The 52,728-nt window shown below is 60.2% G+C and carries 54 protein-coding genes; 7 read left to right on the plus strand and 47 right to left on the minus strand.

Annotated elements, in window-relative coordinates; genetic code table 11:
- Positions 1-120 precede the first annotated feature (120 nt).
- Entirely contained in the window at positions 121-927 is an 807-nt protein-coding gene (locus CFE47_RS23095) for a c-type cytochrome (protein ID WP_286840740.1), read from the plus strand.
- 135 nt (positions 928-1,062) lie between these two features.
- Here the strand turns inward: CFE47_RS23095 and CFE47_RS23100 are convergent, their stop codons facing one another.
- The 14 genes from CFE47_RS23100 to CFE47_RS23165 all read right to left on the minus strand — a co-directional run bounded on the left by CFE47_RS23100 (position 1,063) and on the right by CFE47_RS23165 (position 12,674).
- Positions 1,063-1,866 carry a transglutaminase family protein gene (locus CFE47_RS23100; protein ID WP_185703313.1) on the minus strand — a complete coding sequence of 268 codons (804 nt, stop codon included), beginning with the start codon at positions 1,864-1,866 and terminating at the stop codon, positions 1,063-1,065.
- Entirely contained in the window at positions 1,863-2,813 is a 951-nt protein-coding gene (locus CFE47_RS23105; RefSeq protein WP_185703311.1) for an alpha-E domain-containing protein, read from the minus strand. The genes CFE47_RS23100 and CFE47_RS23105 overlap by 4 nt, the downstream gene beginning before the upstream one ends.
- Before the next feature lie 5 nt (positions 2,814-2,818).
- Positions 2,819-4,228 carry a circularly permuted type 2 ATP-grasp protein gene (locus tag CFE47_RS23110; RefSeq protein ID WP_286840706.1) on the minus strand — a complete coding sequence of 470 codons (1,410 nt, stop codon included), beginning with the start codon at positions 4,226-4,228 and terminating at the stop codon, positions 2,819-2,821.
- A 409-nt stretch (positions 4,229-4,637) separates the two neighbouring features.
- Positions 4,638-4,979 (minus strand): ribonuclease E inhibitor RraB, encoded by a 342-nt coding sequence (locus CFE47_RS23115; RefSeq protein ID WP_003193463.1) that lies wholly within the window; start codon positions 4,977-4,979, stop codon positions 4,638-4,640.
- Positions 4,980-5,192: 213 nt separating this feature from the next.
- Positions 5,193-5,429 (minus strand): hypothetical protein, encoded by a 237-nt coding sequence (locus CFE47_RS23120; protein WP_185703309.1) that lies wholly within the window; start codon positions 5,427-5,429, stop codon positions 5,193-5,195.
- Positions 5,430-5,532: 103 nt separating this feature from the next.
- Positions 5,533-6,138, minus strand: a complete 606-nt coding sequence (locus CFE47_RS23125) for an START domain-containing protein (protein ID WP_286840707.1) — start codon at positions 6,136-6,138, stop codon at positions 5,533-5,535.
- A gap of 41 nt (positions 6,139-6,179) precedes the next feature.
- The gene (locus tag CFE47_RS23130; protein WP_185703305.1) at positions 6,180-6,434 is read right to left on the minus strand and encodes a YkgJ family cysteine cluster protein; all 255 of its coding nucleotides are present in this window, start codon (positions 6,432-6,434) and stop codon (positions 6,180-6,182) included.
- A 162-nt stretch (positions 6,435-6,596) separates the two neighbouring features.
- The gene (locus CFE47_RS23135) at positions 6,597-7,088 is read right to left on the minus strand and encodes a translation initiation factor 2 (protein WP_286840708.1); all 492 of its coding nucleotides are present in this window, start codon (positions 7,086-7,088) and stop codon (positions 6,597-6,599) included.
- A gap of 104 nt (positions 7,089-7,192) precedes the next feature.
- Positions 7,193-8,632 carry an aminotransferase-like domain-containing protein gene (locus tag CFE47_RS23140; protein ID WP_185703301.1) on the minus strand — a complete coding sequence of 480 codons (1,440 nt, stop codon included), beginning with the start codon at positions 8,630-8,632 and terminating at the stop codon, positions 7,193-7,195.
- A 287-nt stretch (positions 8,633-8,919) separates the two neighbouring features.
- Complete coding sequence (locus tag CFE47_RS23145; RefSeq protein WP_286840709.1) at positions 8,920-9,735, minus strand: OmpA family protein; 816 nt, start codon at positions 9,733-9,735, stop codon at positions 8,920-8,922.
- Positions 9,732-10,094: a DUF4398 domain-containing protein gene (locus CFE47_RS23150; protein ID WP_185703297.1), complete on the minus strand. Its 363-nt coding sequence runs from the start codon at positions 10,092-10,094 to the stop codon at positions 9,732-9,734. Before CFE47_RS23150 ends, CFE47_RS23145 begins: the two co-directional genes overlap by 4 nt.
- A 9-nt stretch (positions 10,095-10,103) precedes the next feature.
- The gene (locus tag CFE47_RS23155; protein WP_286840710.1) at positions 10,104-10,919 is read right to left on the minus strand and encodes a substrate-binding periplasmic protein; all 816 of its coding nucleotides are present in this window, start codon (positions 10,917-10,919) and stop codon (positions 10,104-10,106) included.
- 73 nt (positions 10,920-10,992) lie between these two features.
- Positions 10,993-11,922 (minus strand): electron transfer flavoprotein subunit alpha/FixB family protein, encoded by a 930-nt coding sequence (locus CFE47_RS23160; RefSeq protein WP_185703293.1) that lies wholly within the window; start codon positions 11,920-11,922, stop codon positions 10,993-10,995.
- A 2-nt stretch (positions 11,923-11,924) separates the two neighbouring features.
- Complete coding sequence (locus CFE47_RS23165; RefSeq protein ID WP_105697633.1) at positions 11,925-12,674, minus strand: electron transfer flavoprotein subunit beta/FixA family protein; 750 nt, start codon at positions 12,672-12,674, stop codon at positions 11,925-11,927.
- Positions 12,675-13,179: 505 nt separating this feature from the next.
- Here CFE47_RS23165 and CFE47_RS23170 point away from each other — a divergent pair.
- Positions 13,180-14,844, plus strand: coding sequence for an electron transfer flavoprotein-ubiquinone oxidoreductase (locus tag CFE47_RS23170; protein WP_286840711.1), 1,665 nt, complete (start codon positions 13,180-13,182; stop codon positions 14,842-14,844).
- Between the two features lie 113 nt (positions 14,845-14,957).
- On the opposite strand, the gene CFE47_RS23175 is transcribed toward CFE47_RS23170, so the two are convergent.
- Entirely contained in the window at positions 14,958-17,276 is a 2,319-nt protein-coding gene (locus CFE47_RS23175) for an OspG family effector kinase (protein ID WP_286840712.1), read from the minus strand.
- A 336-nt stretch (positions 17,277-17,612) separates the two neighbouring features.
- Positions 17,613-18,506 carry an AraC family transcriptional regulator gene (locus CFE47_RS23180; protein WP_286840713.1) on the minus strand — a complete coding sequence of 298 codons (894 nt, stop codon included), beginning with the start codon at positions 18,504-18,506 and terminating at the stop codon, positions 17,613-17,615.
- A 182-nt stretch (positions 18,507-18,688) separates the two neighbouring features.
- On the opposite strand from CFE47_RS23180, the gene CFE47_RS23185 reads away from it, so the two are divergent.
- Complete coding sequence (locus CFE47_RS23185) at positions 18,689-19,741, plus strand: NAD(P)-dependent alcohol dehydrogenase (RefSeq protein ID WP_185703288.1); 1,053 nt, start codon at positions 18,689-18,691, stop codon at positions 19,739-19,741.
- On the opposite strand, the gene CFE47_RS23190 is transcribed toward CFE47_RS23185, so the two are convergent.
- From CFE47_RS23190 to CFE47_RS23225, 8 genes are all read right to left on the minus strand, one after another.
- On the minus strand, positions 19,742-20,545 hold the full coding sequence (locus CFE47_RS23190; protein WP_286840714.1) for an IclR family transcriptional regulator: 804 nt from the start codon (positions 20,543-20,545) through the stop codon (positions 19,742-19,744).
- Between the two features lie 186 nt (positions 20,546-20,731).
- A complete protein-coding gene (araH, locus tag CFE47_RS23195; RefSeq protein WP_286840715.1) occupies positions 20,732-21,697 on the minus strand; it encodes an L-arabinose ABC transporter permease AraH in 966 nt (321 codons plus the stop codon).
- Positions 21,698-21,716: 19 nt separating this feature from the next.
- Entirely contained in the window at positions 21,717-23,216 is a 1,500-nt protein-coding gene (gene araG / locus CFE47_RS23200; protein ID WP_286840716.1) for an L-arabinose ABC transporter ATP-binding protein AraG, read from the minus strand.
- Positions 23,213-24,193: a substrate-binding domain-containing protein gene (locus CFE47_RS23205; protein ID WP_286840717.1), complete on the minus strand. Its 981-nt coding sequence runs from the start codon at positions 24,191-24,193 to the stop codon at positions 23,213-23,215. Before CFE47_RS23205 ends, araG begins: the two co-directional genes overlap by 4 nt.
- Positions 24,194-24,223: 30 nt before the next feature.
- Entirely contained in the window at positions 24,224-25,045 is an 822-nt protein-coding gene (locus CFE47_RS23210) for an SDR family oxidoreductase (RefSeq protein ID WP_286840718.1), read from the minus strand.
- 237 nt (positions 25,046-25,282) lie between these two features.
- Positions 25,283-25,762: a GNAT family N-acetyltransferase gene (locus CFE47_RS23215; protein WP_010208407.1), complete on the minus strand. Its 480-nt coding sequence runs from the start codon at positions 25,760-25,762 to the stop codon at positions 25,283-25,285.
- Positions 25,763-25,827: 65 nt separating this feature from the next.
- Positions 25,828-26,451 carry a 4'-phosphopantetheinyl transferase family protein gene (locus CFE47_RS23220; protein WP_286840719.1) on the minus strand — a complete coding sequence of 208 codons (624 nt, stop codon included), beginning with the start codon at positions 26,449-26,451 and terminating at the stop codon, positions 25,828-25,830.
- Entirely contained in the window at positions 26,394-28,940 is a 2,547-nt protein-coding gene (locus tag CFE47_RS23225; protein ID WP_286840720.1) for a non-ribosomal peptide synthetase, read from the minus strand. The genes CFE47_RS23220 and CFE47_RS23225 overlap by 58 nt, the downstream gene beginning before the upstream one ends.
- Positions 28,941-29,289: 349 nt before the next feature.
- On the opposite strand from CFE47_RS23225, the gene CFE47_RS23230 reads away from it, so the two are divergent.
- The 3 genes from CFE47_RS23230 (at position 29,290) to CFE47_RS23240 (ending at position 31,216) form a co-directional block, all read left to right on the plus strand.
- Positions 29,290-30,486, plus strand: coding sequence for an MFS transporter (locus CFE47_RS23230; protein ID WP_286840721.1), 1,197 nt, complete (start codon positions 29,290-29,292; stop codon positions 30,484-30,486).
- An 85-nt stretch (positions 30,487-30,571) separates the two neighbouring features.
- Positions 30,572-30,898, plus strand: a complete 327-nt coding sequence (locus tag CFE47_RS23235) for a hypothetical protein (protein ID WP_185703271.1) — start codon at positions 30,572-30,574, stop codon at positions 30,896-30,898.
- Between the two features lie 51 nt (positions 30,899-30,949).
- Positions 30,950-31,216 (plus strand): hypothetical protein, encoded by a 267-nt coding sequence (locus CFE47_RS23240; RefSeq protein ID WP_185703269.1) that lies wholly within the window; start codon positions 30,950-30,952, stop codon positions 31,214-31,216.
- Between the two features lie 118 nt (positions 31,217-31,334).
- Here CFE47_RS23240 and CFE47_RS23245 read toward each other — a convergent pair whose 3' ends face one another.
- The 20 genes from CFE47_RS23245 to CFE47_RS23340 all read right to left on the minus strand — a co-directional run bounded on the left by CFE47_RS23245 (position 31,335) and on the right by CFE47_RS23340 (position 48,770).
- Positions 31,335-32,240, minus strand: a complete 906-nt coding sequence (locus tag CFE47_RS23245) for a PfkB family carbohydrate kinase (protein WP_286840722.1) — start codon at positions 32,238-32,240, stop codon at positions 31,335-31,337.
- Positions 32,233-33,699: a purine-cytosine permease family protein gene (locus CFE47_RS23250; RefSeq protein WP_286840723.1), complete on the minus strand. Its 1,467-nt coding sequence runs from the start codon at positions 33,697-33,699 to the stop codon at positions 32,233-32,235. The genes CFE47_RS23245 and CFE47_RS23250 overlap by 8 nt, the downstream gene beginning before the upstream one ends.
- A gap of 55 nt (positions 33,700-33,754) precedes the next feature.
- Positions 33,755-34,756, minus strand: coding sequence for an ADP-ribosylglycohydrolase family protein (locus tag CFE47_RS23255; protein ID WP_286840724.1), 1,002 nt, complete (start codon positions 34,754-34,756; stop codon positions 33,755-33,757).
- Positions 34,753-35,466 carry a GntR family transcriptional regulator gene (locus tag CFE47_RS23260; protein WP_286840725.1) on the minus strand — a complete coding sequence of 238 codons (714 nt, stop codon included), beginning with the start codon at positions 35,464-35,466 and terminating at the stop codon, positions 34,753-34,755. Before CFE47_RS23260 ends, CFE47_RS23255 begins: the two co-directional genes overlap by 4 nt.
- 70 nt (positions 35,467-35,536) lie before the next feature.
- On the minus strand, positions 35,537-36,097 hold the full coding sequence (locus CFE47_RS23265; protein WP_286840726.1) for a DUF1285 domain-containing protein: 561 nt from the start codon (positions 36,095-36,097) through the stop codon (positions 35,537-35,539).
- A 17-nt stretch (positions 36,098-36,114) separates the two neighbouring features.
- Positions 36,115-36,720, minus strand: coding sequence for a DUF4823 domain-containing protein (locus CFE47_RS23270; protein WP_185703257.1), 606 nt, complete (start codon positions 36,718-36,720; stop codon positions 36,115-36,117).
- 98 nt (positions 36,721-36,818) lie between these two features.
- A complete protein-coding gene (locus tag CFE47_RS23275) occupies positions 36,819-37,787 on the minus strand; it encodes a GTP 3',8-cyclase MoaA (protein ID WP_286840727.1) in 969 nt (322 codons plus the stop codon).
- A gap of 115 nt (positions 37,788-37,902) precedes the next feature.
- The gene (locus CFE47_RS23280) at positions 37,903-38,556 is read right to left on the minus strand and encodes a TetR/AcrR family transcriptional regulator (RefSeq protein WP_286840728.1); all 654 of its coding nucleotides are present in this window, start codon (positions 38,554-38,556) and stop codon (positions 37,903-37,905) included.
- A 429-nt stretch (positions 38,557-38,985) separates the two neighbouring features.
- Positions 38,986-39,771 (minus strand): TatD family hydrolase, encoded by a 786-nt coding sequence (locus CFE47_RS23285; RefSeq protein ID WP_286840729.1) that lies wholly within the window; start codon positions 39,769-39,771, stop codon positions 38,986-38,988.
- A 63-nt stretch (positions 39,772-39,834) separates the two neighbouring features.
- Positions 39,835-40,824 (minus strand): DNA polymerase III subunit delta', encoded by a 990-nt coding sequence (locus CFE47_RS23290; protein WP_286840730.1) that lies wholly within the window; start codon positions 40,822-40,824, stop codon positions 39,835-39,837.
- The gene (gene tmk / locus CFE47_RS23295) at positions 40,817-41,449 is read right to left on the minus strand and encodes a dTMP kinase (protein ID WP_286840731.1); all 633 of its coding nucleotides are present in this window, start codon (positions 41,447-41,449) and stop codon (positions 40,817-40,819) included. The genes CFE47_RS23290 and tmk overlap by 8 nt, the downstream gene beginning before the upstream one ends.
- A gap of 19 nt (positions 41,450-41,468) precedes the next feature.
- A complete protein-coding gene (gene mltG / locus CFE47_RS23300) occupies positions 41,469-42,602 on the minus strand; it encodes an endolytic transglycosylase MltG (RefSeq protein ID WP_286840732.1) in 1,134 nt (377 codons plus the stop codon).
- A 1-nt stretch (position 42,603) separates the two neighbouring features.
- Entirely contained in the window at positions 42,604-43,419 is an 816-nt protein-coding gene (pabC, locus tag CFE47_RS23305) for an aminodeoxychorismate lyase (RefSeq protein WP_286840733.1), read from the minus strand.
- Positions 43,419-44,663 (minus strand): beta-ketoacyl-ACP synthase II, encoded by a 1,245-nt coding sequence (gene fabF / locus CFE47_RS23310; protein WP_185703241.1) that lies wholly within the window; start codon positions 44,661-44,663, stop codon positions 43,419-43,421. The genes pabC and fabF overlap by 1 nt, the downstream gene beginning before the upstream one ends.
- A gap of 109 nt (positions 44,664-44,772) precedes the next feature.
- A complete protein-coding gene (acpP, locus tag CFE47_RS23315) occupies positions 44,773-45,009 on the minus strand; it encodes an acyl carrier protein (RefSeq protein ID WP_007987170.1) in 237 nt (78 codons plus the stop codon).
- A 191-nt stretch (positions 45,010-45,200) separates the two neighbouring features.
- Entirely contained in the window at positions 45,201-45,944 is a 744-nt protein-coding gene (gene fabG, locus CFE47_RS23320; protein ID WP_185703239.1) for a 3-oxoacyl-ACP reductase FabG, read from the minus strand.
- Between the two features lie 19 nt (positions 45,945-45,963).
- A complete protein-coding gene (fabD, locus tag CFE47_RS23325; RefSeq protein WP_286840734.1) occupies positions 45,964-46,902 on the minus strand; it encodes an ACP S-malonyltransferase in 939 nt (312 codons plus the stop codon).
- A gap of 126 nt (positions 46,903-47,028) precedes the next feature.
- Positions 47,029-48,039, minus strand: coding sequence for a phosphate acyltransferase PlsX (gene plsX, locus CFE47_RS23330; RefSeq protein ID WP_185703237.1), 1,011 nt, complete (start codon positions 48,037-48,039; stop codon positions 47,029-47,031).
- Positions 48,040-48,043: 4 nt separating this feature from the next.
- A complete protein-coding gene (gene rpmF / locus CFE47_RS23335; protein ID WP_008152339.1) occupies positions 48,044-48,226 on the minus strand; it encodes a 50S ribosomal protein L32 in 183 nt (60 codons plus the stop codon).
- A gap of 13 nt (positions 48,227-48,239) precedes the next feature.
- The gene (locus CFE47_RS23340) at positions 48,240-48,770 is read right to left on the minus strand and encodes a YceD family protein (RefSeq protein ID WP_010566563.1); all 531 of its coding nucleotides are present in this window, start codon (positions 48,768-48,770) and stop codon (positions 48,240-48,242) included.
- Between the two features lie 105 nt (positions 48,771-48,875).
- Here CFE47_RS23340 and CFE47_RS23345 point away from each other — a divergent pair, with 105 nt between their 5' ends.
- Positions 48,876-49,454, plus strand: coding sequence for a Maf family protein (locus CFE47_RS23345; RefSeq protein WP_286840735.1), 579 nt, complete (start codon positions 48,876-48,878; stop codon positions 49,452-49,454).
- A 132-nt stretch (positions 49,455-49,586) separates the two neighbouring features.
- Here the strand turns inward: CFE47_RS23345 and CFE47_RS23350 are convergent, their stop codons facing one another.
- The 3 genes from CFE47_RS23350 to rluC are packed head-to-tail and all read right to left on the minus strand — an operon-like array spanning position 49,587 to position 52,200.
- Positions 49,587-50,570, minus strand: a complete 984-nt coding sequence (locus CFE47_RS23350) for a S49 family peptidase (RefSeq protein ID WP_286840736.1) — start codon at positions 50,568-50,570, stop codon at positions 49,587-49,589.
- 21 nt (positions 50,571-50,591) lie between these two features.
- Positions 50,592-51,254: an HAD-IA family hydrolase gene (locus CFE47_RS23355; RefSeq protein ID WP_286840737.1), complete on the minus strand. Its 663-nt coding sequence runs from the start codon at positions 51,252-51,254 to the stop codon at positions 50,592-50,594.
- Positions 51,241-52,200 (minus strand): 23S rRNA pseudouridine(955/2504/2580) synthase RluC, encoded by a 960-nt coding sequence (rluC, locus tag CFE47_RS23360; RefSeq protein ID WP_033901273.1) that lies wholly within the window; start codon positions 52,198-52,200, stop codon positions 51,241-51,243. Before rluC ends, CFE47_RS23355 begins: the two co-directional genes overlap by 14 nt.
- Positions 52,201-52,728: the final 528 nt, after the last annotated feature.

The raw sequence follows: 52,728 nt of genomic DNA on the forward strand, positions 1-52,728 counted from the left end.
CTGCAGTTTTTGGCAGCACCTGCCGGGACATTGCGCATAGCGGTCCTGCAGGGGCTGCCTTTTTGCATGCAGATTTCCGGTATCGTGAGCCCCATCGCCACTTCGCATCGGGCCTTCCTCTTGAAATCGATCCTCGCCCTCCTCGCCTTGTTAATCGCCCTGCCGGTTTCGGCGGCGCAACTGACCATCGAACTGGACCACGCCAGCAAGACCTGGCAGACCGCCGACCTGCTCAAGCACCCGGATGTGCAAACCGTACAGATCATCGATGACGTGTCCTACAAGCGCACCATGACTTATCGCGCAGTACCGCTGGCAGTGCTCCTACCGGGGCTTGAGCCGAAGAGTCATCTGCAGGCCGTTGCCCTGGATGGATTCGCCGCCGAACTCACCGCCGCGCCGCTGCTGGAACAAAAAGGCGCTCGTGCGTGGCTGGCGGTGGAAGACCCGGCGCAGCCGTGGCCTGCGCTGGCAGAGGGCAAGCCGAGTGCTGGGCCGTTTTACCTGGTGTGGACCAACCCTCAAGCAGGGCATATCAGCCCGGAGCAGTGGCCGTTCCAGATCTCGGGCATCAAGCAACTGAAGACCGTGGCCGAACGTTTCCCCGCACTGTTGCCAGACCCGAAACTGGCGGCCAATGACCCGATCAACCAGGGCTTTGCGTTGTTCCAGAAGAACTGCCTGGCCTGCCACCGCCTCAATGGTGCGGGTGACGCGCAGGTGGGCCCGGACTTGAATATTCCCTACAACCCTACCGAATATTTCGGCGGCGATTTCCTCAAGCGCTACATCCGTGACCCGCAGAGCTTGCGGCACTGGCCGCAGGCGAAGATGCCGGCGTTTGCGACCAGTGTGTTGCCGGACAATGAGCTGGAGTTGCTGGTGGGGTATTTGAAGCATATGGCGGGGCGTAAGCAGCCATTGTAGTGAGCGGGCTTGCCCCGCGCCGGGGTGCGTAGCAGCCCCAAATCCAGGCAACTCAATTTTGCCTGGAAGAATGCGGTGACTGCGTTAGGGCTGCTTCGCACCCCGGCGCGGGGCAAGCCCGCTCACTACAACCAGTTATTGCTGTTGCACGGAAATAACCGGCGTCGGCGCCACAAACACCTTGGCATGCATCTGCTCATGCCCACCGCCACGGCGCATGCCGCGTACCGGGCAGGCGTCGAGGTAGTCGAGGCCGACGGCCAGCTTCAGATGCCGCTCCGGCCGTGCCAGCTGGTTGGTCACATCAAAGCTATACCAAGCGTCGTCCAGCCAGGCTTCGGCCCAGGCGTGGCTGGCCAGGTGTGCGCTGTCTTCGGTGTACAAATACCCTGACACATACCGCGCTGGAATTCCGAGGCTGCGCGCGCAGGCCAGGAACGCGTGGGTGTGGTCCTGGCACACGCCCGCACGCCCGGCGAAGGCTTGGGCGGCACTGGTGTCGACTTCGGTGGCACCAGGGGTGTAGACCATCGCCTGGTTGAGCGCCTGCATCAGGTCGATCAACGCCGTGCGGTCGCGTCGTTGATGGCAGTGCTGCTCGGCAAAACGGCGCAGGGCGTCGTCCGGCTCGGTCAAGCGTGTGCTGCGCAGAAACGGGAACGCCGACTGGCTTTCATGTTCGGCCTCGCGCAACTCGTCGATATCCACCTGGCCACGGGCGCCGATGATGATGGCGTCGTGGGGTTCGTCCAGGGTCAGTACATGTAGGATGTTGCCGAATGGGTCCACCTGCGCACGCACCGGGCGCGGCAAGTCGAGCTGCCAGCTAAGGACGTGCTGGCGCTCGCTGTCGTGGGGCGTGAGGCGCAAGTACTGGATGCTGGCGCGCACTTGGTCGTCATAGTGGTAGGTGGTTTCGTGGCTGATGGAGAGTCTCATGCGGCCTCCAGGTAGGAACTGTAGATGGCGTCGCCCAACTGGCGGACCAAAGGAATGAAATCGGTCAGCCAGGCGTGCAGGCCTTCCTCCAGAATTTCGTCGATCGCGGTAAAGCGCAGGCGCGCGTCCATCTCGGCGGCCAGGCGCTGGGCCGGGCGGCCGTTGAGGCCGGGCAGGCTGGCGAGGATCTGATCGATCTCTTCGCTGCAGGCCCGCAACGAACGCGGCACATCGGCGCGCAACAGCAACAATTCGGCTACTTGGCGGGCGCCCGGCGCATCACGATAGATCTCGGTGTAAGCCTCGAACGACGACAGCGCTCGCAACAAGGCGCTCCACTGATAGTAGGCGTGGGCCGTGCCATCGGTGACGGCTTCGGCGCGGTCGCCGGCCATCTCGTAGCGGGCGTCGAGCAGGCGCAGGGTGTTGTCGGCTCGTTCGATAAAGGTGCCCAGGCGAATGAAACGAAAGGCATCGTTGCGCATGATCGTGCCGTAAGTCGCACCGCGAAACAGATGGGAGCGCTCCTTGACCCACTCACAGAACCGGCTCATGCCGTAGCGGCTCAAGCCTTGCTGGGCGATATCGCGAATATCCAGCCAGGTGGCGTTGATGTTTTCCCACATGTCCGCCGTAATTCGCCCACGCACCGCATGGGCGCTGGCCCGCGCGGCGCCGAGGCAGCTGTAGATGCTCGCCGGGTTGGCCGCGTCCAGAGCAAAGAAGTGCAACAAGCGTTCCGCGTGCAGTTCGCCGTGGCGCTCGTGGTAATCCTCCAGGGTGCCGGTGATCAGCAACGGCATGGCAAGTTCGTGCAGGCCATCGCCATGCCCATCTTGGGGCATCAGCGACAGCGAATAGCTGACATCGAGCATGCGCGCGAGGTTTTCCGCACGCTCCAGGTAGCGCGACATCCAGTACAAATCCGAGGCAGTTCTACTCAGCATGGCATTCAGTCCTCTACCACCCAGGTGTCTTTGGTGCCGCCGCCCTGGGACGAGTTCACCACCAGCGAGCCTTCTCGCAGCGCTACGCGGGTCAAGCCGCCAGGCACCACGCGGGTTTCCTTGCCAGACAACACGAACGGACGCAGGTCGATATGGCGTGGTGCAATGCCGTTTTCGACAAACGTCGGGCACGTGGATAAACACAGGGTCGGCTGGGCGATATACGCATGGGGCTTGGCTTTGATACGCGCGCGGAAGGCTTCGATTTCCGCCGCCGTGGACGCCGGCCCCACCAGCATGCCGTAGCCGCCGGAGCCTTGGGTTTCCTTCACCACCAGGTCCGGCAGGTTGGCCAGTACGTGGGACAGTTCATCGGGCTTACGGCATTGGAACGTCGGAACGTTCTTCAGGATCGGCTCTTCATCCAGGTAAAAACGGATCATCTCGGTGACGAATGGATACACCGACTTGTCATCCGCCACCCCAGTGCCGATGGCATTGGCCATCACCACGTTGCCGCAGCGATAGGCCGCGAGCAGGCCAGGCACGCCGAGCATGGAATCCGGGTTGAAAGCCAGCGGGTCGAGGAAAGCATCGTCAAGCCGACGGTAGATCACGTCCACGGCTTTGGGGCCGTCGGTGGTGCGCATGAACACGCGGTCATCGCGTACGAACAGGTCGGCGCCTTCGACCAACTCCACGCCCATTTCCCGAGCGAGGAATGCATGCTCAAAGAACGCGCTGTTGAAGCGCCCAGGGGTCAGCACCACCACGCTGGGGTTATCCAGGGGGCTGGAGCTTTTAAGGGTGTCGAGCAGCAGGTTGGGGTAGTGATCGATCGGTGCGATGCGTTGGGCCGCAAACAGCTCGGGGAACAGGCGCATCATCATTTTGCGGTCTTCGAGCATGTAGCTGACACCGCTCGGCGTACGCAGGTTGTCTTCCAGCACGTAGTAGGTGCCGTCGCCATCACGTACGAGGTCGACACCGGATATGTGGGAATACAGGTCGCGGTGCAGGTCCAGGCCCTGCATCGCCAGCTGATATTGCTCGTTGGCCAGCACCTGCTCGGCGGGAATGATCCCGGCCTTGATGATGCGCTGCTCGTGATAGAGGTCGGCGAGAAACATGTTCAGCGCCTTGACCCGTTGGATGCAGCCGCGCTCGACAATCCGCCATTCGCTGGCCGGAATGCTGCGTGGGATGGTGTCGAAGGGAATCAGCCGCTCGGTGCCCTGCTCGTCTCCGTAAAGGGTGAAGGTGATGCCGGCGCGGTGAAACAGCAAATCCGCTTCACGCCGGCGCTGCGCCAGCAATTCTGGCGGAGTTTCAGCCAACCAGCGGGCGAACTCGCGGTAGTGAGGGCGGACCTGGCCTGCCCCATCGTACATTTCGTCGTAATAAGTGCGGATCATGCCGAACTCCTTGTCACCCGGGCGCAAGAACCATCGCAAGGCCCGTGCCAGCGGCATAAACACTTAAAAATCAGTGAGTTGAATAAACACAGGGATCTAATCGCACCGTCCTGGTGCGCAGAATGCCCGCTGTCCTGTGGTGCGCTTCATCGTAATGCGGGCTTTGACTATCAACAGCATAGCCAGAGTTGATTTCACTGCCCGACCTGGCCTGCGGATAATCGGCCCCATCTGCTGAACAGGACCCGTCCTACAGCTTCAGCCCTCCACTCTTCCCTTTAAGCCACCCTCTTGGGTGGCCTTTTTTTTGGTGCGCGAAAGTGGCGCGCAAGTTCCGAATAGTTTTCCCACCGCGCAAACAAAAACGGCCGACCCAAAGGTCAGCCGATACGCTGTGTTTTTCATGCAACTACATGGGTAAACCACGCACCTCCTGCTTGACGCCCCATCCTTCGATGATCCCGCCCAGCGGCTCGACCACCGCCTCAAAGTCTTGCTCGAAGTCTCCTATGCCGTCGTAGGTAGCGAACATGATTTTGCTCAACTCCAGGTACCAGGCGCCATCGTCGCGCGCACTGACCTGGGCATTCAGGGATTCCCCACGAAACCGACCCGCAGCCCTGCGCGCACGTTCCTCATCCGGGAAAATGGCGTAGAACTCGATGGGGTGGAAACGTGAGAAGTCGAAGCCGCCTTCTTTCATGCGGCGCAGAACATTGGTGCTGATGTCTTCTTGATAGGCTGTGCTCATGAAACGTCCTCCTCAAACCGATGGATAGACTTTCCGTGCTTCCCGAAGCCCACGCCGTACTAGCGTGGGTGCTACGGCACTGACATCACCGCTGGAAAACAAGCATGTAGCTGACAAGACCAGACCTTAGCGATTCATTCGCTGATCTCGATTGCAGAGTAGCGCGAAGCTATCACCTCCACCAGAGGCGCTTTAAGTGCTGACAGGGAATGTTCAGGCGGCAGGAGAGATGTCGAGGATCTGGATACTGTTCTGGTCTTTAAGGATCTTGACCGTCGGCTCGGGCTTGCGGCCCTCAAGGTCATTGAGGTCGAGTTCGGCGGCGATGGGCACCAGCTTGCTGCGAATCATGTGCGCAGCGTCTTCGAGGCTGGGCTTTTGATCGCAGGTCACCTCTTCCACGGTTTTCTGACCATGATCATCAACGAAGGTAATTTGCCACTTTTGCATCGGTGCCTCCTCGATAAAACCCGTGTGTGGGCTTACATCTATCTGGACCTTGAGGGCTCGCCAAACGTTCCACTCAAGGCCGGAGGCACCGGATCAGTTGCGCTTATTTTTCAGCGTGATCTTTGAGGGCTTTCAAGGTGTTGAACGGCGCGTCCACCACAAACTTGTTGGCCAACCACGATGGCACGCTGCCGCCTGGCTCGGTGTGCACCTGGTAGGTGACTTCGGTGAGGTTGTCGCCTTTGGGTACCAGTTTCCAGTAGCCGTCTACCTGCGCCACGCGCACATAGCCTTTCACTTCTGGCTGATAGGTAGGTACTTCCAGCAACTTGCGGGTGACGGTGCCGTCAGCAGCCTTGCTGGTGGTGATTTCCAGGATGGAATCACGGTCGGTCACTGGGAATGGAGCCTTGAACTGCGTGTAGGTCCAGCTCTTGTCACCCTCGGTCTTGAGCAACTTTTGCGACTTGCACTCGTGAATCCAGGAGCAGGCACCGGCCACGTCCTCCTGCAGCGCCTGGATCTTGGCAACTGGCGCCTTGATCGTGGTAACGCCGCGATACGCTTTGTACTTGGAGCCGGCAATTTCGCTCAGGGACACCTTGATACCGTCTTCGTCCTTGGCGACTTGCCAATCCTCAGCCTGGGCAGTGGCAGCAAACAACACCGTAAAACCGCACAACACAGCCATTCGTTTCAGCGAACCCATTGTTGTATTCCTTATTGTTGAAGTTCCGATAGTAAAGCCCATCAAGCCGCCGTCATCTGCTCCCACCAGCCGATCAACCGGATCGCATCGGCTTGGTCGGTGCCACAGACCTCGATATCTGCCTTGAAATCACTGCACACCGCCGGTCGCTCCGGCTGCCCGAACAGCTGGCATAGCTGTTCGACCGACAGGTGCAGGCAGCGTTCGCCCGCAGGTTTGCCATGGGGCATTCCCGGTAAGGGCGAACTGATGGAGGGGGCGATGCAGCAAGCGCCACAGCCTTCACGGCAATTCATGACCAGCAGGTCCTCGACGACTCAATGTGGATGGCCGGGCTAGAGTACGCCCTTAAACAGCCGTTTTAAAATGGTCTAACAGTGGTTTTTCGCAGAAAACAAAAATGACCGACCAGTCTCCGACACATGGTCGAAGAGCGACGTCACGTTTGTGGGAAAAGTTTACTGCTTGAACTCGAATTCCAACGCGGCGCCTTCCACTTCGCGGCGTTCTTCGTTGCGCAGTTGCAGCTTCATCTCATTGCTGAGCAGGCGACCGTTGATCTGGAAGGCACTGTTGTCGGTAGGCTTTTCGCCAAACATCGGCGGCAGCAAGGGCACGCTCTTCGGTTTGGGCACGGTGCCGAGGGGTTGCAAGTGCCGAACCATGTCAGAAGGCAGGGACAAATCCAACTGTGCCGGTGGCAATTTGGTCTGCGCGACTTCATGGGCCGACTTGGACTTTGTTGCAATCGGTGCACGTTTTTTTACCGTGGCGGCTTTTTTCTTCGTTTCGGGGGCTTTTTTGGCGGGCGTCGGTTTTTTCGCGGGAGGCTTCTGCTGGCTGCTGGCAGCCGGTTTGTCAGACGTCACAGGCGATGCCGCCAGCACGGTGCCGACGTTGCACAGGCTTAACAGGCCAATCACCATGACAGCGCGAAAAATAGGAGTCATATCGCCAACAGCTTTAACGGCAGAGGGCCATATGCTCGCTTGTTGTGCGCGGCATGACAAGCCTGGTGATTAGCCTGCTACCGGAGTTGTCCCCGTTCCTTGGCTCAAAAGCCCGCTGCCGTTTCCTGGCATAACTGGCTGGCCAGCATCCCCAATGTCATCAGCGCGCGCTCTGCTTCGCGGTTCCACGGCGTGCCGCAGTTAAGGCGGATACAGTGGTTGAACTGCTCGGTATTACTGAAAATAAGTCCCGGCGCGATGCTGATGCCCTGTTGCAGGGCACGCACGTGCAGTTCCTGGGTATTGACCCGACCCGGCAAACTGACCCACAGGATGAAGCCACCGCTTGGACGAGTCATCTGGGTGCCTTCGGGGAAATACTGCTGCACCGCCAACTGGAAGGCGTTGAGGTTCTTGCGGTACTCCTGACGGATGTAGCGCAGGTGCCGGTCGTAACCGCCGTTCTCCAGGTACGCCGCAACCCCCATCTGCGTGACGCTGCATGCCGAATGGGTGCTGAACATCTGCAGACGCTGGATCTCCTGCTGGTATTTGCCGGCGATCATCCAACCGATGCGTACGCCGGGGGACAAGGTCTTGGAAAAACTTGAGCAGTAGATGACCCGGTCCAGGCGGTCATACGCTTTCAACGCCTTGGTACGGCCGACTTCGAACATCAGCTCGCCGTAAATATCGTCCTCGACGATCTGGATATCGAAATCCGACGCCAGGCGCAGCAACTGTTTTTGTCGCTCCTCGGGCATGGTGCCGCCCAGGGGGTTGCTCAGGCGCGTGGTCAACACCAGGGCCTTGATCGACCATTGGTTGGCCGCCAGTTGCAGGGCCTCCAGGCTCATGCCTGTGGAGGGGTCGCTGGGGATCTCGATGACCTTGAGGCCAAGCAGATCCGCCAGTTGCAGCAAGCCGTAGTAAGTCGGTGATTCTGCGGCGATCAGGTCGCCGGGACGGGTCAGCACCCGCAGCGACATCTGTAATGCATCGACGCAACCGTGGGTGATCACCACTTCGGAGGGGTCTACCACCACGCCCGCATCACGCATGCGGATCGCCACTTGGCGCCGCAACGGTTCGAAACCTGGGCTGAACATGTAGCTGAACGCCCGTGGGCTCTGAAAGCGCGTGACCTTGGCCAATTGCTGGTGCAGTGCCCGTACCGGCAAGTAATCCACACTCGGCACGGCGGCGCCCAACGGGAACACGCCTTCGCGGCGCGATTCGACCAATACCTGCTGGATGATGCTGCTGCGGGTGACCAACCCCGGGCGCTCGACCCGCGCGATGTCCGGCGTAGGTGCCGTGAGCGCGGGGGTTTGGTGCACGTAGTAACCGGATTGTGGCCGCGCCCGGATCAGGCCCTGGTCTTCCAGGTTGGCATAGGCTTGCAATACCGTGGCGTGGCTCACATTGAGCTGGGAGCTCATCTTGCGCACCGAAGGCACGCGCTCGCCCGGTTGATAGACACCGCGTCGGATATCCTCAGCCAGCTGCTGGGCGATACGTTGGTAGAGCAACAGATTGGTCATGACGCAGCACTCGATTTCACGGGTATTTTATTTTTGTGTGAAACATACCGGCACAGTTTAGAAGTGTACGGGGACAGTTGCCACAATAGTCGAGCGCAGGCGGGAGTGACAGTAAAAACTGTAGGGGTGGTGAAGAGATTTCCTGAGGTACACCCAACCAAATGTGGGAGCGGGCTTGCTCGCGAAGGCGGTGTATCAGTCAACAAATCTGGAGACTGGAATACCGCATTCGCGAGCAAGCCCGCTCCCACACAGGCCGGCTTTCACATTTTGATTTGTGTCGAGCTTTAGCGAGCGGCGCCCAGTTGGCCTTTTCCGTCAGAGAACACAATCTCCACCCGACGGTTCTGCGCCCTGCCCCGCTCGGAGGCATTGGCCTCAACGGGATATTGGTCGCCATACCCTTCAACCTGGATGCGTTTTTCGTCGATGCCCAGGTCTATCAGCACATCGGCCACCGATTGCGCTCGGTCACGGGACAGCTTGAGGTTTTCCTGCTCACCGCCGGTGTTGTCGGTGTAACCCTCGATGCGTACCACGCGCCGGGGGTTCAGTTGCAGGAACTGCACGATCTTCAACACTGTGCGATTGGCCGAGTTTTCCAGTTCGGCTTCACCCGTGTCGAACAGCATATCGCCCAGGGTCATCACCAGGCCGCGATCGGTCTGGGTGGTGGTCAGGCTGGCGATTTGCTGCTCCAGCCATTTGCCCTGTTGTTGCACGCTGGTGAGTTTGTTTTCACGCAGGGCCAATTGCAGGCGCTGACGCTCCAGTTCGAGCTTGGTACCGCGCTCGGCATTGAGCCCCTGCTCAGTGTGCTCACGGGCAATGGCGCTGTAGCGCTGGCTCAGGTAGGCGTAATGCGCCACGTCCGCGCCGCTGCCCCAGTAGCTGGACAGACGGTCGGCGCGAGCCAGGGACTCACCCGCGCGAATCACATCCTTGGGCGCAAAGCGCAGCACGTTGGCGTCTTCCTTGACCTTCTGGAAGTCGCTGCCCGCCTGTTGCAAGGCCTGTTCGCTGTCGGGGTGGCTGGCGCAACCGCCGAGGACGGCAGAGGCCAACAGCAGCCCACAGCTCACACCACGAATCATCGGGCTCATTGGGCTTCTCCCAACTGCAATTGCTTGCGCAGGCGCGTGATGCGGGTGTTGAGCACGTTCAATTGCTCCTGGCTTTTGCGCGTCAGCACTTTGGCTTCGGCCAGGCGTGCATCCAGTTCGGCTTGCTCGGCGCGCATGCGCGCGTTCTTGTAGGACTCGTCGGCCATGCTGCCCTGGGCCCGGGCGAATTTGGCTTCGGCCATTTTCAACTCAGGCGATTCATCCGCGCTGGCACCCACCGCGCTGGCTTGTTCCAGGGCTTGCTGGGTGAGGCGCATTTGTTCATTCGGCGCAGGATCGGTTGCACATCCCGCCAGAGCGACAACGGCGAGGGCCGCGAATAGAGGTCGAAGAGTCACTGAAAATCCTTACTTTGCTGGGGTGCCGACGGGTTGCTGCAATTGCGCTTTCCAGCGTTCCAGATTGCTCTGCAACGCTGCTTGCGCCACACCGGAGGCGGACAATTCTGTCATCTTTTTGGCCAACTGTCCGCGCAGCCACGGATCATTGCAGGCGGAGTTGTGGGAAACAGCCAGGTACAGGCCTGGCTGATCGACGGGCACTTCGCGGGCGATCAGGTCATTGCTCATTCCCAAGGTCTGGGCCATGGCCATGCCGGAATAACGGCCGGCGAGGACGTAGTCCACTTCACCCAACAGCAGTTTCTGGAAGGCCGGGGTCAGGCTCGGCAGGCGTTGCAAAGTGAGATGCTGGCCGGCGAACGTCTCAAAATCGGCGCTCAAGCGAGCGCGCTCCGAGACCGCCCCCTTGTGACCATGCAGGTCGGCAGCCGTGGCATAGGCCAGTGCCGAATCCTTGCGCGTCCAAACCAGGTAGTCGAGTTGCACCAGCGCCGGGTGAATGTAATCGAGGGTTTCAAGCTCGCCCAGGTTCAGCGGTGCATCGGCGAGGATGTCCATGCGTCCACTGCGCACTTCGTCCAGGGCCAGGGAACGCTTGCCGCCGTAGAGCAGGTCGACTTTCAAGCCGAGGTCCTTGCCCACTTGTTGCAACACATCGGCCGTGGCGCCGATCAGGTGCGTGGGGTCCTGCGGGTCGCGCCAGAGCAAGGGCGGCGCGTCCGGGCTGCCGGTGATCACCAGGCGCTCACACTTGCCGGCGGCCAACGCCAGGCTCGGCAGCAGCGTAAGGCCCAGCAATACGGTCCAGGGGCGCAGTTCCATTGGGTAGCTCTCCAGCAAGTCAAAAAAAAGCCCGGTCACAAGGACCGGGCTCTTTATAAGTGAAGCGACTGGATTAGACCAGCTTCTCCAACTCAGGTACGGCTTCGAACAAGTCCGCCACCAGGCCGTAATCAGCCACCTGGAAGATCGGTGCTTCTTCGTCCTTGTTGATCGCAACGATCACTTTGGAGTCTTTCATACCGGCCAAGTGCTGGATCGCGCCGGAGATACCGACGGCGATGTACAGCTGTGGCGCAACGATCTTGCCGGTCTGGCCGACCTGCATGTCGTTGGGTACGAAACCTGCGTCGACGGCCGCGCGGGAGGCGCCGACCGCAGCGCCCAGCTTGTCGGCCAGGGCGTACAGGTGCTTGAAGTTGTCACCGTTCTGCATGCCACGACCGCCGGAAACGACGATCTTGGCAGCGGTCAGCTCAGGACGATCCGACTTGGCCAGCTCTTCGCCGACAAAGCTGGAAGTGCCAGCGTTGTGGGCAGCAGCAACGGCTTCAACAGCAGCCGAACCACCTTCAGCGGCAACCGGGTCGAAACCGGTGGCACGCACGGTGATCACTTTGATGGCAGCGGTCGATTGCACGGTAGCAATGGCGTTACCGGCGTAGATCGGGCGCTTGAAGGTGTCAGCGCTTTCTACCGAGATGATCTCGGAGATCTGATCGACGTCCAGCTGCGCGGCAACGCGTGGCAGGATGTTTTTGCCGTTGGAAGTAGCGGCAGCCAGGATGTGGCTGTAGCCAGCGCCCAGCTCAGCGATCAGCGGGGCAACGTTTTCCGGCAGCTGGTGAGCGTAAGCGGCGTTGTCGGCCAGCAGTACTTTACTCACGCCAGCGATTTTCGCAGCGGCTTCAGCCACAGCAGCTGCGCCTTGGCCGGCTACCAGCACGTGGATGTCGCCACCGATTTTAGCGGCAGCAGCCACGGTGTTCAGGGTGGCCGGAGCCACGACCTTGTTGTCGTGTTCAGCGATTACCAAGATAGTCATTGTTAGATTACCTTCGCTTCGTTTTTCAGTTTCTCGACCAGTTCAGCCACCGACTTGACCTTGATGCCCGCGCTGCGAGCAGCCGGTGCTTCAACTTTTACAGTCTTGTTGGTAGAGGCGGTGGACACGCCCAAAGCGTCTGGAGTGACCGACTCAAGCGGCTTCTTCTTGGCTTTCATGATGTTTGGCAGGGACGCGTAGCGCGGCTCGTTCAAACGCAGGTCGGTGGTCACGATGGCCGGCAGTTTCAGCGAAACTGTCTGGGCGCCGCCGTCGATTTCACGGGTGACAGCCACGCTGTCGCCGCTGACTTCGACTTTGGAAGCGAAGGTGCCTTGGCCGTAACCGGTCAGGGCAGCCAGCATCTGGCCAGTCTGGTTGTTGTCGCTGTCGATGGCTTGTTTGCCGAGGATCACCAGCTGAGGCTGTTCCTTGTCGACAACGGCTTTGAGCAGCTTGGCAACGGCCAGGGAGGTCAGGTCTTCAGCGGACTCGACCAGGATAGCGCGGTCGGCGCCTAGGGCCAGGGCGGTACGCAGCTGCTCTTGAGCAGTGGTAGGACCGATGGAAACCACGACGATTTCAGTCGCCACGCCTTTCTCTTTCAGGCGTACGGCTTCTTCCACAGCGATTTCACAGAAAGGGTTCATCGACATCTTGACGTTAGCAAGATCGACGCCGGAATTGTCCGCCTTGACGCGAACTTTCACGTTGTAATCGACAACGCGTTTGACAGCTACAAGAACCTTCATGGATTCCTCGTTACTCTCCGGTGAAAAGAAAGTCGCCTAGGCGAACCTGGCGGTTGATGCTCGTCGGCACACAAGGGCACCTCCAAAACCTTCGGCAGTGACTCAGCGATCGGGAAGTGATGACCGTTCGTCAGTGGTGACTGAGAGGTCATTCTTTATCGCGGCGTGTAAACTGCGCACCACCCTATGGGCACGCATGCCTTTAGCCTGTCTTTGGACGTACTCTTGAAACCCGCTGTCTGCCTACGGTAAGCGCAAAACCGACCGTATATTGACCGGAACACCTATTCTGGTCAATACGGCAAAATAGCCAGTCATAAGCCGCGTCTCTTTGATTTACCTAGCCTGCGGGCAATTCAAACAAACGTTTGTATTGGACGCTGACAGTGGTCTATATATAATGCGCCACCTAGAGAGAAAGGTGGGTCACGCCTTGGCGCGGGGCGACACCGAACCTCCATCCATTAGAAAAAAAGCCTGTTGAGCCTTGAGTAGGAGATAACCTGTGGAACGCGAATACATGGAATTCGACGTGGTCATCGTCGGCGCTGGCCCGGCAGGCCTGTCTGCCGCCTGCCGACTGAAGCAGAAGGCCGCCGAAGCCGGTAAGGAAATCAGCGTCTGCGTGGTCGAGAAAGGCTCCGAAGTCGGCGCCCACATCCTCTCCGGTGCCGTGTTTGAACCACGTGCCTTGAACGAACTGTTCCCGGACTGGAAAGCACTCGGCGCTCCGCTCAACACCCCCGTGGTGCGCGATGACATTTATGTACTGCGCAGCCCCGAAACTTCCACCAAGGTTCCTGACTTCTTTGTGCCCAAGACCATGCACAACGAAGGCAACTACATCATCTCCCTGGGCAACCTGTGCCGCTGGCTGGCCCAGCAGGCCGAGAACCTGGGCGTGGAAGTCTACCCAGGCTTCGCCGCCCAGGAAGCGCTGTTCGACGAAAACGGCGTGGTGCGCGGGATTATCACCGGCGACCTCGGGGTCGACCGCGAAGGCCATCCTAAAGAAGGCGTCTACACCCCGGGTATGGAACTGCGGGGCAAGTACACGCTGTTCGCCGAAGGCTGCCGTGGCCACATCGGCAAGCAACTGATCCAGCGCTTCAAGCTGGACAGTGACTCGGACGTACAACACTACGGCATCGGCCTGAAGGAAATCTGGGAAATCGACCCAGCCAAACATCAGCCAGGCCTGGTGGTGCACACCGCCGGCTGGCCGCTGGACATCATGAGCAACGAGAACACCGGTGGCTCGTTCCTTTATCACCTGGAAAACAACCAGGTGGTTGTCGGCCTGATCGTCGACCTGTCCTACAGCAACACCTTCCTGTCGCCGTTCGATGAGTTCCAGCGTCTCAAGCATCACCCGGTGCTGGCCCAGTACCTGGAAGGCGGCAAGCGCATCAGCTACGGCGCACGCGCCCTGGCCAAAGGCGGCATCAACTCGCTGCCGAAGATGGTATTCAAGGGCGGCGCATTGATCGGCTGCGACTTGGGCACCATGAACGTAGCCAAGATCAAAGGCAGCCACACCGCGATGAAATCCGGCATGCTCGCCGCCGACGCGGTGGCCGAGCGTCTGTTTGCCGAGTCCGAAGGCGGTGATGAACTGACCAACTACGTCGACAGCTTCAAAGCCAGCTGGTTGTACGAAGAACTGTTCGCCACCCGCAACTTCGGCCCGGCGATGCACAAGTTCGGCCCGATCATCGGCGCCGGCTTCAACTGGTTCGACCAGAACATCCTCGGCGGCAAAATGCCGTTCACCCTGCACGACACCAAGCCGGACTACGCCTGCTTGAAGCTCGCCAAGGACAGCAAGAAGATCGACTACCCCAAACCCGACGGCAAGTTGAGCTTCGACAAGCTGAGCTCGGTGTTCCTCTCCAGCACCAACCATGAAGAGGAGCAGCCGTGCCACTTGAAGTTGAAAGACCCGAGCATCCCGATCGGCACCAACCTGCCGCTCTACGATGAACCGGCGCAACGTTACTGCCCGGCTGGCGTGTATGAAGTGATCACCCAGGAAGACGGCGCCAAGCGCTTCCAGATCAATGCCCAGAACTGCGTACACTGCAAGACCTGTGACATCAAGGACCCTTCGCAGAACATCACGTGGGTCACACCGGAAGGCGCGGGTGGGCCGACTTACCCGAATATGTAAAACGACAGCTTGATAACAAGCCGAATCACCGAGCGCTTTCAAGGCTGTCGGTGATTCGGTCAGTCACGCAGTCGACGACCGCAACCACCCGAGGCATAAAGATTCGCTCGCGTTTACTCGATAGCGTTGGACTTAACGGATTCCAATACCTCAACCATTTCGTCGAAAGACTGTCCGTCAGGTTCAATTTCCTGCCTCAGGCTCCAAATGCTATAGCGGTCATTGGAGTGCGCCGAAACACTTGCAGCCGACTTTGCCGAGCCAAAATCCACGGGAAAGCATTTTTGTGACTGGGCGTCATAAAGGATATTCCGGAGCGCCAAGTCATTGTGAGCAATGCCAGCGCCCTCCAACTCAGCCAGCATGTTCAATAAGCCAACAGGCACGCCGTCGGGTATCGCCTTGCCTGCGGCCATCAGACTTTCAAGGCTTTCTCCCGAGACTTTAGGCATGCGCATATATGACACTGTGTCGGCAGCATTGCTACCCAGGAACGTCGCACGCCCTTCTCCATAAAATCGATTGAATAATTGCACCTCGTTTTTCATCTCGGGAACACGTCCCGCCGTGGGCAGAGGAAACGTTTCTTTAATAACGTAGGTTGGATCGTCCGGGTCGGTGTAAACCATCGCGCGGGAGCCAAATCCAATGGGATCGTTCAAGCGCCCTGCCAATTCATCAACCCCTCCGCCTGCGACACCTCTCCTGATCCAGACGCCATTTGCATCGGGCTTGGCGATTTTTCCACTGCTGACCAATTCAGACGGATTCTTGGGATCGCGCACTCGCAACACATAATGCAAGCCATCCCCCGCATCAGGTTTCTCGGCAACAAAATACTTTTTGCCCATGAACTCCACTTCCCGCATTCCCGGGAAAGGAGTCGAGGCGTCAGAACCAGGGATTACGGCAGGTCCCCTCGGCGTATTAACGGATACCTCGTGATCAATTGATGGGGCCTTGGGTGCCCGCACCAATTCGACATCGCTCGTATGCTCGTTGTATTTCCAGCCGTAATGTTGAGTCATGGAGGGTTCACGGTTCAAAGCTCCGCCTTCTAGTCCAACCCCCACAGATGCAATTTCGTGCGCCAGTTGCAGGCCAGATATCACTGCTGCCGATGCACCGCCCACGCGATCATCAGCCGTCATGCCATAAACGGCGTCGTGGACGCCAAAGACAATATTTCCCGTGTTGCCAATAACGGGTAGATAACCGAAGGTGTTTCCCCAGAAGTCTTTCGCAGACTTCCAATTTTGCTGCGAGGAACCAAATACCTCTGTCTGGTCGGCCCAGACCGCATTTTTTGCGTTCACCGCCTGGTATTCAGCGGCTATACCGACATTCAGATCACCGCATTTCAACCTGTAATCGCTGCCTCGCGCGCCCGTGTAGTTGAAGGTCTCCCACACTGGCACAGCCTTGTCCTTGAGTAGGTTCTGATACCCTGGATAGGTCGCATGATTGCCCGCAATCAAGTTTTGAAGCACATCGCCCGCCTTCGGCCAATGAGCATCTCTGCCCCCTTGCCTGTCACTGGCGTTGAAACTACGCGACAGATTGCCCTGATTGTTTTTAGCCCAACTGGCGAACGCCTTGTCACCTGAAATTTCGTGAACGGCACCGTTCTTCAAGTCAATCATGACGCCCATGTTGGGCCGGTGCCTGAAGTCACCGTCGTAGGGCGTATAGGGGATAAATGCGTAACCTGCCAGGGGATAGCCGTAGATATTTGGAATAATGGCTTGCCCATTCTTCTGCAACGTATCGATGACCGCCTTTTGACCTTCCTCGCTTAACGTTCCAAAACTGTCTTTGTGATCAACCAGGCTTTGTAATGTGCCTCGTATGAGATACGCGTCTGCTTTGCCCGAACGCCGCGCCAATACGCCGGAGGCATCCCGCATCGGTGTCGCGATATCCTCTTCCCAGTGGCTTTGAAGGTTTGCCCCCAGCGACTCCAGCTCGGCGACCTGGCCCTTGTCCTTTGCCTCAATCTGCATCGACTGGAAATTGATCGGCCCACCTCGCTGCACTTTATCGTGCGCAAGTGCACCGGCTGCAATTTCCCAGGCAAAGTAGGTACGGCGGTCAGTGCTGGTCAGGTGCTCCGGCTTACCAAAGCCGGTATAAGAGTGGAACGTTACGCTGATTTTTTCATGTGGATCGTGCCCGGCGGCCAGTAACCCAGCGCTGAAATAGCCTGCCGGCTCCAGGAATTGGCGCACCTTCTGGAACCTGACATTGCTCCCGCCCTCGCTAGTGCTTTCTATGCTCTGGACCTGTGCAACGACACGACCGGCATAAGCATCAATTCGCTGCATCCGTTCCCGTTGCGTGTAACCCGTTGTGGGCGCAGACGGGTCGGCAGATCCGTAAATCACCGCCTTGGCAACATCGAACTCATTATCAGGGTTATAGCGGCGAGGCATTTTTTGCCCAGGACCAATCGTTTTGTCGTCTGAACTGCTGGGCTCGCCCGTTCGCGTATTGTTGAGTGGCGACGAACTGTCGATTGCCCTGGTAGGCCGACGATGCGCGCGGGGGAGTTTTTGGCTATCCGTCGATGCGCCTGCCGTGGACGTCTCACGGACGTCATTAGGTACTGCACGCTGAACAGCGGGGATGAATGACTGAACTCTCACAGTGGGCATTTCCCTGGATTGAGGCATTGACATGCCCGGTACGACCCTATGTGCAGCAAGGAGGGAAAACCGTTCCCGAGCTGCCACAAACGATGGCAATCCACTGTTTCAGGGGGGTTCGGGTCAGGCAGCCCGCTCTTCGCCGGGGTTGCGTTCGAAGTAGCGCTTATATTCACGACTGAACTGCGACGTACTCTGATACCCCACCCTATGCGCCGCCTGCGCCACGCCCATGCCCTCTACCAGCAGCAACTGCTGGGCCTTGAGCAAGCGCAAACGCTTGAGATACTGCACCGGCGACAACAGCGTGCAACGCTTGAAATGCTCATGAAAGGTCGATGCACTCATGTGCGCGTACCCGGCCAAGGTCTCGATATTCAACGGCTCGTCAAAATGCGCATGCAGATGGTTCAACGACGTGGCAATCCGCGAAAACTGTCCCTGCTGCTCCACCAAGGCACGCAACACATCCGCCTGCGGCCCGCGCAACGCAGTGAACAATAATTCGCGCACCCGCGCCGGGCCCATGATCCGGCTTTCCAGCGGATCGTGCAGGCACTGCAACAGCCGCTCGACGCAACCGCGCATGGCGTCATCGAGCACCACTGAACTCATCGACTCCAGTGTTTGCGCCGTCGGCGGCGGTCCCGCCTGAATGCCCATGGCCATCACCAACTCCCCCAACACCACGCGATCAATGCCCACCGTTACCCCGTACAACGGCGCATCCGGCGCCATGGCAAAGGTCTCGCACTCGAACGGCACCGGCATCGCCTGGATCAGATAGTGCCCGGCGCCGTAATCCAGCGTGCGCGGGCCCAGGTACGCGACCTTGCTGCCCTGGGCCACGAACATCAGGCTCGGCTCATAGATCTGCGGCCCACGTGCCACGTCGCAACTGGCGCGCAGTACCTTCACGCCGGGCAGGTTCGTCGGGGAGAAACCATCGCAGGGCGTAAGCCCCTCAATCAAGGAGACCAGCGTGGCGTTGGCATCGAGATGGCGGGTCAACAACATGGCAAAAAACTTCGCGAAAAAGGGATGAGAACATCATCGCAGGTCTGGCGGCACATAAATCCAAACACGGGGCACTCCCGGACGAATAGGCATGAGACTCGGAGCAATCGCCATGGCCGCCTCCAGGCCCGGCGCGGAGAATGCGCCGCCTCTCCTGTGATTGCTTTTGCGAGGTTCTCCCCATGTACACCGCCATCGGTTATGCCGCCCAGTCGGCCACCACTCCCCTCGCCCCCATGTCATTCCAGCGCCGCAGCCCACGCGTGGATGACGTGGCCATCGAAATCCTCTACTGCGGTGTGTGCCACTCCGACATTCACCAAGCGCGCAACGAATGGGGCATCGCCGTGTACCCGCTGATGCCCGGCCACGAGATCGTCGGCAAGGTCACTGCCGTCGGCGCCAACGTCACCGCGCACAAAGTCGGTGACCTGGTGGGCGTGGGCTGCATGGTCGACTCGTGCCGCCACTGCGACGCGTGCAAATCGGACCTGGAGCAATACTGCCTCGAAGGTCCGACCATGACCTACGCCACCCCGGACCGCATCGACGGCAGCAACACCATGGGCGGCTACTCCGACAGCATCGTGGTCAGCGAACACTTCGTGGTGAAGATCCCGGCCAAGCTTGACCTGGCCAGTGCTGCGCCGATCCTGTGTGCCGGCGTGACCATGTACTCGCCAATCAAGCACTACGGCATCAAGGCCGGTGACAAGGTGGGCGTATTGGGCATGGGTGGCCTGGGCCATATGGGCATCAAGCTGGCCAAGGCGATTGGCGCTGAGGTGACCCTGTTCACCCGTTCCGCGAGCAAGGCCGAAGAAGGTCGCCGCCAAGGCGCCGACCATGTGATCGTGTCCACCGACGCCGAGCAGATGAAAGCCGCTGCCGGGCACTTCGATTTCCTGCTGGACACCATCCCGGTGCAGCACGACCTCAACCCCTACCTCGACGTGCTGCGCTTTGACGGCGTGCACATCCTGGTGGGCCTGATCGAGCCGGTCGACCCGCCGGTAAACGCCGCCAAGCTGATCCTGGGCCGCAAGGTGCTGGCCGGCTCGCTGATCGGTGGCATTGCCGAAACCCAGGAAGTCCTGGATTTCTGCGCCGAGCACGGCATCAGTTGCGACATCGAGATGCTCGACATCCGCCACATCAACGAAGCCTACAGCCGCATGATCGCCGGCGATGTGAAGTACCGCTTTGTCATCGACATGGCGACCCTGAAGGTCTGATCAGGCCTTCGCGCCCAACTCCGCTGACAGCCGCGCTGCGACCTGTTTGACCACAGGGATCAGCTCGGCCATTTTCTCCAGCGGCATGTAGGGCACGGTACTGGCGATGCTGATGCCGGCGACGATTCGCCGGCTGGCATCGCGCACCGGTGCCGCCACACAACGGATCGACGGTTCGTTGTCTTCCAGATCGAACGCATAGCCCCCCACCACGTATTCGTGCATGCGCTGCTCGAACTGCGCCCAGGACTGCTCCGGGTGCTGCGGCCATTGCTGGCTTTTGCCCGCGACCGGCTGGCTCACTTCGTACAGGCGCTGCCACTCCTGCAGCGTGTCATCCAACAGCAACGCCTTGCCGATCCCGGTACGAGCCAACGGCATGCGATGGCCGACCCGCGAGCGCATTTCCGGGCCGTTGCGACCGGGGTTCTTGTGCAGGTAAAGCACGTCGTCGTATTCGCGAATGGCCAGGTGGATGGTGTCGCCGGTCAGTGCCGACAGCTCGTCCAGGTACGGTATCGCCAGGGTCACCAGCGGCAATTCTTCACGCGCCTGGAAGCCCAATTCGATCAACTTGGGCCCCAGCAGGTAGCCGACCTGCGGCACCACGCGCAGGTAGCGCTCTTCCACCAGGCAACTGGCCAGGCGATGGGTGGTGCTGCGGGTAGTGCCGATGCGCTTGGCGATCTGTTTCAGATCCCGCGCACCAGCCGCCACCGCTTGCACCACGCCCAGGCCACGCAGCAGGGTTTGGGTGCCGGTGGGTGCGGCGTCTTTGGCGGAGGTGGGAGCGTTTTCCTGCATATCGGGCCTATGTGGTGGTACGAAAACTGGCGGCATTATGGCAAATGCTGAACCTGAGCACAGTGGAGATCAAAATGTGGGAGCGGGCTTGCTCGCGAAAGCGGAGTGTCAGTCAGCACATCTGTTTCTGATACACCGCATTCGCGAGCAAGCCCGCTCCCACATTTAGTCCTCACATGGCATGGCTTAGCGTTGCTTCATGCGGTCGATGATCACCGCCAGCAGCAGGATGGAGCCGCGGATAACGTACTGATAGAACGTGTCGATGTTTTTGAGGTTCATCGCATTCTCGATGATAGCCAGAATCAACACCCCGGCAATCACATGCCGGATCATGCCAATGCCACCACTCAACGACACCCCGCCCAACACGCATGCAGAGATCACCGTCAGCTCAAACCCCTGCCCGATCATCGGCTGGCCGGAGGTCATCCGCGACGCAAGGATCACCCCTGCCAACGCACCAATCAGCCCATGCACGGCAAAGATAATGATCTTGGTGCGGTCAACGTTCACCCCCGCCAGCAGCGCCGCTTCCTGGTTGCCGCCGATGGCCATGGTGTTGCGCCCATAGGTGGTGTAGTTCAACAACCAACCAAAGAACACAAAGCACAGCACGGTGATGATGATCGGCACTGGCACGCCCAGCAGTTGGCCGTTGCCGAACACGAAGAAGCTTTCGTCCATCACCCCCACCGCCTTGCCGTTGGAGAAGATGTAAGCCAGCCCACGCACGATTTGCATGGTCGCCAACGTCGCGATCAACGCGTTGATGCGCAGCTTGGCGATGACAATGCCGTTGATCAGCCCCACCACCAGGCCCATGGCCAAGGCTGCTGACACGCCGAGTACCACGCTGTCGGTGTCGCGAATCACGATGCCCGCCACCACACCGGCGCAGGCAATCACCGAGCCCACCGACAGGTCGAAATGCCCGGATGCCAGGCAGAACAACATGGTGCATGCGGCGATGCCCACGGTGGAAATCGCCAGGCCCAGGCCGCGCATGTTCAGCGGGGAGAGGAAGTTGTCGATGAACAGCGCGCTAAGCACAAAGATGCTCAGCGCCGCGAGCAGCATCACCCAATCATCGAGGAACTTGCGCTGGTTGAAACCCGGCCAGAAGCCCTTTGCAGTTTTTACCTGTGACATGCCTACACCCTCGAATACTTCAAGCCCGCGAACGCGGGAGAGCCAGTTGCAACAGCCGTGCTTCATCCGCCTGGTCGCGGCTGAGTTCGCCAGTCAGGGCGCCTTCGCTCATCACCAGGATGCGGTCGCTGATGCCCATCACTTCCATCAGGTCGCTGGACACTACGATGACCGCGATGCCGCTGGCGGCCAGGTTGTGGATGATCTGGTAGATCTCCGACTTGGCGCCGATATCGATACCGCGCGTGGGTTCGTCCAGCAGCAACACTTTCATCGGCATCGACAGCCAGCGGCCGAGAATGGCCTTCTGCTGGTTGCCGCCGGACAGGTACATGATTTTCTGCTCGGCGTTGGGCGTCTTGACCTTCATCGCCTTGATCTGCTGGTCGGCGTTGCCCTTTTCCCAGCCGTCGCGCAGCAGCCAACCGAAGGTGGAGTGCGCGCCACGGGCACTGATATTGATGTTCTCGGCCACGCTGGAGAGCGGGATGATGCCCTCCTTCTTGCGGTCCTCCGGGCATAGCAGCACGCCGGCGGCGATGGCGTCGCGGGGGGATTGCAAGTGCAGGGTTTCACCGCAGAGTTCCAGGCTGCCGGCGGTGCTGCGGATCAAACCGCTCAGCAACCGAAACAGCTCGGTACGCCCCGCGCCCACCAACCCGAACAGACCGAGAATCTCGCCTTTGTGCACCTCAAGGCTGACCGCTTCACGCAGACCCGGCCCGAGCAAACCCTCGACCTTAAGCGCCACCTCACCCTGCTCACGCGGCCGGTAGTCGTAGATATCCTGGATGTCACGGCCGACCATGCAGGTCACCAGTTGGTCGTGGGTCAGTGCCGCCATGTCATCAAAGGTGCGCACATAACGACCGTCCTTGAAGACGGTGACTGCGTTGCAGATGCGGAACACTTCCTCCATGCGGTGCGACACGTAGAGCACCACTTTGCCCTCGTCCCGCAGGCGCGTGATGATCGCCATCAAGCGGTCGATCTCGCGTGCAGAAAGACTGCTGGTGGGCTCGTCGAAAGCAATCACATGGGCGCCACGGGATAACGCCTTGGCGATTTCCACCAATTGGCGTTGGCCCAAAGACAGACGCCCGAGTTTTTCCTCTGGATCAATTTCATCGGCCAGGCCCTTGAGACACGCCAGCGCCTGCTTGCGTAGCTGGCGCCGATCCACCACGCCAAATCGCGACGGCAAATGCCCCAGGAACAAGTTCTCGGCGACCGTCATTTCCGGCACCAGGTGCAGCTCTTGATGGATCACCGCCACGCCACTGGCGATGCTGTCGGCAGCGCTCTTGAAGGCCATGGTCTGCTCACCGATCTGCAGCGAGCCGCTGCTGGGGATGTAGGCGCCGCCAAGGATTTTCAGCAACGTGGACTTGCCCGCGCCGTTCTCGCCCATCAACGCATGGACCTCGTGCGGCCGCGCTTCAAAGCTGATCTGCGCCAGGGCTTTCACCCCGGGAAATTCCTTGCCGATGCCGTTGAAGCGCAGGGCCGCGCCGCTCATTTCCACAGCCCGATTTTGCTCAACTCTTCCTTGAAGTTGGCGCGGGTGATCAGGGTCACGTTATCCAGCGCAGTGAACTTGGCGGGCTCGGTGCCTTTGGTGACCCACTCGAACATCGCGCTGGCGGTCTTGTAGCCTGACGCGTCAGGGCTGAGCAGCATGGAGCCGTAGAAGCCGGTGTCGGACTTCTTCAGTTCTTCGATAGCGTCGGTGCCGTTGATGCCCACGCCGATCACGTTGGCCGCCTTGAAGCCGGCACTTTCGGTGGCGCGCACGCCGCCCAGCACGGTGCTGTCATTCATGCCGCCGATGAGCAGGTTTTTCGCGGCGCGGGGCAATTTGACCAACGCCGAGTTGGTGGCGTCCATGCTGCCGGGCACGTCGAGGGTTTTCTGCGCGCTGAACAGGATGTGGTCAGCGGGCAAGCCAGCCGCCTTGAGGCCTTCGACTGAACCGTCGGTGCGTTTCTTGCCGGTTTCCAGCTCGTCGAAGGTATTGATCACGGCGTAGGTTTCATTCCAATCCCAGCCGCGTTTTTTTGCCTCGACGGCCATGGCCTCGCCTTGTTTCTGGCCGATCTTGTAGGCGTCCAGGCCTACGTAAGGCACGTCTTCCATGGGCTTGCCCTTGGCGTCGACGAAACGGTCGTCCACCGCCAGCACTTTCAAATTATTGAGCTTGGCCTTGGCCATGATGGCCGGGCCCAGGGACACATCCGGCGGGCAAATGACAAAGCCCTTGGCGCCGTTGGCGGCCAGGGTGTCGATGGCTGAAAGGGTCTTCTCGCCATCGGGCACGGCGATCTTGATTACGGTGAACCCTTGGTCCTTGCCGGCTTTTTCAGCGAAGGCCCATTCGGTCTGGAACCACGGTTCTTCGGCCTGCTTGACCAGGAAACCGATCTTCACTTCTTCGGCAGATACCACGCCGCTAAAGGCGAGCGCGAGCGCCAGCGCCCCTACAGTTTTCTTGAACATGAACCACCTCTTCTTGTTATTGGAAAAGTGTTAGTCGTGGTACATCACAGAACGCCCGCCATCGATCATCAGGCAGGTGGCATTGATAAAGGGCGCCTCGTCGGTGGCCAGGAACAGCGCGGTCATCGCCACCTCCACGGGCTGGCCGATGCGCTTGGGCGGGTGCAGGTCAAAGGCACGCTGGCGCTCGGCATGCGGGTCGGGAAACCCGTTCCAGTAATCGACGTTGAGCTGGGTTTCGATATAGCCCGGCGCAATGGCATTCACGCGGATGCCCTTGGGTGCGTATTCGATGCCGAGGGCGCGGGTGAGGCCGAGCAGGCCGTGCTTGGCGACAGGGTAAGGAAAGCAGCCAGGAATGATGTGGCTGGAATGGGTGGAGGCAATGTTGATGATGTTGCCGATGCCCTGCTCGATCATGTGCGGCAACACCGTGCGGCAGCCGAACCAGGCGCCGTCGAGGTCGATGGCGAAGCAACGGCGCCAGTCTTCGTCGGTCATTTCCAGCGGGTCGCGGAATACGTTGACCCCCGCACAATTGACCAGCACATCCACACGGCCGAAGCGTTCGATGGCCAGGTTGACCAGCGACTGCCATTGATCCTTGGAGGTGATATCCACGGCTTGCGCATGGACCTCGGCGCCGCGTTCGCGCCAGTGGGCGGCAACGTTCTGGACCTTTTCGCCCTGGATATCGGCAATCACCAACCGCGCCTGCTGGGCCTGGAAACACGCGACGATCGCCTCGCCAATGCCTTGGGCGGCGCCGGTGATGATCACCACTTTGCCTTTGAGCCGCTCTCCGTAGGTAGGCTCGGGCACGGCGGGGAGTGACAACGGTTGTGCCTGCATCGCTTCACCTGTTTTATTTTTGGTAGTGAGTGCTGATGCAGGGGACTATAAACCTATCTTTTGAAATATCTCAATATATAAATTTGCATCCCATATATTGAACAACGCACAAAAAAATGTGGGAGCGGGCTTGCTGGCGAATGCGGTGTGTCAGTCACCTGATAGGGCGACTGATCCACCGCATTCGCGAGCAAGCCCGCTCCCACATTTGAACTCAGTGTTTTCTAAAACCCAATCTCAGCCCAAGGCAAAGTCGCGTAGCGCGTCGCCTTCCATGCGGTAGCGCACCCACTCTTCCTGGGGTTGGGCACCGATGGATTTGTAGAAGGCAATTGCCGGTTCGTTCCAGTCCAGCACGCTCCATTCGAAGCGCCCGCAGCCGTTGTCGAAGGCAATCTTGGCCAGGTGGCGCAGCAACTTCTTGCCCGCCCCGCCGCCGCGTTGTTCCGGGTTGATGTACAGGTCTTCGAGGTACAGGCAGTTGCTGCCCAGCCAAGTGGAGTAGCTGAAAAAGAACACCGCAAAACCAATCGGCAAGCCATCGCGCAGGCAGATCAGGCCGTGGGCGGTAGCGCCTTCGCTGAATAGGCTGCGTTCGATGTCCACCACGCTGGCGATCACTTCATGCCGGGCTTTCTCGTACTCGGCAAGCTCGGTGATAAACGTCAGGATTTGCGCAGCATCGCTGGGCACGGCGGGGCGAATCTCGATGGTCATGGGCGAGCCTTGGCAATTTCAAAGCACACATACTAAGGGGCTTTCATGACTGATTGCAGCGCAATTTATACCGGCAGTGCCAACACCCCGAGCAGCCCTGCCGGTAAGTCCAGCTCAACAATGCGATACGGTCGTTGCGCCTCGCGTGACCACTCGCCCAGCGTTAGCCCGGCACACTTGAGCCGCGCTTCGCGCTCGCACCAGGCGCGGGTGAACAAACGGGCACGCTGCATCTGGTCCACGGCGCACAAGCGCGCCAACACCTGGGGGCCCAAATAGTCGCCCGCTACGCCGTGCCAGTCGAAGGTGTCCAGCACGGTCATCACATCAATGCCCACCGGGCCATGCAGATGCACCGCTGCCACCGAGAACTCGCCGTCGTGACTGATGGAAAGCCCGGCATGCTCGTGCCCTGGCACGCCGATGCGTGGCGCCTGGCCGGGCTCCGTAGCAAAGGTAATGCAACTCAGGGGCACATCGAGTACTTGCGCCAACGCCTCGTTCAACGCCTGCCGCACGCGCATGCGGGCCGTGTCGCGGTCGAGGCCCGGCGCATGCCGCACGCCTATCAGCAACACGCCGTTCTGCCAGCGCAGGGTTGTTTCTGGCCACATGAACACCTGCATCGGCGTCAGCCCCGCGCCGGCGCGGCCGGGCAACCGAGCCAACTGCTGGAGGCCGGAATACACTCGCCTTTCATCACCAACGTCAGCGGGCCAAGCCGCGCGCCGTTGCCGACTTCGGCGCTGTACAGCACGGCACTGCGCGGGCCCATGTAGACGCGCTCGCCGATCAGCACCTGGTCGATTTTCATCACGCGGTCCTCAAACAGATGCGTCTGAGGGCAGGCGCCCGCGTTCAATTCGCTGTGGTCGCCGATGGTCACGCAGTCGAATTCGGTGATGTCGGTGGTGTCCATGTACACGCCCCGGCCGATCTTGCAGCCCAGCCCCCGGAACGCCAACGGCAACCACGGTGTGCCGCGCAGGTAACTCATGAAATTGGGCGCAGCCATGCCTTCATACAGGCTGGTGATGCCCTCGGACAGCCACACAAACGGCGTCCACATCGCTTCGGAGCGTTTGCGGTAGCGCCCAATCGCCAGCCATTTCAGTGAAGCCACCAACAGGTAATTACCCAGGCTGTAGGCCAGGCCGATCAGCGCCAGGTAACCCAACACGGCGCCCCAACGCTGCGCTTCGGCGACGGGCATCAGGTCCATCATTACCGTGTAGCCCACGGCGATCACCGCCGCCTGCGCCAACCCACAGCGCCAGCGAGCCAGGGCTGAAGGCGGCGTCCACGCCGCCTGTTGCACAGTCGGTTGCGGCGTAGCTTGCAGGACGTGCGCAATAGCACCTACCCGCCGCTGCTGATAAATATCGCGCACGGTGATGTGGGCGAAACGCTCATCGGCACGCAGCGCCGACGCCAGCCGTGCCGCGAAGAATGAGTGACCGCCCAGGTCGACGAAGAAGTCGGCATCGCGACGAATCGGCTGGCCGGGGAAGAGTGTTTCCAGGGCGGCGAACAGTGCACTTTCCGAAGGGGTTTCCGGGGTGTCGGATTCCAGGTTCGCGCCGTGGGTGTTCATGGCCAACGGCCGCGCCTTGAGGGCTTTGCGGTCGATCTTGCCGGAGGTCAGGCGCGGCATGCTTTCGAGCAGCTCAAAGCGACCCGGCACCATGTACGCCGGCAACCGCGCCTGCAATGCCTTGCGCAACCGTGCGGGCAAGTCGTCCACAGGCAGGCCGCCCTCGGGCACCAGATAGGCGATCAATTGATCGATGCCGCCGTCGTTGCGCAGCAGCACCGCGACCGTGCCCACCCCTGGTTGTTGGGCGAGCAAGGCTTCGATTTCGCCCAACTCGACCCGAAAACCACGGATCTTCACCTGGTCATCGGCGCGCCCAAGGCACACCACTTGCCCGTCGGCATCAATGCGCGCCAAGTCACCGGTGCGATACAGGCGCTCATCGTAGTAGCCGGTAGACCAGGGGTTTTCGAGGAATTTTTCGCGGGTCAGGTCAGGCCTTCCCAAATACCCGTCGGCCAAGCCGGGACCGATGATGCACAGCTCGCCGGTCTGCCCGCGCGCCAGCAAGGTCGGCGTGGCACCGGCGGCCAGTTCGGCCTCGATCACCAGCAAACCGTAATTGGGCAGCGGTGTGCCAATCGTCACCGGTGCGCCCGGCTCCAAGCGCGCCAAACTCGCAGAAACGGTGGCTTCGGTGGGGCCATAGGTGTTGAAGATCTGTCGGCCGGGACGGCTCCAGCGTTCCACCAGCGACTCCGGGCACATCTCGCCGCCAAGGTTGATCAGGCGCAGGCTGGGCACGTCTTCACTGAACAATGCCAGCAGCGTTGGCACCGCGTGCAACACGCTGATGCGCTGCTGGGCGAGCAGGCGCGGCAGGGCTTCGGGGTCGCCGGTGATGTCCTTGGGGCCGATCCACAGGGTGGCGCCCACCAGGTAGGCGATCCAGATTTCCTCAAAGGACATGTCGAAGGCCACCGAGAAACCTTGGTAAACCCGGTCGCTGGCCTGGATGCCGAGGATCGCGTTTTCACTGCGCAGGAAGTGGCAGATGCTGCCTTGGGAAATCAGGATGCCCTTGGGTTTGCCGGTGGAGCCGGAGGTGTAGATGACGTAGGCCGGGTCTTCCGGCTGCGCATTGCTGCGGCGCAGCAACGGCGCCGCCAACGGTGCGAGCAATACCTCGGCGACCCAGGCGGTAAGACCCACGGCCTGCAAAGCGGGGGCGTTGCTTGCACTGCTCAAGACGCAAACCGCCTGGGCATCCTCCATGCAGATCTGCAGGCGCTCCAGCGGCGTGTCCTGGTCCAGCGGCAACCAGGCGGCGCCGGTCTTGGCGATGCCCGCCTGCATGACCAGCAGTTCCAACCCGCGCGGCATCCACAAGCCGACAATCTGGCCGGGCCCCACGCCCGCCTCGATCAAGCGCGAGGCGACGACGTTGGCTTGTCGATCCAGCTCGCCATAACTGAGCTGGCGCTCGCCATCGATCAGCGCCACCTGGTGCGGGTCACGACGCACCGTGGCCTCAAGCAAATCGGCCAACACCTCGTTACGCAACAATTCAGGCTGGATTGGACCGTACAACACCTCTGTCGGTCGGGCGATAACGGGGGCTTTCAGCAAGGTCACAGTAGTCATGGCGGCAGTGTTCGCTGTGTGGGGTCAATCCGGCCAAGTCGCCGATTTGTAATATTGCGTATCTCGCCGGTATCGCTCTCGATACATTGATAGGCGAACAAGGCCCTTGGGTTCTGGCTTAAACGCGACAGATACCCCACGACTTCAACTACGCATCAGGACTATCGCAAAGGCCAGCTGTACGGCGGTTGAACAAATTTGCTCGCCTTGACCGCTCGTCCGGCGGCACAGCGCACCGCGCGATTACTCCACCTGTGGCTAATGCTGAGACCACTAACACCACAACTAACCCGCGCCCCACCCGTGCTAAAAGCTGACGGCATAAATCCAACAACGGCCAGGTCCGCCCATGTCCACCGCTGCGATGCTTTCCCGAAAACACTTCGTGTTCTTTTGCCTGGCCAGCTTTCTGTTGTCCTTGTCTTATGGCTCGACGTTCTTGCTGTCGCTGTTGATCCACCTGCGCGGCGGCAATGAACACGACGCCGGCAGTGTGATTTCCATGGCGATGCTGAGCACCTTTGTCGCCGTGATGGTGTCCGGTCACCTGGCCGATTGGCTCGGCGCCGCTCGCTCGATTGCAATGCTTGGCCTTTTGCTGGCCGTGGCGTGCCTGGGCTTTGCGCTGACGCCAGGTTTTGGCCAGGGCTTGATGATGTTTGGCCTGGCCTTGGGGCTGGGTTGGGGCGTGTTCTATACCTTGGGGCCGATCATCGTGGCGATGCTGGTGGAGCCACAGTATCGGGCCAAGTACTTCGCATTGCTGTCGGGGAGCATGATGAGTGGCATCGGCGCCGGCCCTTTGCTGGGGCGTGCGGCGAATGCGCTGGGATTGCCCCTGACCACCGCGTTCTACATCGCCGCGTGCGCCAGCCTGATTGGGGTAGTGATGTTCTGGCGCTTGGGCGCCCATCTCAAGCAACAAGGTGCTGTACCGGCAGCGAAAATCTCGTGGGTTGCCGTGCGCCGGGTACTGTCGTCCAAAGCGGTGTTCGCGATCATCATGGTCGGCCTCGGCGGCTGCGTGTTCGGTGGGTTGTCGTCGTTCCAGACCAGCTATGCGGCGGCGCACAACCTGGACTATTCGTTGTTCTTCGCGGGGTTCCTGAGCGCCGCAATCACCAGCCGTTTGCTGATCGCCGGGTTCGTCGTCAAGCGTGATGCCTACAGCGCCGCGTGTGTGCTGTCGGGGCTGATGCTGGTGTCGGTGTTGATGTTTGGCTTCAGCGTGTCAGGCAGCTTCAGTTACCTGTTGGCGGCAGTCACTCTGGGCGTCGGCTATGGCCTGACGTATTCGGTGATCAACGGGTTGGTGGCGAATGAAGCACCGGCCGGCACCACGTCCCAGGCGCTATTGTTGTTCAGCCTGGCGTACTTTGTCGGGGTGTTCGGGTTTCCGTTGCTGGCGGGGCAGATCATTGTGGAATACGGCCTGCCGACGTTGCTGTTGAGTGTGGTGGCTGTAGCGCTGCTTAACTGGCTGATCACGGTGGCGCGATTGATTTGGCGCCGAGCATCGGCACACAAAATCTTACAGGTGAGCTAAGACCGTTCGTCGCCATCAAGGCACGAACGCAAAGTGCGGGCGGACCAATAGAGGGTAAGGACATTAATCCTATGGAGATACCCTCATGAAGCATTCCCAGTTTGCTGCCCTCGCCCTCACCGGCCTGCTGTCTGCGGTTTCCCTGAGTAGTGTGGCGGCCACCTCGTCCACCGGTCCCACCAACCCCTCCACTAGCGAAACCCAGAAATCCATGGGCACCGGCATGGAAACCAATGGCGGCGCGGTCGACAACAGCAACAGCGCCGACCCACACACCCAAGGCCAGGACACCGGGCGCCAGAGCCCGCCAGCGGTCGGCAACGGCAAGATGGGCCCTTCGGTGAATGAACCGAAGATCAATAAAGGCGACGACTCGAACCTGCCAGGCGCGCCAAAACAGCCTGCACCTTGACCTGATCAACGCACCGCCAACACCCGATCATTTCCCAGTGAAGAGGTACGCATGAACGTCGATAGAAACCTTGAAAAAGAAGTCCTCACCCGCCTGCTGCACGCCCATCCGAATGGCTTGGGCAAGGAGGTGCTGGATAACTACCGTGGCGAAAAAGTGGTGGCCAGTGTGCTGGCTTTTTTGCAGGACCGCGGATTTATCAAGGATGGGCATGTCACCACCGGCGATGACGGTGAGTACTCGCTGAATTTACCGATCAAGCTGACGGCGTCTGGGGTGGATGAGGCGCGTAAGTTGGAGTCTGAAACCAGCCAGTAGCCCTCACATTGGGCTAAATGTAGGAGCTGGCTTGCCTGCGATAGCGGTGGGTCAGTCAGTGTTTATTGACTGACGCGCCGCTATCGCAGGCAAGCCAGCTCCCACAGTTTGACCGAGTTTATTCAGTGAGTAAGGCGTCAACTTCTGCACTGCCGGGAGATGTTGCTGGCCCCCAACGCGTCACCGCCAACGCCGCAGCCGCATTCGCGCGGCGCGCTGCTTGAACCGGCGCAAGTCCCGCAGCCAACCCGGCTACAAACACTCCCGCATGGGCATCGCCCGCCCCATTGCTGTCGACGGCTTTCACCTTGAAGCCCAGCACGTGGTCGGCATTCACCCAGCAACCTTTCGGGCCATCACGCACCACCAGCAATGCATCCTCTGGCAAATGACGTTTCAACTCGCCCAGCGCATCCGCCAGCGTACGTGCACCGGTAAACGCCAAGGCTTCCGGACCATTGCTGGTCCAGATATCGATACGCGGCAGCAACGCCACCATCAGTGCCGATTCCGGCGCCTTGACCAGCGGCCCCGGGTCAAACACCACGTTGATCTCACGCGGCAACGCCACGACCCAGTCGAGCAATGCCTGTGCCTTGCCCTCCAGCAACAGGCTGTAGCCGCTGACATACACGTAGTCGCCAGGCTGCGGCGTCACGCGCGCCAAGTCGTCGGCGCTCAAGTCACCTTCGGCACCGATATGGGAAATGAACGTGCGCTCGGTGGTGGCCTCAGTCAGCGACACGCATAAGCCCGTGTCTTTGTCGGTGCTGGCCGGCAGGGCCATCTCCACGCCCTCGGCCTGCATTGCGGCGCGGGCCAGGTCGCCGAAGCGGCCATTGCCATGGCGACCGAGGTACACCACCGGCAAGCCATTGCGCCGCGCCGCTGCCATGACGTTGAAGCCACCGCCGGCTTCGAAACTGGCGGATTGCGCCAGCACGTCACCGCCGGTTGCGGGCAAGGTGTCGAGGGCCATGACCAGGTCAACGATGACTTGGCCGGTGTGCAGCAATCTAGACATTGTGACTCTCTACCAAAGCCGGGCGACGATCAGCTGCGCCACCCAGTACTGCATAAATGCCGCCGGCCACCAAGAAGGTGACGATCCAGCCCAGGCCGTTGTGGCCCAACCAAGAGTCGGACAATGGCCCGGCGAACCAAATGTTTTCGGCGGTGGTGCCGATGGTGGTGAAGCTGAAACCCAGCACAATCGCCACGGCCCAGGCGCCGAATGCACGCCATTCCACACCGCCGCGATACCAGTAGGCGCTGCTTGGGCTGACGTCCAGCAGGTCCTTGGGGCTGTAGTAGTGACGGTGGATCAGGTCGACCACGAAGATGCCGACCCACGCCGTGATCGGCACCGCCAGCAGCGAGATAAAGGTGATGAACGGGCCGTAGAAACTATCGGCGATCAGCATGAAATAGATGGAGCCGGCGAAGATCGCCACGATGTCGACAATCACCGCATGCACGCGCTTGACCTTAAGACCGAGGGTCAAGGTGGTGAGGCCGGCGGAGTACACCGAGAGGTTGTTCGACAGCAACAGCCCGCCAAACGCGGTGATCAGGTACGGCACCGCCATCCAGGTCGGCAGCATGTCGCGGATCGCGATGATCGGGTCAGTGGCCGAGGCCAAGTCGTTATTGCCGACCGAGAGCAAGCCGCCAAGGGTGATCAACAGCACCAGGGGAATGCCCGCACCGAACGCGGCAGAGGCCACCAGGCGCACGGCCTTGACGCTGCGGTGCTGGTAGCGCGACATGTCGGCACCGGCGTTCGCCCAACCGATACCGGTACCGGCGGCCATGGTACCGACGCCGATGATCATTGCGCTCAGCGGTGCCGGGGTCGCATTGAATACGGCGCTCCAGTCGATGGTGGCGCAGAGGAAGCCGCCCACCAGGATGTTCAAGGCGCCAAATACATAAGTGGCCCACTTCTGAATGACCAGCAATGTCGCATGACCAAGGCCGGAGACCGACAGGGTCAACAGCACGAAAATCGCGATGAAGATGAGCGTGAGGATGGGTGCACTTTTCGCCTCGACTGGAGAACCGAACAGGATCGAACACAACGACAGCAACACGAAGGCGGCGGTGGTGGTGTTGACGGTTTCCCAGCCCAGGCGGGACATCAGCGACACCAGCGTCGGCCCGATATTGCCGCGCACGCCGAAGATGGCGCGGGACAGGGTCAGGCTCGGCGCGCGGCCACGACGGCCGGCAATGGAGATGATGCCCACCACCGCGAAAGAACCGGCGGCGCCAAGGATCGCCACGATGACCGCCTGCCAGATGGCCAGGCCGCGGAACGCGACGAGCGTTGCGCCCAGTGGCAAGCCGAGGATGCTGATATTGGCCGCGAACCATACCCAGAACAGTTGCAGCGGGTGGCCGTTGCACTCGGCTTCCGGGACCGGCTCGATGCCGCGTGTTTCCAATTGCCCGGCGCCTTGGCCGGAAGAGGTACTGCTCATGAGAGGGTGCTCCTGATGCCTGTATTGTTGTGGTTGTGGCAACTTTCTGTGGTGTTTAGCGCAACGCGAGCAAACCGTTGACCAACGGCTGCAAATCCAAACCATTGACGGCCTTGACCTGTTCGATCATCGCCTCCGGCCAACAGTGCATCCCAAGACACGCCCCCAACATCGCGCCGAGAATCGCGGCGATGGTGTCGGTGTCGCCACCCAGGCTGGCGGCCAGGCACAGGGCCTCGAATGCATTCATGTCACCCACGGCCACTTGCTGGGCCAGGGCAAACGACACCACCACCGACTCCTGGGACGCCACGGAAGTGCCGATCAATTCGTATAACAGGTCGGCGAACAGCGCTTTGTCTTCGCTGCCCACGCTCAAGGTGCGCGCCCAACTGATACGGGTGGAAATACGCCCGCCCGCGACCCAATGGCCATGGCCTTCAGCCTGCTGGGCGATCTGGGTGCCGATATTCAATGCTTCACCGAGGTCCACACCGTTGATACCCGCCGAGACCACCGCCGCCACCGCCGCCGCGCTGGAGATGCCCAAGGTGGTGTTATGGGTCACCTGGCACGCCTGGATCACCGCCTGGATAAACTGCGTTGGGTCGCTGACATCGGCGGCAATCCCCACGGGCGTGATGCGCATGGCCGCGCCGTTGGTGGTGCCGTAGCGACCGGACTCTTCCGGGGTGTGCCCGGCGAGGATCATGTCGATCGCGCGCTTGGTCGAAGGGCCCAGCAAGTCTTGGGAGCCCTTGGCACGCATCACCGCTTCCCAGTCGATCAGGCGCTGGGCGAGCACGGTGGGTTCGATGCTGCCTTGGCCTTCGACCAATAACTCACCGACCAGGATCGCTTGCTCGGTGTCATCGGTAATGGAACCGGCTGGCATGTTCGGGGCGATGGGCTGGTGCGCATCGGCATCTTCCAACGCAGTGATCGCACCGAAGCGCGCGCGTACTTGCTCACGACTCAGGGACTGGGTGGGCATGCCCAGGGCATCGCCCAACGCCAGGCCGTAGAAGGCGCCGAGGGCGCGAGTGTGCGAGGTCATTTCGAATTTCCAAACTGGAGGTGCAGGCGAAAGTGCAGAGGGTCGAGCAGGCTTTCGACGTGTTCCATGAACCGCTCACGGCGGTCGTAGGTCGTGCGCGAGGCCTTGAGGAACACCGTGCCCGTCGGACGACCGAGCAGTTCGGCGTCGTCATCGGTAAGCGGCTCGGCGCCGATCCACTGGTCACCTTCGGCGCCAACGTAACCGTAGGCCGCCAGGGTGATGGTCAGGGAATTATCGATCAGGCCGACCTGAGGCAGGCTTTCCAGGCCACCCGAAGCGGGCATGAGCGAACGCTCCAAAGACACGGCAGTACCATCGGGAGTACGCCGGCGACGGTCAAGGGCAATAAATTGGTCACTGCCGAAACGGCTGAGCAGGTCCGGGCGGGTTACCGCCTCCAGGCGCAGGATATCGGTGTTCACCAAGGCGCCAGTATCGGCCAGGGCTTGCGCCCAGCCGCTGCGTTGGTCGAGCACCATGCCGTCAAAGGTGACAATGGAGCCGACGCCGCTTTGGGTGGCGATGTAATTGCGCCGTTTGAGCTCAGCCAGGGCTTCGCGCAGGGTGCCGCGGCTGACCGCAAACTCTTCGGCCAACTGATGCTCGCCGGGCAAGAGGAAACCGTCGACCATCACCCCACCCTCGATACGGCGGATAAGCTCGTCGACGACGCGTTTTTTCTTATCAAATCGGACATGTCTAATCATGTACAAATTGATAACCGAAAGCCCCGCTGTGCAGCAAGCGAATTATGTCAGAGGAATGAAAAAACCGGCCTCAGGGCTCCAGGCCAATACGGAAAAACTCCCCGCCGCTCCAGACCCCAAGCCAGTTCTGACCGTTGATCGGACGGCTCACCGCCAGTTCAACCAATTGGTAGAACACGTTGCGGTGTACAAGGGCTTCGAGGTTGGTGCGCACCCGCAGGTAGGGTGACGGCTCTTGGGTAATGGGGTCGATCACTACGCGCAATGGGTGTTCCATGCCCGCTTCAATCGGCTCATCGACGTTGGTGGTGAAGCGCAGCAATTGGCTTTCGCCCTGCCCTTCCACCTCAAGGGTCACGGCGACAAAGGGCGCATCATCGACGGTGATGCCGACCTTTTCCACGGGCGTGACCAGAAAGTACTCATCGCCATCGCGGCGGATGATGTTGGAGAACAACTTGACCATCGGCTTACGCCCGATCGGCGTGCCCTGGTAGAACCAGGTGCCATCACGGGCGATACGCATGTCGATGTTGCCGCAGAAATCCGGGTTCCACATGTGCACCGGCGCCGGCCCCTTGCCCTTGGGCAGTTGGGCCAACAGATCATTGGCCTTGGCGGAATCGGTCATGGGGTTCTCCTCGGGATTTATTGGTCACTCATGCCCAGCAGGCTGCGCGCGTACTGCGCAAGGGGACGAGCGATCAGGTCTTGTGGCTTGTTGTCGTGGAACGTCAGTAAACCGCCACGGCTGCGAATGCGCACAGTATCGATCAAATACTGGGTGCTGGTCTCGATCAACATGACCTGGATCACGCCACTGTCGAGGCCGAGTCGGTCGAGGGCCTCCTGATCGGACCACTCGTCGGCGTTGCCGATGCGGTCATCCGCTGCCGCGAAACGGCAATACAGCAAATAGTGGGCACCCGCGCCACGCGCTTCGGCCATCGCCTGCTCCAGGCCTTCGGCCTGACGGGCGCGACGCACCATGGGAAAGTATTCGACAAAGCCGTTGAAGGCCTCTTCAGCCACCACGTTTGGACGCGGATAGGCGCTGCCTGGCGGCACGAATGCGCCTTGAGCGATAAAGATAAACGAGTCCGGCTGCACGCGAACCGAGTTGCTGCGACGCGTATCGCTGTGGTCCAGCAGCCCGGCGTCACTCATCTGATAACGAGTGCCTTCGGCCATATCGCTGACGGTCATGCAACCACTCAGCGCCAATGACGCCAGCAACAAAACCAGACTACGCATCCTATTCCTCCAGAAGCCGGTGACGGAAAACCGGCGAATGGGCGTGAGATGCAGAAACCGCGCCATTCAGGAGAGGCACCTGTCCAAATGTAGGCGTTTTAGCCGCCGATGATCTTCATGATGGTAGCGCCACCCGAAAACGCGACTTCCTGTTTGTCGCCCAAGGCTTTCATCAACAGACCTTGCAGGGCAGGCAATGCCTGGTGGCGCGGCAGGTCCAGCAAGTCACCGACATAATGACGATTGCTCGACGACAAGCATCCATGCAACCAACCCGTGGAAGACAAGCGCAGCCGCGAACAGGTACGGCAGAACGGTACGCTCTCGTTAGCGATCACCCCGAAGTAGCCTTTGCCCGGCACTTCGTAGCGCACCGCCGTCGCGTCCACAGGAGCGTTGGCTTGCAGGTACTCGTGGTGTTCGCCGATCAGGCTGAGTAGCTGCTGCAGGCTGACAAATTGCTGCAGGAACGCGTTGGAGTCCTTGGCCAGGTGCCCCATGCGCATCAACTCGATAAACCGCAATTCGTAGCCGCGCTCCAGGCAGTAATCCAGCAACGGCATTACCTGGTCCAGGTTCTGGCCGCGCAGTGGCACCATATTGACCTTGATCTTGATCCCGGCAGCGCGGGCCTGGTCCATGCCGTCGAGCACGGTGGCCAAGTCGCCGCCACGGGCGATGCTGCGGAAGGCGTCGGCGTCCAGGGTGTCGAGGGAAACGTTGATGCGTTTGATCCCGGCATCCACCAGCAACGGCAACTTGCGTGCAAGCAGTTGGCCGTTGGTGGTCAGGCTGATATCACTGAGCCCCATCTGCCCAACGGCGCCCATGAAGGCTTCCAGTTTGGGGCTGACCAGCGGCTCACCGCCGGTGATACGCAGGCGCTCGATACCGGCCGCCTCAATCAGATAGGCCACACCACGGGCCATGGCCTCGGCCGAGAGTTCGTCCTGGGCAGCCACCAGCCGCTTGCCGTTGGGCACGCAGTAGGTACACGCATAATTGCAGGCTGAGGTCAGGCTGATCCGCAAATTGCGAAAACGCCTGCCTTGACGATCAACGATCATGGATCACTCCGGCAGAAGATGTTACGGGCGCGCTAAAAGCTGACTGAAAAATCAGCTTTTAGCAAGCGTCCTTGCCTGAGTATATTCCTGGGGTACTGCGCGTGGCAGTAAATCCTCAGGTGGCAGGGATCTCCGCAGCCGGTGGCTCGCCGCTGTGTTTACGCTTGTTGCCCATGCGTACACCGATGTCCATCAGGAACTGGAAGAAACCTTCCTGATCTTCCAGCACGTTGCTCCAGAACGGCGAGTGGTACAGCGCCACCGCGCCGTGCACCAACGCCCAGGCAGCGCAGTAGTGAAAATATGGCGGTACGTCTTCCAGCTTGCCTTCGCTGATACGGCCCTTGATCAACAGGGTCAGGCGTTCGAAGTTCGAGGCACGGATCTTGTGCAGCTCTTCGACCATTTCCGGCACCTGATGGCCCTTGACCACTTTTTCTTCCAGGCGGTCAAACAGGCGGTACCGCTGCGGGTCACGCATGCGGAATTCGAAATAGGCGCGCGACAGCGCTTCCTTGTCCTTGTCGACATCGGCCGAATGCAGCAGCTCGTTCAAATCGCGCTCATAGTCGAGCATCAGGCGCAGGTAGATCTCAGCCTTGGACTTGAAGTGCTTGTAGATGGTGCCTTTGCCGATACCCACGGCATCCGCGATCATCTCGACGGTGACGCTGTCTTCACCTTGTTCGAGGAACAGCTTGAGCGCGGTGTCGAGAATTTCCTGCTCACGGCGGCGAAACTCACGGACCTTACGGGGTTCTTTGTGCATGAGGAAGAGATCTGCAGAGGTGAATAGGGGGCGGGTTGCGCAGGGCCACGGATACGTGGCGATACGATTTACCCGATGCGAGGGATTATCCAGACTGAACGGTCGCCGAGCAACGCCTATGTGAACATTCTGCGCACCCTCCTAACCCTGCGCCAACGAATAGACGCCGATCAGTCAGAAATAATACGCAACAACTACCGTCGTACACCTGCGTAATGAGAACTCAAGCGAAGCGCGTGTATTCCAAATCTGTTTAAAAAACGAACAGTCGCGACTGGACTGAATCGGATACTGATCAATACTTGAACTGTCGGCGTGACATCTCCCCCAAGTGACGCGCCGACCTGGGTACCGAAGGACTGTGTGCCCTTGTTTTACTCCTAATGGTCTTAGCCCGGATTCACCCCCCAGAACCCGGGTTTTTTTTGCCTAGGATTTGACGTGCGCCAATGGGAACAAGCGTTTGAAGTTCTCAGTCGTCTTCTCGGCAAAACGCTCGGCGGACTCGCCGCGCAGCATCGCCAGGTAATCTGCCACGTCGCGGACGTATTCCGGCAGGTTGGGCTTGCCCCGGTGCGGGATCGGCGCCAGATACGGCGAGTCGGTTTCCACCAGCAGTCGGTCGGCCGGCACCTGGCGCGCCACGTCGCGCAAAGCGTCGGCATTGCGGAAAGTGACGATGCCCGACAGCGAGATGTAGAAACCCAGGTCCAGGGCCGCCTTGGCCATCTCCCAGTCTTCGGTAAAGCAGTGCAGCACGCCGGCCTGGGGCAGCGCGGCTTCGCGCAGCAGGGCCAGGGTATCGGCGCGGGCGCCACGGGTGTGGACGATCACCGGTTTGCCAGTTTGCTGGGCGGCTTGCAGGTGCAAGCGAAAGGAAGCTTGCTGCAACTCGGCGGCTTCGGGTTCGTAGTGGTAGTCCAGGCCAGTTTCGCCAATCGCCACCACCCGCGGGTGGTTGAGTTCACCCAGCAACCAATCTAGCGCAGGCGCTTCGCCGGGCTTGAGGTCCAACGGATGGATACCCACCGAGCAGTCCACATCGGCATAACGCTCGGCCAGGGCTTTGACGTCGGCGGCGTTTTCAGCGCTGACACCGATGCACAGGAAGTGCCCTACCCCACGCTGGCGAGCGGCTTCGAGGGCCGCGTCGAGGGAGCCGCCGTGCTGGGAGAGGTCGAGGCGATCAAGGTGGCAATGGGAATCTACGAGCATAGGAATCTACGACTTAAATCACGGAAAGTGTCTGGCCCACGATACACCCGCAGGCCTCGGAAATTAACGACGGCCGAGCAGGCCAACCCACTGCACCAGCAGCGCTTCGAGCAGCAGCACACGGTTGAGGTTGGCTTTGCCTAGCACCTTCTGGCGCTGGGCGAGGATCCAGTCCTGAATATTGAGCACCTTGTCCTGGGCGCTTTTCTGCGCAAGGTATTGCACCACCTTGCGCATGTCCGGCAGGCCCAGGCCGCTTTCATCCTGGGTCAACTGGTAACGCAAGATCAGGCTGGACCAGTCACAGAACCAGTCGAACAGCAGCAGCAGCGGAATATCCTTCCAGGCGCTTTCGGCCAGTTGCGTGGCAGACAGTTCTTGCTTGAGCAGTTTCTTCACGCCATCCACCACTAGCGCACGTTGCTCGCGCACGCCCTGGGCTTGCAGCTTTACCGCAGCCAAGGGTGAGCCGGCGGCCAGGGTCAATAACTCAACCCGTTCTTCTGCGCTGCAATCCGGTAATGCCTGCCCCAACCACGCAAGGCTCATGGCCTCGCTCGGCAACGGGCATGCCTGCTGTACGCAGCGACTGCGGATGGTTGGCAGCAGACGGCTGGACTGGTGGCTCACCAACAACAACACCGTATCGCCCGAAGGTTCTTCCAGGCTTTTGAGCAAGGCGTTGGCGGCGTTGATGTTCATTGCCTCTACCGGCTCGATCAACACCACCTTGCGCCCGCCCATCTGCGCGGTCTGCACCACGAAGCTGACCAGATCACGCACTTGGTCGACCTTGATCGCCTTGTCGGCTTCCTCAGGCTCCAGCAGGTAGTTATCCGGGTGACTGCCCGCCTTGAGCAGCAGACAGGATTTGCACTCGCCGCAGGCTTCCAGATTGACCGGGCGCTGGCACAGCAGGCTGGCCATCAGGCGCTCGGCGAGATCACGCTTACCGATCCCTATCGGCCCATGCAGCAAGTAGGCATGGGCGTGCTGGGCACGGCCGGCCAGTTGCTGCCAGAGGCTGTCCTGCCACGGGTAGGCTTCAGCCACGGGCGCGCTCCAACAGTGTCGGCAACAGGGCATCGATAGCCTGTTGCACCTGAGCGAGCGGCTGGGCAGCGTCCAGCAAGTGATAACGCGCAGGTTCAGCATTAGCACGCTTGAGGAACGCGGTACGTACCGCATCGAAGAAGGCCTGACCTTCCAACTCAAAACGATCCAGGCGGCCACGCGCGCTGGCACGGGCCAGCCCGACCTCTACCGGCAGGTCGAACACCAGGGTGAGATCGGGGCGCAAATCGCCTTGGACGAACGTTTCCAGCGTGGCAATGCGCTCCAGGGACAAACCCCGGCCACCGCCCTGATAGGCGTAGGTGGAGTCGGTGAAACGGTCACAAATCACCACGGCACCACGGGCCAGGGCCGGGCGAATCACTTCGGCCAAGTGCTGGGCACGCGCGGCGAACACCAGCAGCAGCTCGGTATCGGGGTTCATCTGTTCTTCACCCGGAGCCAGCAACACTTCACGAATGCGCTCGGCCAGTGGCGTACCACCGGGCTCACGGGTCAACACCACCTCGATGCCCTCGGCGCGCAAACGCTCGGCGAGGTAATCGCGGTTGGTGCTTTTGCCGGCGCCTTCGGGGCCTTCCAGGGTAATAAACAAGCCAGTCACAGGCAGTCCTTAGTCAGAGTCATTGCGGGCTTTGTGGCGCGACAGTGTCGGGCGCAGGTGTGGCCGGCGTTTCAGCAGGTGCCTCGGTCGATGGCGCCGGATCTTCCGCCGGTTTTACCACCGGAGCGGGACTGGAGCGGTAGTCAGCACGACGCTTGAGCTGGAACTCACGCACGGCGGCGTTATGCGCATCCAGGTCATCGGAGAAAATATGGCTGCCATCGCCACGGGCGACGAAATACAAGCTGCTGCCCGGCACCGGGTTGAGCGCCGCGTGGATCGCCTCGCGGCCGACCATGGCAATCGGTGTCGGCGGCAAACCGGAAATCATATAGGTGTTATAGGGGTTGGCTTCCTTGAGGTGAGCGCGGGTCAACTTGCCGTTGTAGCGCTCTCCCAGGCCGTAGATCACCGTGGGGTCGGTCTGCAACAGCATGCCGACTTTCAGGCGACGCACAAACACCCCGGCAATTTGCCCGCGTTCCTCAGGTACACCGGTCTCCTTCTCCACCAGGGACGCCATGATCAGCGCTTGATAAGGGTCGGTGTACGGCGCATCGGCGGCACGCTTGCTCCACTCCTGGGCGAGTACGTCGTCCAGGCGGTTATAGGCTTTTTTCAGGAATTCGACGTCGGTCATTCCACGTACGAAACGGTAGGTATCCGGGAAGAAGCGACCTTCGGGGAACACACCGGGGTGGCCGAGCTTGTCCATTACCTCGCTGTCGCTGAGGCCGGAAAGGGTTTGCACGATCTTTTCATGCTTGGCCAGCGCCGAGCGAACCTGGCGGAAATTCCAGCCCTCCACCAACGTCAGGCTGTACTGCACCACTTCACCGCGCTGCCATAGGCCGATCAAACCTTGTGCGGTCATGCCGGGCGTCATGCGGTATTCGCCGCTGTGCAGCGGTTGGCCGTCGAGGTTGAAGCGCCAATACAGGCGCAGCCAGAAGGCGCCATCGAGCACGCCGTCGGCTTCCAGGCGATTGAAGGTGCCGGTAGGCGTCGCCCCTGCCGGTACATCGAGCAATTGCTCCTGGGTCAGGTTCAAGGGCTGCTTCAAGGCAGAGTCGAACTTCCAGGCCGAATAGCCCAACAGCAAAGCCGCCGAGAACAGACCGATCAGCAGCAGTACAACCAGTTTTCGTATCAACTCAAATATCCAATAGCGCGCGAACAATGCCCTGCAGTTTACGGGTGAGCGGCCCAACCGACCAGCTCATCGCAGCGCAAGCGCGCACCGGCCAAATGCCATAAACGCTGTTGCAGACAAACACTTCGTCGGCCTGCTGTAACTGCTCGATACTGATGTCGGCCACAGCCACCGGGATGCCCAGTGCCTGCGCCTGGGCCAGAATCTCGGCGCGCATCACCCCGGCAACGCCGCAACGATTCAGATCGGCGGTTAGTAACAAGCCATTACGCACCAGGAACAGATTGCTGAATACACCTTCGATCACTCGGCCAGATATATCCTGCATCAAGCCTTCAGCATGCTCGGCATCCTGCCACTCGGCGCGGGCGATCACTTGCTCCAGGCGGTTAAGGTGCTTGAGGCCCGCCAACAAGGGCTGCTCGGCTAAACGAGTCGCACACGGGAACAGGCGGATGCCATCGGTTCCGTGGGTGTGGGGATAGGTTGCGGGCGGGCTGCCCTGCAAGATACGGCGCACCGGCGCGCCAGGGTTGATGCCATAACCCCGCAGGCTGTCGCCGCGAGTGAGGATCAACTTGAGAACACCGTCGCCGAGGGCTAAGGCGTAGGCCAGCACTTCGCTGCGGATCAACCCGTGATCGGCAGCCAAGGCGAGGCGCCTGCAACCCTCATCAAGGCGCTGCAGGTGGCGGTCGAGCAACACAGGCTGCCCGGCCTTGACGGCGATGGTTTCGAATAGCCCATCGCCATACGCCAGGCCGCGATCTTTCAGGGGCACGTTGTCCGCTGGCTGACCGTCGACCCAGCTTTCCATCACTCGGCGAACCGGCGGAACACCAGGGAACCGTTGGTGCCGCCAAAACCGAACGAGTTGGACAACACTACGTCGATCGGCATCTGCTGCGCTTCGTGCGGCACGAAGTTCAGGTCGCAACCTTCGTCCGGCTCATCCAGGTTGATGGTCGGCGGAGCGACCTGATCCTTGATGGCCATCACGCTGAAGATCGCCTCGACCGCGCCAGCCGCACCCAACAGGTGACCGGTCATGGACTTGGTGGAGCTGACCGCCAACTTGTAAGCGTGCTCGCCGAACACCGACTTGATAGCTTCGGCTTCCGCTAGGTCGCCAGTTGGGGTCGAAGTGCCATGGGCGTTGATGTATTGCACCTGGTCCGCATTGACCTTCGCATCGCGCAGGGCGTTGGTGATGCAACGCGCGGCGCCGGCACCGTCGGACGGTGGTGAGGTCATGTGGTAAGCGTCACCGCTCATGCCGAAGCCGATCAGCTCGGCGTAAATGGTGGCACCACGCGCCTTGGCGTGTTCCAACTCTTCCAGCACCAGGGCACCGGCGCCGTCGGACAACACGAAACCGTCACGGCCCTTGTCCCACGGACGGCTGGCACGGGTCGGCTCGTCGTTGCGGGTGGACAGTGCACGGGACGCGCCGAAGCCGCCCATGCCAAGACCGCAAGCAGCCATCTCGGCGCCGCCGGCGATCATTACGTCGGCTTCGTCATAGGCAATGTTGCGCGCGGCCATGCCGATGCAATGCGTGCCGGTGGTGCACGCAGTGGCGATGGCGTAGTTAGGCCCCTGCGCCCCCAGGTGGATCGACAGGAAACCGGAAATCATATTGATGATCGAGCCCGGCACGAAGAACGGTGAGATTCGACGGGGGCCAGTATCGTGCAGGATGCGGCTGGTTTCTTCGATATTGGTCAAGCCACCAATACCCGAACCCATGGCCACGCCGATCCGTTCACGGTTGGCGTCGGTGACTTCCAGGCCGGCGTTACGCACTGCCTGAAAACCGGCTGCCAGGCCGTATTGAATGAACAGGTCGAGTTTGCGGGACTCTTTAATCGAGAGGTATTCCTCGACATTGAAACCCTTTACCGAGCCGCCAAAACGGGTGGAATAGGCAGAAAGGTCCGTGTGTTCGATCAGACCAATACCACTGCGGCCAGCCAGAATGCCCTGCCAACTGCTCGGCACATCCGTACCCAGTGGCGACAACATACCCATACCGGTGACTACGACGCGTCTACGCGACACAGCACTCTCCTTTTTCTAATGACGACACTTTGCTATAGAGCTAAAGAAAAAACCGCACGCTGTAACAGCAGTGCGGTTTTTCCCAACAGCAAGCGACGACTAAAAACTATTACGCCTGGTGGGCAGTAACGTAGTCGATAGCAGCTTGAACGGTAGTGATTTTTTCAGCTTCTTCGTCCGGGATTTCGGTCTCGAATTCCTCTTCCAGAGCCATCACCAGCTCAACGGTGTCAAGGGAATCGGCACCCAGGTCTTCTACGAAGGAAGCAGTGTTGACCACTTCTTCTTCTTTAACGCCCAGTTGCTCGGCGACGATTTTCTTGACGCGCTCTTCGATGGTGCTCATACCTTGTTTAACTCCTAATGGACAAATTCAGGCAGCTGGCCAGTGGGTAAGTGTATAGAAAGCCTTTTCAGCTTTTCAACTGAAAGCTTCACCACGTACCCGGTCGACCACCCGCCTATAAATTAAGTTGCAGCTTTATAACGGATTTTAGACAGCTCGTATGACATTTTTTTGAAGCGATCCGTCACAATTTAACTCATGTACATCCCGCCGTTCACCGGGATTGTAGCCCCAGTCACGTATGCCGCACCGTCGGATGCCAGGAAAGAGACCACATTCGCGATCTCTTGAGCCTGGCCCAGACGGCCCAGCGGAATCTGCGTCAGCAAGGCTTCACGCTGTGCTTCCGGCAGTTCGCGGGTCATATCGGTATCGATGAACCCTGGGGCCACCGAGTTGACCGTAATCGACCGCGAGCCGACTTCACGCGCCAGTGCACGGCTGAAACCTTCCAGGCCGGCCTTGGCGGAGGCGTAGTTTACTTGGCCTGCGTTGCCCATGGCACCCACTACGGAGCCAATATTGATAATTCGGCCCCAACGCGCCTTGGTCATGCCGCGCAAAACGCCCTTGGACAGGCGAAACAGACTGTTCAAGTTGGTATCGACCACGTCGTACCACTCGTCGTCTTTCATACGCATCATCAGGTTGTCGCGGGTGATGCCGGCGTTGTTCACCAGAATAGCCGGCGCGCCGAACTGTGCAGTGATCTCGGCCAGTACGGCAGCCACGGACTCGTCGCTGGTGACGTTCAGCTCAAGGCCGGTGCCTTGCACGCCGTTTTCCTTCAGGGTCGCGGCGATACGCTCGGCGCCCGAGGCAGAAGTGGCGGTGCCGATGACAACGGCGCCCTGACGGCCCAGCTCCAGGGCGATCGCCTGGCCAATGCCACGGCTTGCGCCGGTAACCAGTGCAACTTTACCTTGCAGACTCATGCAGGCTTCTCCTAATTCTTCAAGCCAATGCTGCGCGAGCGGCAGCGAAGGCATCCGGGGTATTGAGGTTAGCGGTCGACACACCGTCGGCGCAGCGCTTGTTCAAACCGGCCAGGACTTTGCCCGGACCGCACTCGACCAGCTCGGTGGCGCCATTGGCGGCCAGGGTCTGGACCGACTCAACCCAACGTACGGGCTTGTAGAGCTGTTCCAGCAAGTCACCCTTGAGGGTTTCGAGGTCGGCGGCCACGGCCGCGCTGACGTTCTGCACCAGCGGAATCTGCGGCGCCTGCCAGTTGATGGCGGCGATGGATTCGGCAAAACGCTCGGCCGCCGGGCGCATCAGCTCGCAGTGAGACGGCACGCTTACCGGCAGCGGCAGCGCGCGCTTGGCACCACGGGCCTTGCAGCCTTCGATGGCGCGCTCAACCGCAGCCTTGGCGCCAGCGATTACCACCTGGCCAGGGGAGTTGAAGTTCACTGCGCTGACCACTTCACCTTGTGCCGCTTCGGCACAGGCTTCGATCACGACGGCGTCGTCCAGGCCCAGGATCGCAGCCATGCCGCCCTGACCAGCCGGAACGGCTTCTTGCATCAGCTGGCCACGACGTTCAACCAGCTTGACCGCTTCAGCCAGGGTCAGGCTACCCGCTGCAACCAGCGCACTGTATTCACCCAGGCTGTGACCGGCCACGAATGCCGGGCGCGCGCCGCCTTCCGCCAGCCACAAACGCCACAGGGCGATCGAAGCGGTCAGGATGGCCGGCTGAGTTTTGTCGGTTTGATTGAGCTGCTCTTCCGGCCCTTGCTGGGTCAACGCCCACAGGTCGTAACCCAAGGCATCGGAAGCTTCCTTGAAGGTGTCCAGGATCAGCGGGTATTGCGCGCCCAGCTCGGCCAGCATGCCGAGGGACTGCGAACCCTGCCCTGGAAAGACGAATGCGAGGGATGTAGACATGTAACAAGCCCCTAATGATCTGGTCGTCGGATATGGGCACCCCTACGGTGGGAGCACCCGAAACTGACAGATTGGATGGTCAATTGAACTGGCCGGTCACATTTAAGCATTTCCGGGCCGATTCGCCTAAGGCAACAGGTCCTCTAGACGGCCGTGCAAGCGTTGCGGCAGGTTTTCCTGAATCTCGATCAGGGCCCGCGCAATCGCGCTTTGAAAGCCTTCCACGCCCGCCGAACCATGGCTTTTCACCACGATGCCTTGCAGGCCGAGAAAACTCGCACCGTTGTGCCGCGCCGGCGCCAGGTCAGCCTGCAGGCGGCGCATCAACGGCAACGCCAAGGCCCCCACGATGCGTGAAACCAGGTTGCGCTTGAACAACGCCTCGATACGCGTAGCGATCATGGTCGCCAGGCCTTCACTGGATTTGAGCAGGATATTGCCGACAAACCCATCGCACACCACCACATCCGCTTCGCCACGGTACAGACCGTCACCCTCGACAAAACCGATGTAGTTCAAGCCACGCGCACCTTGCAACAACGTGGCGGCGAGCTTGACCTGCTGGTTGCCCTTGATGTCCTCGGTGCCGATATTCAGCAAGGCAACACGCGGCCGGGCCACGCCCAACGCCTCGGCAGCCACCGAGCCCATCACGGCAAACTGCAGCAGGTGCTCGGCACTGCAATCAACGTTTGCCCCCAGGTCCAACAGCTGGCAATAGCCTTGCTGCGTCGGGATCGCCGCCACCATTGCAGGCCGATCAATGCCAGGCAACGTCTTGAGCACATGCCGCGACAAAGCCATCAGCGCCCCGGTATTGCCAGCACTGACACAGGCTTGCACCTTGCCATCACGCAGCAACTCAAGCGCCACCCGCATCGAAGAGTCAGGCTTGCCACGCAGGGCAGCCGCCGGTTTTTCATCCATGGTGATGGTTTCGCTGGCTGGCGTAATCGTCAGGCGCGCGCGATCCACCGCCGGATGGCTGGCAATCAGTTCTTCAAGTAAGGAGGGTTGACCGACAAGGGTCAGGTGCAGCGAGGGTGTGGCAGACAGGCTGGCAATGCAGGCCTGAACAATGCTGCGGGGACCGAAGTCCCCGCCCATTGCGTCTATCGCGATGACTAGAGCAGACAAGTGATTACTCGTCAGCGCCCTTGTCGATCACTTTACGGCCACGGTATACGCCTTCTGGCGATACGTGGTGACGCAGGTGAATTTCACCGGTGGTTTTTTCTACCGACAGAGTGCTTGCCGTCAGGGCATCGTGCGAACGACGCATGTCACGGGCAGAGCGGGATTTTTTGTTCTGCTGAACAGCCATAATTGATTAACTCCTAAACGTTTGGGTCACGCTTTAACTGCGCCAATACACTGAACGGGTTGGACCGCGTTACCTCGTCCTCGCTCGGTTCGGGCTCGTCATCGAGACCCGCCGGCTGCTGGCATTCTTCCGGATGATGAGCAGGCACAATGGGCAAGGCGAGCAGAAGCTCCTCCTCGATCAGTGCATGCAGATCCAAAGGATCTTCGCCCAGTTCCAGCACGTCATAACCTTTCGGCAACGACTGGGTATTCGCACCCTCCTTCACCACAGCATAACTGCACTCGCTGTGGATCGGCAGGGTGACCAGCTCAAGACAACGCTGGCAAACCATTTTGACCTCGGTGTCGATAAAGCTGTGGATTACCACAGATTTACGTTCATCTCGTTCAAAAACGAATTTGGCCTGCACCGTACCGACAGTGTCGGAAAGCGGGTCGCAGAGTCTCTCCAAATCGGCCAGCAGCAACTCACCTTGAAGGGAAGTGCCACGATCAGCCAATTTGCGCGGGTCAACGTGAGGTGGAATCGGGTCATTCAACATAGGCGCAGCATTATAGGGATGCACCCAGCCATGTCAAAGGAAATTCAGCCCTGTGCGTCAGCCGGTCACGCAGCTAGAATCCCCGGCTGCCTTGAGGAGACGCCCATGCTGCCTTTATTACTCGCATCCAGCTCGGTTTATCGCCGGGAATTGCTGAGCCGCCTGCATCTGCCATTCACTTGCAGCTCGCCGGACATCGACGAAAGCCATCACGCATATGAGTCCGCCGTGGAGCTGGTCAAGCGCCTGGCTGAACAGAAAGCCCGCGCCCTTGCAGCCAGCCATCCAGGGCATTTGATCATCGGCTCCGATCAGGTGGCGGCACTCGACGGAAAAATCATCGGCAAGCCGCACACCTTTGAAAACGCCCGCGATCAACTCCTGGCCGCCAGCGGCAAGCGGGTCAGCTTCCTGACTGGGCTGGCATTACTGAACACCGAGACCGGCCACTGCCAGGTCGATTGCGTGCCGTTTACCGTACACATGCGTGAGCTGGATGTGGAGCGGATCGAACGCTATCTGAAGATTGAGCAACCCTATGACTGCGCGGGCAGCTTCAAGGCAGAAGGATTGGGTGTGAGCTTGTTCCAGAACACGGAGGGGCCGGATGCGACGAGCCTTGTAGGTTTGCCGCTGATTCGCCTGGTAGACATGTTGCTGAGTGAAGGCGTGCAAATCCCTTGAACCCTGCACAAAACCAATGTGGGAGCGGGCTTGCTCGCGAATGCGGTGAATCAGTCGGCATATCGATGACTGACACTCCGCCTTCGCGAGCAAGCCCGCTCCCACATTTGAATCTACACAAGGCTCAGAATCTTAGCGCAGGCTCGGGCCTTGGAAGCCCATATACAGCGCCAACTTCTCCGCCACGCTGGCGCCCAGCTTCTTGGAGAACCGATCAAACGGCGATTCCTGCACGGTGAAATCCACCAGCTCTTTCTCGCCAACCACATCCCGCGCAACCGAACTGGCACTGCCCAGGCCGTCGATCAAGCCTAGCGGCAACGCCTGCTCGCCCGACCACACCAACCCGGAGAACAGCTCCGGATGTTCCTTGTCCTTCAGGCGATCGCCACGCCCCTGTTTCACACTGGCGATGAACTGACGATGCGTGGTGTCGAGCACGCCCTGCCAAAACTCGGTTTCATCAGCCTTTTGCGGCTGGAACGGATCAAGGAAGGATTTATGCTCGCCCGAAGTGTAGGTGCGGCGCTCTACGCCGAGCTTCTCCATGGTGCCGACAAACCCGTAACCGGCGGCCGTCACGCCAATGGAGCCCACCAGGCTGGCCTTGTCGGCATAGATCTGATCAGCCGCGCTGGCAATGTAATAAGCTCCGGAGGCACCAAGATCGGAAATCACCGCATAAAGCTTGGTATCCGGGTGCAAGCCGCGTAGACGGCGAATCTCGTCATACACATATCCCGACTGCACCGGGCTACCGCCCGGACTGTTGATACGCAGGATCACGCCTTTGACCTTGGGATCTTCAAACGCAGTCCGCAGGCTGCTGACGATATTGTCGGCGCTGGCGGACTCCTTGTCGGCGATCACCCCGCGCACCTCGATCAGCGCGGTGTAACTGGCACCGCGAGTTGCGTTCTTTTCCATGTCCATCAGCGGACTGAACAGCGCCAGCATTGCGATCAGCCACACAAAGGTCAGCAGTTTGAAGAAAATCCCCCAACGCCGCGCACGGCGCTGCTCCTGGACACTGGCCAGCAGGGTCTTCTCCAACAGCTTCCAGCTTTTGTCATCGCCGCTTTCAGCCTTTTCGGGCGCCTTCCATTCGTCACTCATGCCATTAACCCCAGCAAAGACTTATCGGGCCCGGCTGAGCCAGGCCTGCAATTCGGAAAAATGATCAATCGTCAGCCGCGGCTCGTATTGTTGCAGGGCCTCGGCAGACTGGGCGCCATAGCTGACCGCCACACTGTCCATGCCAGCATTGCGCGCCATCATCAGGTCGAAGGAGGCATCGCCCACCATCAACGCCTGGCGCGACGACACACCGCAGTGGGCCATGATCTGTTCGAGCATCAGAGGATGGGGTTTGCTGGCGGTTTCATCGGCAGCACGGGTGATATCGAAAAAATCTTCCCAACCGTGAGCCTTGAGCACCCGATCCAGGCCGCGACGGGCCTTACCGGTAGCGACCGCCAGGTGATAACCCTCGGCACGAAAGGCATTCAGAGACTGCACCACACCCTCAAATAGCGGCGAAGGCTCAGCCTCCAGGGCGATGTAGTGATCGGCGTAGTGCTCGCGAAACGCAACCAAATCAGCATCGCTGATCTCTGGATACAAGGTGCGAATCGCCTCAGGCAAGCCCAGGCCGATGATGCCCTTGACCGCGTGATCCGTGCACAGCGCGTAACCCGAACGGGTCGACGCCGCATGCATCGACTCGACAATTCGGCCAATGGAGTTGGCCAGCGTTCCGTCCCAATCGAAAATCAGCAGTTTGTAATCAAGGTGCGACACTCAAACGCTCCACGGTCTTGGCCCACATCTCATCGACCGGGGCCTGCAGCTTCAATTCGCCACCATCGGGCAACGGCACGGTCAGCATGTAGGCGTGCAGGAACAAGCGCTTGCCGCCCAGATCGCGGATCTCCTTGGAGAAATCCTCGTCGCCGTATTTGGTATCACCGGCAATGCAGTGGCCCGCGTGCAGGGTATGCACACGGATCTGATGGGTACGCCCGGTCACCGGCTTGGCCTCGACCATGGTGGCAAAGTCGCCGAAGCGGCGCAGCACTTTGAACAGGGTCAGCGCTTCCTTACCCTCCTCGTCCACTTCCACCATGCGTTCGCCGGAGCGCAGGTTGCTCTTCTGCAGAGGCGCACGCACGCTCTTGATGGAACTGGCCCAGTTGCCGCGCACCAGCGCCATGTAGCGCTTGTCCACACCGTCGCCACGCAGGGCGGTGTGCAGGTGACGCAACATGCTGCGCTTTTTGGCGATCATCAGCAGGCCGGAAGTGTCGCGGTCCAGGCGATGGACCAGCTCCAGCTCCTTGGCATCCGGACGCAACTGACGAAAGGCTTCGATCACGCCGAAGTTCAGGCCACTGCCGCCGTGAACCGCAATGCCGCACGGCTTGTTGATCACGATCAGCTTGTTGTCTTCGAAGACAATCGAGGCTTCCAGGCGCTGCAACAAGCCTTGAGCCAATGGCACAGGCTCGTCACGTTCTGGCACGCGAACCGGCGGCACACGGACGATATCGCCCGCCTGCAACTTGTACTCGGGCTTGATCCGGCCCTTGTTCACCCGCACTTCACCTTTACGCAAGATGCGGTAAATCAAGGTCTTGGGCACACCTTTGAGCCTGGCCAGGAGAAAATTGTCGATGCGTTGGCCGGCATATTCCGGCGAGACCTCGAGCAGCTGGACGCTGGGGGTCTGGGGGGCGGTAGTCGTCATGCCGGCGATGATAACAATTTTTATGGAATTGAAGCACTTAATCATTGCTGCTATAGTCGCGAACGCCGCCAAAAGCGGCCTGGCCAGAGGACATGCGGCAAACTGCCGGCCCTGACCATCGCAATTCATCAGGACGCGAGGCCGTCCTACGGGGCTTTCGCCACCTTGGAAGGCTCAGGATTGTAACGAGCGCAGGTGACATGAGGCCTGAAGCGAGTGCAGAAAGCAGAGTGAATACTCGCGTTTTGCGCCGATATTTACGGCCAGTTCACAAAGTGCAGTCAGTCTTGAGCCAGACCATGGCGAATGCTTCGGAAACAACGCCTGTTAAGAGCTGAGTGAGAGCGCAGTCGCCCACACCTAGTCTTGTTTAGCCATGAGCGTGGACTCCCCATTGGAGAACACGGTAAATGCCAACCCGCTGCGGATTCTGCGCGCGGCAGCACCCGAATTATCAGGGATACGTGTAGGGTGGAGATGCACAACCGTCGGACCGTGTAGCACTAGGCTTATATTTAGACGCTTCAT

This window comes from Pseudomonas sp. PGPPP1, assembly GCF_002255865.1.
GTDB lineage: Bacteria > Pseudomonadota > Gammaproteobacteria > Pseudomonadales > Pseudomonadaceae > Aquipseudomonas > Aquipseudomonas cremoris.

Excerpts from the sequence above, each read along its gene's own strand:
- acpP (WP_007987170.1), bottom strand. The coding sequence starts at position 45,009 with ATGAGCACCATCGAAGAGCGCGTCAAGAAAATCGTCGCCGAGCAACTG.
- CFE47_RS23345 (WP_286840735.1), top strand. The coding sequence starts at position 48,876 with ATGCTGCCTTTATTACTCGCATCCAGCTCGGTTTATCGCCGGGAATTG.
- rpmF (WP_008152339.1), bottom strand. The coding sequence starts at position 48,226 with ATGGCTGTTCAGCAGAACAAAAAATCCCGCTCTGCCCGTGACATGCGT.
- pabC (WP_286840733.1), bottom strand. The coding sequence starts at position 43,419 with ATGGAAAGCTGGGTCGACGGTCAGCCAGCGGACAACGTGCCCCTGAAA.
- araG (WP_286840716.1), bottom strand. The coding sequence starts at position 23,216 with ATGAGCGGCGCGGCCCTGCGCTTCAACGGCATCGGCAAGGAATTTCCC.
- CFE47_RS23265 (WP_286840726.1), bottom strand. The coding sequence starts at position 36,097 with ATGACCGATTCCGCCAAGGCCAATGATCTGTTGGCCCAACTGCCCAAG.
- CFE47_RS23285 (WP_286840729.1), bottom strand. The coding sequence starts at position 39,771 with ATGCTCGTAGATTCCCATTGCCACCTTGATCGCCTCGACCTCTCCCAG.
- CFE47_RS23280 (WP_286840728.1), bottom strand. The coding sequence starts at position 38,556 with ATGCACAAAGAACCCCGTAAGGTCCGTGAGTTTCGCCGCCGTGAGCAG.
- CFE47_RS23275 (WP_286840727.1), bottom strand. The coding sequence starts at position 37,787 with ATGATCGTTGATCGTCAAGGCAGGCGTTTTCGCAATTTGCGGATCAGC.
- rluC (WP_033901273.1), bottom strand. The coding sequence starts at position 52,200 with ATGACGACTACCGCCCCCCAGACCCCCAGCGTCCAGCTGCTCGAGGTC.
- CFE47_RS23340 (WP_010566563.1), bottom strand. The coding sequence starts at position 48,770 with ATGTTGAATGACCCGATTCCACCTCACGTTGACCCGCGCAAATTGGCT.
- CFE47_RS23120 (WP_185703309.1), bottom strand. The coding sequence starts at position 5,429 with ATGCAAAAGTGGCAAATTACCTTCGTTGATGATCATGGTCAGAAAACC.
- CFE47_RS23255 (WP_286840724.1), bottom strand. The coding sequence starts at position 34,756 with ATGACCTCGCACACTCGCGCCCTCGGCGCCTTCTACGGCCTGGCGTTG.
- fabD (WP_286840734.1), bottom strand. The coding sequence starts at position 46,902 with ATGTCTACATCCCTCGCATTCGTCTTTCCAGGGCAGGGTTCGCAGTCC.
- CFE47_RS23230 (WP_286840721.1), top strand. The coding sequence starts at position 29,290 with ATGTCCACCGCTGCGATGCTTTCCCGAAAACACTTCGTGTTCTTTTGC.
- CFE47_RS23145 (WP_286840709.1), bottom strand. The coding sequence starts at position 9,735 with ATGAGCCCGATGATTCGTGGTGTGAGCTGTGGGCTGCTGTTGGCCTCT.
- CFE47_RS23185 (WP_185703288.1), top strand. The coding sequence starts at position 18,689 with ATGTACACCGCCATCGGTTATGCCGCCCAGTCGGCCACCACTCCCCTC.
- CFE47_RS23180 (WP_286840713.1), bottom strand. The coding sequence starts at position 18,506 with ATGTTGTTGACCCGCCATCTCGATGCCAACGCCACGCTGGTCTCCTTG.
- CFE47_RS23115 (WP_003193463.1), bottom strand. The coding sequence starts at position 4,979 with ATGAGCACAGCCTATCAAGAAGACATCAGCACCAATGTTCTGCGCCGC.
- CFE47_RS23135 (WP_286840708.1), bottom strand. The coding sequence starts at position 7,088 with ATGACTCCTATTTTTCGCGCTGTCATGGTGATTGGCCTGTTAAGCCTG.
- fabG (WP_185703239.1), bottom strand. The coding sequence starts at position 45,944 with ATGAGTCTGCAAGGTAAAGTTGCACTGGTTACCGGCGCAAGCCGTGGC.
- CFE47_RS23205 (WP_286840717.1), bottom strand. The coding sequence starts at position 24,193 with ATGTTCAAGAAAACTGTAGGGGCGCTGGCGCTCGCGCTCGCCTTTAGC.
- CFE47_RS23175 (WP_286840712.1), bottom strand. The coding sequence starts at position 17,276 with ATGCCTCGCCGCTATAACCCTGATAATGAGTTCGATGTTGCCAAGGCG.
- CFE47_RS23215 (WP_010208407.1), bottom strand. The coding sequence starts at position 25,762 with ATGACCATCGAGATTCGCCCCGCCGTGCCCAGCGATGCTGCGCAAATC.
- CFE47_RS23245 (WP_286840722.1), bottom strand. The coding sequence starts at position 32,240 with ATGTCTAGATTGCTGCACACCGGCCAAGTCATCGTTGACCTGGTCATG.
- CFE47_RS23160 (WP_185703293.1), bottom strand. The coding sequence starts at position 11,922 with ATGACTATCTTGGTAATCGCTGAACACGACAACAAGGTCGTGGCTCCG.
- CFE47_RS23100 (WP_185703313.1), bottom strand. The coding sequence starts at position 1,866 with ATGAGACTCTCCATCAGCCACGAAACCACCTACCACTATGACGACCAA.
- CFE47_RS23225 (WP_286840720.1), bottom strand. The coding sequence starts at position 28,940 with ATGACTACTGTGACCTTGCTGAAAGCCCCCGTTATCGCCCGACCGACA.
- CFE47_RS23260 (WP_286840725.1), bottom strand. The coding sequence starts at position 35,466 with ATGATTAGACATGTCCGATTTGATAAGAAAAAACGCGTCGTCGACGAG.
- CFE47_RS23350 (WP_286840736.1), bottom strand. The coding sequence starts at position 50,570 with ATGAGTGACGAATGGAAGGCGCCCGAAAAGGCTGAAAGCGGCGATGAC.
- CFE47_RS23105 (WP_185703311.1), bottom strand. The coding sequence starts at position 2,813 with ATGCTGAGTAGAACTGCCTCGGATTTGTACTGGATGTCGCGCTACCTG.
- CFE47_RS23155 (WP_286840710.1), bottom strand. The coding sequence starts at position 10,919 with ATGGAACTGCGCCCCTGGACCGTATTGCTGGGCCTTACGCTGCTGCCG.
- CFE47_RS23235 (WP_185703271.1), top strand. The coding sequence starts at position 30,572 with ATGAAGCATTCCCAGTTTGCTGCCCTCGCCCTCACCGGCCTGCTGTCT.
- araH (WP_286840715.1), bottom strand. The coding sequence starts at position 21,697 with ATGTCACAGGTAAAAACTGCAAAGGGCTTCTGGCCGGGTTTCAACCAG.
- CFE47_RS23130 (WP_185703305.1), bottom strand. The coding sequence starts at position 6,434 with ATGAATTGCCGTGAAGGCTGTGGCGCTTGCTGCATCGCCCCCTCCATC.
- CFE47_RS23110 (WP_286840706.1), bottom strand. The coding sequence starts at position 4,228 with ATGATCCGCACTTATTACGACGAAATGTACGATGGGGCAGGCCAGGTC.
- CFE47_RS23240 (WP_185703269.1), top strand. The coding sequence starts at position 30,950 with ATGAACGTCGATAGAAACCTTGAAAAAGAAGTCCTCACCCGCCTGCTG.
- CFE47_RS23250 (WP_286840723.1), bottom strand. The coding sequence starts at position 33,699 with ATGAGCAGTACCTCTTCCGGCCAAGGCGCCGGGCAATTGGAAACACGC.
- CFE47_RS23210 (WP_286840718.1), bottom strand. The coding sequence starts at position 25,045 with ATGCAGGCACAACCGTTGTCACTCCCCGCCGTGCCCGAGCCTACCTAC.
- CFE47_RS23140 (WP_185703301.1), bottom strand. The coding sequence starts at position 8,632 with ATGACCAATCTGTTGCTCTACCAACGTATCGCCCAGCAGCTGGCTGAG.
- CFE47_RS23165 (WP_105697633.1), bottom strand. The coding sequence starts at position 12,674 with ATGAAGGTTCTTGTAGCTGTCAAACGCGTTGTCGATTACAACGTGAAA.
- CFE47_RS23125 (WP_286840707.1), bottom strand. The coding sequence starts at position 6,138 with ATGGGTTCGCTGAAACGAATGGCTGTGTTGTGCGGTTTTACGGTGTTG.
- CFE47_RS23190 (WP_286840714.1), bottom strand. The coding sequence starts at position 20,545 with ATGCAGGAAAACGCTCCCACCTCCGCCAAAGACGCCGCACCCACCGGC.
- CFE47_RS23270 (WP_185703257.1), bottom strand. The coding sequence starts at position 36,720 with ATGCGTAGTCTGGTTTTGTTGCTGGCGTCATTGGCGCTGAGTGGTTGC.